This window comes from Mycobacterium colombiense, assembly GCF_001665835.1.
Taxonomy (GTDB): Bacteria; Actinomycetota; Actinomycetes; order Mycobacteriales; family Mycobacteriaceae; genus Mycobacterium; species Mycobacterium colombiense_A.
In genome coordinates this window covers 1-57043 of record NZ_LZSX01000088.1, presented here as the reverse complement: position 1 = coordinate 57043, position 57043 = coordinate 1, and the positions used below count along the sequence as shown (strand labels likewise).

The window sequence follows — 57043 nt, the reverse complement described above, 5'->3', positions numbered from 1 at the left end:
GGGTTGTCGCGTCGGGCATTCTTCGCGGCCGCGACCGGCGTGGCCGGCGGTGGGCTGACGGCCGCCTGCGCGCCGAACCCACCGACGCGCGCGGGCGGGCACCCGTCCGATCTACCCCCACCGCCGGACACCACGTCGATCCTGGTCATCGGCGCCGGTATGGCGGGTCTATCGGCCGCCCGCAGCATTGCCGACGCCGGACGGCCGGTGCGCGTCATCGAAGCCCGCGGCCGCATCGGCGGCAGGGTATGTACCGACCGCGACTGGGGCACGCCCCTGGAGCTGGGTGCCTCGTGGATTCACGGCACGACGGACAACCCGCTGACCGAGCTGGCCCGGCGGGCACGGGCGCAGCTGGTCAGCACCGACTACTACGGGTGGGCCAAGCTCGCGGTGGATCCCGCCGTGGCGCCGCTGGATTACCACAGCGCAACCTGGCGATCGTTTGTCGAACGGGCGCGCGGTCAGGCCGGTGCGGGGAGCCTGGGCGCCGCGGTGCAGGCCGCCGCCGACAGCGCACGGCTGTCCGCGGGCGACCGCACGCAGCTGGCGTTCTACCTCACCACCGAGATCGAGGACGAATACGCCGCCGACGCGAACCAGCTCTCGGCCGGCAGCTTTGACAAGGGTGACTACGCCGGCGGCGACCAGGACGTCATCACAAACGGCTATGACGCCCTACCGAAATCGCTCGCCGACGGACTCACCATCGAGCTGAACTCGCCGGTCACCGCGATCGTGCAGCGCGACGGCGCCGTCATCGTGCGGACCAAGTACAGATCGTTCCACGGGGCCGCTGCAATCGTGACGGTTCCCCTCGGCGTGCTGAAATCCGGTGCTATCGCCTTCGATCCGCCGCTGCCCGATGGCCATGCCCGGGCCGTGCAGGCGCTGGGCTTCGGGGCGTTGTCCAAGAGCTTCTTTCGCTTCGATCAACGAACATGGAAGGCAGACAACGCTTTCTATCAATATATCGGGCGCGAAGGCGGGCTGTGGTCGCAATGGTTCACCTTGCCGAGCATCGCCGGTCCCATCGCCGTGGCCTTCCACGGCGGCGGGCGCGGACGATTCGTGGAATCCTGTGCGCCAAAGGATCTGCTGGCCGGCGCGCTACCGGTGGCCCGCCGGCTGTTCGGCGGCAACGTGGCTCTGACGGATGTACGAACGTCGAACTGGACCCGCGACCCGTACGCGCTCGGTGCGTATTCGTTTCACCCGCCCGGGTCCGGTCTGGACGACCGGCGCCGACTCCAGCAACCGATCGGCGACCGGCTTTATCTAGCGGGCGAGGCTGTGGGCGTTGACAATCCATCCACCGTGACGGGTGCGCTGGTCAGCGGCCGCGACGCGGCGAGCCAACTGCTGCACAAACTGAATGGGTGACCCGACTTGGATCAGGATGGCGACGCCTGCTGCCTCAGCGTGGTGTGCGGGCTCTGGCCGTAGGTCTGCCGGTAGAGCACCGCGAACCGGCCGGTATGCGCGAACCCCCACCGCTGGGCGATCTCGGTGACGGTGGATGCGGCGGCGGTTGCCGCCACCAGCTCTTGATGGGCATGGCCGAGCCGGACACGACGCATGTACTCCGTCGGCGTCGTGTCGAGCCGCCGGCGGAACAGGTACTGGACTGCCCGAGGGGTCAGATGCACCGCGTCGGCCACATCGTTGATGCCGATGTCCTCGGAGATGTGGCGGTGGATGAAAGACACTGCCTCCCTGAGGGAGTCGGGCACCACGAGATCGCTGGCCGGATCCTGTTCGGTGAGGTTGGACGGGTAACACTCGAGCAGCGCACCGGCCAGCAGGTTCGCCATTCCCGCGGCGATCAGCGGCTGGTGGGCGGTGTCGGCGGAGGCCAATGCGCCAACCACATAATCGAGCGCTCGGTGCCACGCCCGCACGGCCGCACGGGAACGTGGCCGCCAGTTCACAAACTGGATCTGTTGAGCCAACGACGTGTGCCAGTCAGCGGCGACCCTGTGCAACACGTCCGCCTCCACGGTAACCACGTCGAAACGCGCACCGTTGCAGTGCAATACGCAAGACATTCCGTGTGCAACGAGAATCGGGAAGTCCGCCGTCGCCACGGGACCGCCCGCGACACTCAACGACCCGGCGCGTGGCTGGATCACCACAATGGCGTCGGCCGCCGGAATCTCGAGCGTCACACGTCCCTGGATCATCACCTCGTCGACGGTCATCGCGCCCGCGTCACTGCGCCGGTGTGACACCACGGCGTGATTGCCGAGCCCGGCGAGACGCCAGCCCGGCTGATACGCGCCGGCGAAGAATCGACGTGCCGCATGCGCATCGGCGGTACGAAACTGCGTGTATTGCACGGCGACCGGGTGAAATCCATGCTCGGCATCCGCTGCGAGCACAGGACGGGACGGGCCGAAGTCGGACCGAGTCCCCTGGGGTGTTTCTCCGTCGGGATCGATGACCAGCCCGGGGACCTTGCCGTCGATCCCGCTCGTCGCGGTGGTCATGGCCGGCCCTCGGAGAAGACTACGAGCGCCCGCATCACCGCGCCGTACCTATCGGTGCCCGGTCCGGCGACCCGATGCTGCCGTAGATATTCAGCGCATCGAGCGCTATTCGCTCCCAAGCGAAGCGTGACACGGCGCGACTGCGGCCCGCCGCGCCCATGCTCTCGCATTGAAAGCTCTGGGAGAGAAGCCTTCTCAACGCCGCGGCCAAGTCGACCGGATTCTCCGGCGACAGCATGAGCCCGGTGATGTCGTCGAGCACGACGTCGGCCAGCACGCCGACGGTGGCCACGACCACGGCCACCCCGGTGGCCATGGCTTGTAACACGGTGGTGGCGCGGGGTGGCTCGCGGGGAGTGCACACCACGACGTCGGCGGACCGGATCAGTTTCGGCAGTTCGTCATCGGTGACCGTACCGGCAAAGCTGAGGCGGTCGGCCACACCCAGGTCGTCCGCGAGACGACGCAACCGGGCCCGCGCGTCATGGTGATCAGCGTTCGTTGCCTCATTCTCGGCAATCACCAGCTCCGCACCACGCACCTTGGGCAGAGCGCGGATTGTGATATCGATACCGTTGCGCCACAGAGGATTTGGTGCGACACACAGGACGCGATGCAGGCCGTTGCGCGGGAATGCCGGACCGGCCGGCGTGTAGCGCTCGGCGTCCACTCCGCACGTCAAGGCGGACACCGCCGTCCGGCTGCGACGCAGCCGGGCCAGCTCGTCGACATCGACGCTGCTCTCGCCCGTCACCCAATTCGCGCTGCGCGCCAACAGCGGTTCGATGCGCTCGCGTTCGCTGTTGCATTCAGCGTCGGCTTGGCCACGGGACGTGGCGGCCAGACCCAGAAACGTCTGCACGACCGGGATACGCCGACGGCGGGCGGCCAACTGAGCTGCCAGGCCGCCCAGCCAGCCATAGGCGTGCACGACGTCGGGTTGCTCTCTTGACCAGGCCCGCTCGAGTTTGGCGGCCCAGTCCCCTATATAAGGCAGCGCATCGACCGGCGATGTCGCCTTGCGCGGCCCGGCGGCAACGACGGCGCGGCGGTAGTTGCTTTCGGCGGCGGCCTGTCCGGGACGTCGAGCGGCCCGTCGCAGGTACACCGTGGCGTCATGGCCCTGAGCCGCGAGCGCGGCACACAGCTGTTCGGGGTCCTCCCCGATGACGTCATCGCCACCGACAATTGCAACCCTCAACCGCAATCTCCTCCGCGCGCATACTTTGCCAATATAACGAGAAATACCACCGGCAAGCATCGGCGAAACGAACCAGATCGCCGTTTCGCTTCGCGGCTCAAAGTGCGCCTGCTGGACCATGCCAGCCTGCGAAACCCGGACACCCGGCACCCGCCGAGGCAGGGATGTGGTGCCGGCCTCGGCAGCTAGTCCAGAACGTCTATCAGCAGCAGGGCCCCGCCGACCGTTCCCTCGTTCGAGCGAAACGGCGTGCACGTGACCCGCACCCGCGCCGCGCGGCCGCGCCGGTTGACCGCATCCACCACCGCTTCACCGGAACTGTCCGGGTCGACGAATGCATTGCCGATCAATGGCCGCACGCCGTCGAGCGGCAGGCCGATGTCGAGTGCCGTCAGCCTGGATCCGATCGTCTCCTCGGCGCGTAGCCCCCAGAGATCCTCGCAAGCGCGGTTCCACAAAATGACGTTCATTTCGCGGTCCACCACCACCATGCCGCTCCCGACCGAGTCGACCAGGGAACCCAGGAAGTTCTTTGCGTAGTCCAGTTCCAGACTGCGTTCACTCAGCATGTCATTGATGGTCTGCAGTTCGTCGTTGGTGCACTGCAGTTCCTCGTTCATCGTCTCGAGTTCTTCGTTGGTGGACTGCAGTTCCTCGTTGGTGGTCTCGAGTTCCTCAACGGTGGACTGCAGTTCCTCGTTAGTGGTTTCGAGTTCTTCGTTGGTGGACTGCAGCTCTTCGTAGGCCGCCTCGAGCTGGTGGTTGGTTTGCACGACTTTGTCCAGCAGGGCGCGCGTCGCTGTGACGTCGAAGAACACGATCGACACGCCGAGCAGGCCATTCTCGGCGTCGACGAGCGGATTGATGTGGATCTCGAACCACACCGTCTCGGTACCCGGCCGCTGCCATTTCACATCCTGAATCCGCGCCGAACGCCGCTCCACCTTGGCTTGTTCCAGGTAGGCACGCAACTCAACCGGACGGTAGGAAACCTCGAGATCGCGCAGCAGCCGGCCGATGTCGCGCGCCGAGAGCCCGAAGATGGTCTCCGCCTGCTGGTTGATCATCGCGATGGTGTCCTCGCCGGTCACCACGATCTGAGCCACCGGGCTGGCACGAAACGCCATATCGCGGACCGTCGTCAGGCCCGGCAGATCTTCGTGGCGTTCGTAGAACCCCCCACCCGGTTCGTAGCGATCCGCGCCGCCGTGGGCCCCCACCGCCTTGCGGAAGATTCGGTGTTTGAGGTTCAGCGGCGTGAACCGGTCGCCATGACTAAGGAGCATTTCGGCGTGTCCGAGGAACAGCGTGCCTTGGGGCGCAAGCGCAAAATGTAGACGCCCCAAGACTTTTCGCTGCGTTTCAGCATTGAGGTACATCAGCGTGTTGCGACACACCAGCAAATCGACACGCGATATCGGCGCATCCCTGACCAGGTCGTTGGGGCCGAAGATCACCGCGCGGCGCAGGTCTTTGTGAAAGACGTAGCGAGTGTTGATCAGCTGGAAGTAGCGCCCCAACAGATCTGGCGGTACGGATTCGACCGCCCTGGCGTCGTAGGACGCGCTGCGCGCCTCGGCGAGCGCATCTTCGTCGACGTCCGTGGCGTAAATCTTGACCCGATGCCGGAATTCCTCGAGTCCCAGCGCCTCGGCCAACAACATGGCCAGGGTGTAGGCCTCCTGGCCGGACGCGCAGCCGGCGCTCCACACCCGAATCGGGTCGTTGGGCCCACGTTCGGCCAGCAATCGCGGGATGACCTCGGCGGCGACGTAGTCCCAGGCCTCCGGGTCGCGGAAGAAAGACGTGACGTTGATCAGGATGGTGTTGAACAGCGCCGTGAGTTCATCCGAGCTGGCCTGTAGCAGGTCAAGGTACTCGTCGAAGGTGGCGTAACCCGCCTGGTCCATCCGATGACGGACGCGACGCATCAGCGAGGTGCGCTTGTAGCCGGTGAAGTCGAAGCCGCGCGAATCCCGCATGTAGCGCAACAAAGCCTCGAAAGCCTCGTCAGTAGTGGATTCCAATGCCGAGTCCCGTCCGATAAGGGTTCATCGAAGGACTTGTACATTACTCGCGGCGCTAGAGCTGGTTTTCCCGACCGACCAATGCCCACACGGTTTTGCCCGACGACGTCGGGGTGGCACCCCACACCCGGCACAGTGCGGAGACGATAGCCAGTCCCGAGACGATATCGGCGCCTCGATCGGCATCTTCGTGTCGGGCCGGTAGATGCGAACTGTTGTCCTCGACCGCAACGGTGACGGTGCCTTGATAGCTCTCGACGATCAATACCGGCGCACTTTCGGTGTGGTCGAGAACGTTTTCAACGAAAACGGTCGCCACCGTGGCCGCGGCCGCGATCATGTCACGGATCTCCCAGCTGGTGAGCCAATCGGTGACCAGGCCACGAGCAAGATCGATGCTGCCGCCGGATCGCGAAAGTTCGGTGCGCGCCCGCCGCCGGATCTTCAGCGACCGGCTGTGCACCGCGTCCAGCGCGAGCTTTCGCGCGGAATGTACCGGCACATATCGGGTCACCCCGGCCCGGGCGATCGACCGCCGCACTTGGGGTTGCGCACACACCAGCAGGACCGGGACGTCCGGCCACACGCTGACGTGCCAACGAGCACTGGTGAACACCGTCCAGGCCGAGGGAGACGGTGCATGAAGCCGGTTGATGTCGACGATCACCGCGCGGGCGTCGTCGATCGCGGCCTTGATCACGGCGTCGCGGACGGTTCGATAGGTAGAGCTGTCCAGCACGCCCTCCAGCGTCAGGATCGGCACATCCTGACTGGGCTCCAACTCGACCCGGATGGGCCCGCGGTCATTCACCCGGCTTCACCGCTTGCTGGGCAGTGCCGGATAGCCGGTCGCTGAGCACGTGCAGCGCCCGCTCGGTTTCCTCGGCGATTGCCGTGTAGCGCCGGAAGAGTGGACCGGCTCCGGCCTTGCCGGCCATGTCGCGGGCCAGCCTGGTTTTTTCCTGCAGGCTGCGCACCGCGATCCACAGGGCCCCCTCGAGCTCGTTGTCTCGCGCGCTGAGCAGGGCCTCGGATGTCCAGGCGTGGCCGACCTGGCAGCGGAAATTGCCCTCGCTGATAAAAACCAGCGAACCGTTGCAATCGGGGCAGGTGTAGCCCGACGGGTCACCCAGTCTTTCGGTGTCAAAGTTGGTCGCGAACCGCGACATCATCGCGATGCGGTTCTCCAGCTCCATCGCGGTATCTCGCTCCATGTCGAAGTCCTCTATCTCTCGGTACGACAGCTCCTTGAGGACCGCTCCCATGTCGGTTGCCGTGGCCTGCCGATCCACCACACCCGCTTGCAGGGCGTTGATCGGCATCGCCGGAAACAATGCGTCTTCGGGTAACTGGGCGATGGTGGTGCCGCCCCGCGAGCGGATGGCGGCCATTCCCAGCACGCCGTCATCGAGCACGCCGGAGAGCAACACGCCGACCGCGCGGGGACCGAATGCAACAGCCGCCGAACGGAATAACGCGTTGATCGCAGGCCGGTGCCCGTTCTCGGTGGGCCCCTGTGACAGCAACACGTGATGGTCCGCGACCAGCAGATGACGATCCGGAATACCGACATAGATGTGCCCGGGCTGAAGGGGCGCGCCGTCCTCGGCGGCGACCGCGGGCAGCGGACCGCTGCGGTCGATGATGCGCGCCAGGACGCTGGGCGCGCCGGCGGGCACGTGCAGCACCATCAAGCAGGCGAACGGCATATCCGGCGATAAACCGGCGGCAACATTCGACAGCGCCTCGACGCCACCTGCCGAGGCACCGATCGCTACCACGCCCCGGAGGCCGCCGTCTTCGTCAGCCGTCTGAACCACCACTTTCGACTACCCCTATAGATGGTAGGCAATCCGGAGGCCACTGAATAGTTGGGCGCTAGTGCCGTTTGCACCGATTGGCCGGTGGTACTCCCCTTTCGTTGAAAGGAGGCGAGCCATGGCCAACGAGCAGAATCCCAAACAACGCGATCTGGAGCCGGCCCGGTTCCGTCGCGACACCGGATACCTGACCACCCAGCAGGGCGTCCGTGTCGAGGCCACCGACGATTCGCTGACCGTCGGCGAGCGGGGCCCGACGCTCCTGGAAGACTTTCACGCACGGGAGAAGATCACCCACTTCGACCACGAACGCATCCCGGAGCGCGTGGTGCACGCGCGCGGAGCCGGTGCCTACGGATATTTCGAGCCGTATGACGATTGGCTGGCGAGCTACACCGCGGCGAAATTCCTGACCAGCCCGGGCGTCCAGACCCCGGTGTTCGTCCGGTTCTCCACCGTGGCCGGATCGCGCGGATCGGCCGACACGGTCCGCGATGTGCGCGGCTTTGCCACCAAGTTCTACACCGAACAAGGCAATTACGACTTGGTGGGCAACAACTTCCCGGTGTTCTTCATCCAGGACGGCATCAAGTTCCCCGACTTCGTGCACGCGGTAAAACCGGAGCCGCACAACGAGATTCCGCAGGCGCAGTCGGCTCACGACACGCTGTGGGACTTCGTGTCGCTGCAGCCCGAGACCCTGCACACCATCATGTGGCTGATGTCCGACCGGGCGTTGCCACGCAGCTACCGCATGATGCAGGGCTTCGGCGTGCACACCTTTCGATTGGTAAACAGAGACGGCGATGGAACTTTCGTAAAGTTCCACTGGAAGCCACGGCTCGGTGTTCATTCGCTGATCTGGGACGAGTGCCAGAAGATCGCGGGCAAAGACCCCGACTACAACCGCCGCGATCTGTGGGAGGCCATCGAGTCGGGCCAATATCCGGAGTGGGAACTCGGCGTGCAGCTTGTCGCCGAGGCGGACGAGTTCAAGTTCGATTTCGATCTGCTCGACGCGACGAAGATCATTCCCGAGGAACAGGTTCCGGTCCGTCCCGTCGGCAAGATGGTGTTAAACCGCAACCCGGACAACTTCTTCGCCGAAACCGAACAGGTGGCGTTCCACACGGCGAACGTGGTTCCCGGCATCGATTTCACAAACGATCCGCTGCTGCAGTTCCGCAACTTCTCCTATCTGGACACCCAACTGATCCGCTTGGGAGGTCCCAACTTTGCTCAATTGCCGATCAACCGACCGGTGGCCGAGGTTCGGACCAATCAGCACGACGGCTTCGGACAGCACACGATACCGCAGGGCCGCTCAAGCTATTTCAAGAACAGCATCGGCGGCGGCTGTCCGGCACTGGCCGACGAGAATGTGTTCCGCCACTACACGGAGCAGCTGGATGGGCAGGCAATGCGCAAGCGTGCCAAGTCATTTGAGAATCACTACAGTCAGGCGCGAATGTTCTGGCAGAGCATGTCGCCGGTCGAAGCCGAACACATCGTCGCTGCGTTCGCCTTCGAGCTCGGCAAGGTCGAAGTGCCCGAGATCCGTTCGGCCGTAGTGGAACAACTCGCGCGGGTGGACGGCGGGCTGGCCGCCCAGGTGGCGGCCAAGCTGGGGCTGCCCGAACCACCCGAGCAGCCGGTGGACGACGGGGTCGCCGCGTCGCCCGCGCTGTCCCAGATCGGTGTCAGTGACACCATCGTCTCGCGCAAGATCGCGGTCCTGGCCGCCGACGGTGTCGACGTGGTGGGAACGCAGCGCTTCATCGAGCAGATGGGTGAGCGCGGTGCGATGGTCGAGGTGTTGGCACCGGTCGCGGGCGGCACGTTGGCGGGCGGGTCGGGTGGCGAGCTACCCGTGGACCGATCGTTCACGACGATGGCCTCGGTGCTGTACGACGCGGTCGTGGTCGCGTGCGGACCCCGGTCCGTGTCGACCCTGTCCAAGGACGGCTACGCCGTGCACTTCGTTACCGAGGCCTACAAGCACCTGAAGCCGATCGGTGCCTACGGGGCGGGCGTTGACCTGCTGCGCACGGCCGGCATCACCAACCGCCTGGCCGAGGACACCGACGTGCTCAACGATCAGTCCGTCATCACCACTACGGCCGCGGCCGACGAGTTGCCGGAGCGCTTCGTCGAGGAATTCGCCGCCGCTCTCGCCCGCCACCGTTGCTGGGAGCGGCGCACAGACCCGGTTCCCGCCTAGGTCGTGGGTTTTCTATGCGCCCGAGGCGGGCATTCGGAAATTTAGCGCCATTGAGACAGGAGGAATGAACATGCCGCGTTCGTCGATCAAGAACGAAAAGCTGTATCAGGATCTACGCAAGAAGGGCGACTCCAAGGAAAAGGCCGCGCGGATTTCGAACGCATCCGCCGGCCAGGGTAAGTCGAAGGTCTCCCGCAGGGGCGGCAAATCCGGGTCTTACCAGGACTGGACGGTGCCGGAACTCAAGAAGCGCGCCAAAGAGCTTGGCATGTCGGGCTATTCGAGCCTGACCAAAGACAAGCTGGTGGCCAAACTACGTAACCACTAGCCGCTGAGGCCGAGTCGGTCAGCCAGCACCAGGAACGCGACTGCGTAATCGTTGTCGGCGGTCAGCGCCCTGAGGGTCTCCCAGTCGAGTTGTTCGCGCACCGCGCGCACCGCGGGCAGCAACTTGGCGAAGTCGCAGTGGTGCTCGTTCAACGCCCGCAACTGTTGCATGAGCACCATGGTCGGCGGCAGCACCGGCATGCCGATGGCCAGCACGTCCTGCTGCTCCGCGCGGTCCAGCGTGCCCGCATCGACCGGTACCCCGTTGAGCCGGTGCAGTACGTCGACGAGCGTGTCGGCGGTGCGGGCCTTGAAGAGCCAATCCTCCGGCGGGCGCTCGATGACGAACCCGGCGTTCCCCAGCGTCGCGACGGCCGCCTCCACATCGGACTCCGCCACCACCAGGTCCACGTCGTGGCTGGGTTCCGGTGCCCCGTAAGCCCATAACGCGTAACTGCCGGCTAAGGCGAAGCGCGGCCCGTTTTCCTTGAGCGCCGACGCCGCCCCACGCAGCGCGTCCCGCAACCGCGTGTCGCACCCGGGTGCGTCGGGGTGGGCGTCGGTGGTTGCCATGGTGCATAGGACATACCCGGCCTGCGGTGGAAGCAACCTGCAACGGTGGCAAAGCTGTTTAACTTGTGGGTAGTTGGGAAATCTTGGGGTTATGTCAACCGCCGTGCCATGCGCCTATGACGCTGCCGCCGTAGTGATCCCCGCCCACAACGAGCGGGCAAAGCTGCCGGCCTGCCTGAGCGCGGTGCTGACCGCCGCGCTGTGTGCGCCGATTGCGGTCACGATCGTGGTGGTGCTGGACGGCTGCGACGACGGCAGTGAGGAGCTGGCCGGCGAGTATGGACCCGACGTTCACTTCATCAGCGTGGACGTGCACAACGTCGGGACCGCCCGCGCAGTCGGCTTCGGTTACGCCCGATCGCTATTGCGGGACGGCGCCAGAAGCTGGTTTGCCACCACCGACGCCGACAGCCGGGTGGATCCGGGCTGGCTGCTTGAACAGCTGCGGTCCAGCGCGGACATGGTCGTCGGCGTCACGCGGTGCTACGAAGCGGGCGCCCGCGCCCGGCAAAGCCGGCAAGAGGTAATCGACGGCGAGATGGGATTCAGCGCGAGCGCATATTGGCACGTTGGCGGCTTTCGCACCTTGGCAACTGGCGAAAAGGCCGACCTGGTCGAGCGGTTCCAAGCCGCCGGCTACCACATACATCCAGACACCGACTTGTCGGTGATCACATCGAAGCGAATCCAGGCCCGGGCCCCTTACGGATTCGCCGACTACCTCACGCAATTGGGGAGAACGGCGGCGGGTGATTGCGCGTGACAGCAGGTTTGGTTGAGCACTGGCTGGATTCCGGACGACTCGAGTTGCCCTTCCCGGCATCGGGGCGCACGATGGAACGCTGGCAGCGTTTGGCGCGGCTGGCCGAGGAGAACATCGTGGCGGCCCGGATCGCCGAAGCCCATGTCGATGCGGTCGCGATACTCAACGAACTGGGTGGTAAGCCGCCAGAACCGGGTGAGCTGTGGGGTGTATGGGCGGCCGAAGCACCCGACGCCACGTTGACGGCGACCGATAACGATGGCGCGTTCACGCTGAACGGCACCAAAGTGTGGTGTGCGGGTGCGGGGTTCTGCACCCACGCGCTGGTAACGGCGCGGCTTGACGACGGAACACGCGGCCTGTTCGCGGTCTCCGCGACCGATCCAACCGTCAAGGCATTGCCCAGTACATGGTGGAACGCCGGGATGGCGGGCAGTGATACCAGGCCGGTCCAGTTCACCAATGCTCAAGCCGTGGCGGTGGGCGACCCCGACGCCTATCTGAATCGGCCCGGGTTCTGGCACGGCGCAATCGGTGTGGCCGCCTGTTGGTTGGGTGGCGCGCGGAGGGTCGCCGACCCGTTATACCGGTGCGCCGCAAGCCGGTCGGCCGACGCATACTCCCTGGCGCATCTTGGCGCAGTGGACGCCGCGCTCGCCGCCAGTGACGCGATCCTGGCCGCGGCCGCGAGTCAGATCGATGATGATCCGTTCGACCGGGCGGGCACCGCGCAGCTTCTTGCCCGTCGAGTCCGCACCGTGGTGGAACACGCCGTCGACGAAGCCATCACCCGCACCGGGCGCGCGTTGGGCCCCGGGCCGCTGTGCCAGGATGGCCGGCACGCGCAGCGGGTCGCCGACCTGAGCATCTACATCCGGCAGAGCCACGCCGAGCGGGATCTGGCCGAACTCGGACGGCTGGCGGGTCAGCAGGGGATGCGCGCACCATGAAAACGGTGCCGGCGGGCAACTGCACGCGGTTTGCGGCCAAGCCGCTAACCCACGGCGGCACGCCAGCGCCGCTGTGGCTGGCCAGTTTCGAGGAGCGCCCGCTGCCTGCACTGGATCTGAAGGCGTGCGAGCAGTTGATCGTGCTGGCCGCACACCCCGATGACGAAACCCTCGGCGTGGGTGCGATGATCACCCAGTTGGCGGCCGCCGGAGTTCCCGTTCGAGTGGTCTGCGTCAGCGATGGTGGAGCCGCCAGGCCCGGTACGTCGGCATCCGAGCGGCTTCGCATGGAGACCATACGTCGTTACGAATTGCGCAGAGCAACAAACCTTTTGAACATCCCTCCGCCAGTGCCGCTGGGCTTGCCCGACGGCGAGCTGACCAGGCATGAGGACAGGCTCACCGAGATGCTGACCGCGATTCTCGACGACACCGGCCCAACAACCTGGTGTGCCGCGACGTGGCGGGGCGACGGTCATCCCGATCACGAAGCCGTGGGGCGCGCGGCCTCGGCCGCCTGCGCCCTTACCGGGTCGACGTTGTTGGAATATCCGGTGTGGATGTGGCACTGGGCATTTCCGGGCGATGACGCCGTCCCGTGGGAACGGGCCTACGCGGTGCCCACTTCCCGATGGGCAATGGAGCGCAAACGCCGTGCCGCGCAATGCTATCGAAGCCAGTTCGAGCGCGGTGGCGCCGGAACCGCACCCAATTTGCCGGGCTTCGTGCTACCACGGCTGCTTGCGGTGGGCGAAGTCGTATTTCGGTGATTGCACCGAGACCGGCCGAGCCCGCTGGGAGGCCTACCCGCTCGGCTTGCGTAGCCCACTGAGCCTGTGGCGGGAACACCCCGGTGACTGCACGAGGGGGAAAGTGGGTAGGCGACAACCTATGCGTGTCGCGACGTTCAACATCTTGCATGGGCGCACCGTCGGTGACGGTGTCGTCGTGCAGCGGCTGCGTGACTGCGTGCAACGCCTTGACCCGGACGTGCTCAGCTTGCAAGAGGTCGACTGTGATCAGCCCCGCTCCGAGCGCGCGGACCTGACCGCCGCGGCGGCCGAAGCCATGGGCGCGGTGGAACACCGGTTCGTGGCGGCCATTTCGGGCACGCCCGGGGCAACGTGGATGGCCGCGACCGGCCGCGAGCAACCCGGCACCGCCGCGTATGGAATCGCGCTGCTGTCCCGATATCCGGTGGACAGTTGGCAGGTGGTGCGGTTACCCCGCATCCCGATGCGCTTTCCGATGTACCTGCCTGGACCCAACCGGGTCATGGTCGTCGACGAGGAGCCGCGGGCGGCGGTCATCGCGCAATTGCGTACGCCGTTGGGCGCGCTCACGGTGGCCAATACGCATTTGTCGTTCGTCCCGGGCTGGAACCGGCGCCAGCTGCGTCGCCTGATTCACGACCTGCGCGGCTTCCCGGGACCGCGGCTGTTGACCGGGGACCTGAACATGACCCCGAAGACCGTGCGCCACTGGTCGGGGATGCGGGCGCTGGCGGCCGCGCAGACGTTTCCCGCGGACCTGCCCAACCGCCAGCTCGACCACATCCTGACCGACGATCACCGGCTGCGCGGCGGCCCCGTGGAATCCGATCTCATGACCATTTCCGACCACCGTCCGCTGCTGGTGGAGCTGCAGCGGGTCTGAGGGTTCAGCCGTCGTGGCGGGCCGCTTGCACCGCGACCAGAACACGTTCGATGTCGTCGGCGGAAGGCATCTCGTCGGTGATGCCGATGATCTCCACGCCGACGTCGGCGTTGTCGATGGCGTGCCGGCGCGGCGCGAGGAGCCGTTTGGCGATGGCGATGATTTCGTCCTCGGAAACTCGCCGCGGCAACAGCGCCAGCAGCGGTGCATAGCCCACCTCGGGTGCATGGCTGGGGTAGCCGGCTCGCAGAAAAGCGACCACGCTGAATACCCGATCTCGCAGGCCCATCTTCCACCTCGCTCATCCGCCGCGCGCCCCATGCCGAAAGGCGACCCAAGCCGTGGATTACCCGGTAGAGCGGCTTGAAACCATCGATCGGCGATCAACGCCGTCGGAAAACCCTACGCGCGAAAGGGGCCCGGCCCATACAACCGGACCGGGCCCCTTTGCGGGTGGCCTACTGGTTCTTCTTCTGGCGCTCTTCGGCCGCGTCAGCACCTGCCCGCGCCGACTCGGCTTCGGCTTCCTTCTTGCCCGCATCGCGTTGGGCGTCGGCTTTGTCCTGCTGGGCCTGGCCCTCTCGGCTCAGGTCGTCGCGGCCGAGCACGGCCCCGCCGACCTCTTTGGCCTTTCCCTTCACGCCTTCGACGGCGCCCTTGACCGCTTCTTCCGGCCCGCTCTTGTCATCCCCCATGGGTTCGACCTCCCTCTCGGTGGTTACTGAGCTTGCGCTCGATGGCACCTAGGGCGTTCCCACCGGGCGGCCCGTCAAACGCCCCGGGTCCGCGTTACGCCTGGACACCGGGGGTGGACGTGCGCGCGATCACGTCCGCGGCGGTTGCCGTCCGAGCTCACGTATCAACCAGGCGATCAATCAGTTTGAACGAGGCTTTACTGGGTAAAACTAGGCGGCGGCATGGAAGGGGGGAGAGCAATTGACCACCATCGCCGTCATTGGGGCGACCGGAACGGCCGGATCTCGCGTCGTGGCCAGGCTGAAATCGCGCGACGTCACGGTGGTAGAGATCTCGCGTGAGCACGGCGTCGACCTGTTCAACGGGCGGGACCTTTGGCAAGCGCTCAAGGGCGTCGACGTCGTCATCGATGTATCCAATCCGGTGCCGCCCGATGGGCGGTCCGACATCACCCAGACGCTCGCCACCGCTTCGCGCAACATCATGGGCGCGTGCGCCCGGCAAGAAGTGCAGCGCCTGGTGGTGTTGACGATGGCGGGCATCGAAGACCCGGTATTCGACGGCTTCCCCTATTACGAGGCCAAGCGGGAGGCCAAGGAAATCCTGCTCGACGGTCCGGTACCGGCGACGATCGTCAAGTCGACGCAGTGGTACGAATTCGCGACCAACCACGATGCGGTGACCTGCAATGTCAACGAGGTGATCGTCGAGGACTGGCTGATTCAGCCCATTGCCGCCGACACCGTCGCCGACGTGTTGGTCGAGTCAGCCCTGGGACAGACGCACTCGCCACGCACCATTACCGGCCCGGATGCCATCCGGCTACCGGACCTGACATCCAAACTGCTTGCCCAGCAAGGTGATAGCCGAGAAGTGCGAACCGTAGAACCCGCGGTCGCCGCGCTGGGCGCGGGAGCACTGCTGGCTTCGGGTCAGGCGATAGTCGTCGGCCCCGATGTCGACACGTGGTTGCAGACCCTGGCCCCGCCCAGCACCGACGGCCATCACGCCGCGGACGGGCAGGCTGGACCCGGCGAAGGCTAGGTGATGGGTTCTCACAGCAGTAACGCGCAGCTGACGACGATCATGCCGAGGGCGGCGAGCGCGGCGTAATCGTTGATGTTCCCGGTGTGGACTTGTCACAGCAACACCAACCGCCTCGCCACGGTATCTCCTCGCAATGTCAGTGCGAGCACCGCCAAGCCTGCGATGATCTCAATCGCGATGATTATCAGCGTCTCCGGAGCCAAGTAATCAAAGTTCGCATTAGCCGCCGGCAGCGTGACCGGCGCCCCGAGCGCGGCCGCCGCGTAACCCGCGGGGTGCAATAGTCCTGCGGATGCGGGTCCGCCCACATGCCGGACGAACGGGACAGCGAGGGCACCGAAGGCCACGCAGCCCACACTCAACAGACTCAGGCTCGCCTTCATGCCCAGCCGGATCGGCTCGAGGTGCTCGTATGAACGCTTCCGCCCCCGATAGAAGCCAAGGTATGCGGCACGACCCAGCGCCGCGACGGTAAGGACCTGCGCGAGCAGCGCACAGCCGAGCACGATGGGGTGGTTCGATAAACCCTTGGGTATCAATCCAAGTGACGCGTACCCGTTCAATGGCGGCATACCGGCGATGGATAGCACCCCCACAGTGAAGGCCACGGTCAGTAGGGGGCGCCGACGTGCCAGCCCGCCCATGTCGGACAGCATCGTCACGCCAGTGGAGTGCACAACCGCGCCGGCGCACAGGAATAGCAGTGCCTTGAACAGGCCATGATTGACGAGGTGATACACCGCGCCCGCGACACCGGCTGCGGTTCCACTGGCGAATCCGGTTGCCATCACCCCGGTTTGGGCGACAGTGTCCCAGGCCAGCAATCTCTTCAGGTCATCTTGCAGCAGCGCCATCGTCGCACCGAGCAACGCCGACGCCACACCAAGCCCGGTCAGCAGAGTTGGCAGCGACGGCAGAAAAGGGAAGAGCTGCAATCGGATCCGGGCCAGCGCCACCACCCCGAGGTCGACCATCAGCGCCGAGAACAGGGCCGAAACCGCACCCGGAACGGGCGTATGGGTGTCGGGCGGCCACGTGTGAAACGACACCAAACCGGCCTTGGTAGCAAAGCCTGCGACCAGAAAGGCGACCGCGAGCAGCGCGGCTCGGCCGGCACCGGCGCTGAGCGCACCGTGCAGCTGGCCGAAGTTCAGTGCACCTTGCAGGTGATCTCGGCCGCTGAGCTGGTGGAGGTTGCCACCGGCATAACGATCGCGATGTTCGCGCTGCTGGGGATGGGACTCCGTCGGGACGATCACCATGCCCGAACGCAGCGGCCGTGACGGCGACAAAATGCGCCGGGTCAGCGACAGGTTGGCCACCACGATGTGCGCCGCGCAACTGCCACCCAACATCGCCAGGGCGAAAGGCGACGCGGCCGTAACGCCGCCCAGGGCCCGACGACCTCGCCGAGCGGTGCCAAAGCGAACCCGCAGCCGACGGCGACCACAGCGCCGACGAGTACGTTCTCGATCGTCGCGGTCCAGCTCAGCACAATCCATACCGCGAATGCCCAGGCTGCCAGCGCCACCGTCGGCCTCGCACGCACCGCAATGCCCACCTTTTCGCATTCGCGTCGCGGGATCGCCGCGACCCAATCGCCACGCAATGCCGGGCTACCCACCGGCCCGACGATCAACCGAGGCGTACTCGTCCGGGCGATCTGAGCCCGCGATCGAGCGCTTAACCGCCCCAATTCGGATAACGATTGCGTCACGATCATTATTACGATTCCCTAAGAGAGGACCCCAATTCTTAAAGATTCAGGGCTCGTTTGCTCGTTCACTTAGCGAAAGACCACCGGAGCGACCCTGGCAGCCCCCGGCGTCCGTCGTCAGCGAACACCGCCACTGTTGGCTTCCGCTACTTTGGATTTCGAGGATCGGGAGCCTCTGGCGAGAGAAATCATTTTCGTTTCGAAGGACAACAAACATCATGAAAATCAGCAGTATTGTCGCGCGCCGAAAAGTTGCCGGGATCAGCGCCGGCTGCTTGCTCGGGGGAATGGCCATGGGCATGGTCGGAGCGCCATCGGCGGCCGCAGCACCTGACTGCAGCCCCGGCGGTGTGAACAACACCGTCTCCTCCGTGGAGGGCTCCGCCCAGCAATATCTGGCGGCGCACCCGGGCGCCAACCAGGTGGTGACGGCCGCCTACGGGCAGCCGCGGCCGCAGGCCGAATCGAGCCTGCGCGGCTACTTCACCGGCCACCCGCAGGAGTACAACGACCTGCGCGGCATCCTGGCACCGATCGGCGACACCGAACGGCAGTGCAATGTTTCCGCGCTGCCGCCCTACCTGGAGTCGGCTTACCAGGAGTTCATGGCCGGCTGATTCCGGTCCGAGACGACCCGCCACGACGCTGTGGCGGGTCGTTTCCGTGTGAACAACTTCTCCGGCGGGTAATTGTGCTGTCAGCTACCAGAACTGGAGGGCGAGATGCGGCTGCGCCGTAGCGTGCTGAGCAAGCCGGGTATCGCGCGCAAGCGACGCGGTAAAGGCTTCTCTTATTACCGGCCGGACGGCAAGCCGCTCTCCGATCCGGAAACCCTGCAGCGCATCAAGGATCTGGTTATTCCGCCGGCCTGGAAGAAGGTGTGGATTTCGCCGTATAGCAACGGCCACATTCAGGCCGTGGGCATCGACGCCGCCGGCCGCCGGCAGTATCTGTACCACTCCGCCTGGCAGCAGGAGCGGGCCGAGGAGAAATTCGACCGCGTGCTGGAACTGTCCACGCGGCTGCCGGCATGGCGCGCCGAGATCGCCAAGGACCTGACGCGGAAGGGCTTGACCCGCAAGCGGGTATTGGCGCTCGCACTGCGGCTGCTCGATCGCGGCTACTTTCGCGCCGGCGGTGAACAATACGCCGAGGAAAACGAGTCCTACGGCCTGTCCACCCTGTTATGTGAGCACGTGGTGGTCCGGCGTGATGCAGTCGAGTTCGATTTTCCGGCCAAGAGCGGGGTCCGGCGCACCATGGAGATCGAGGACCCCGAAGTGGTCCGGGCGGTACGTGCGCTGATGCGCCGGCCCAACCGCACCGAGCGACTGCTGGTGTGCCGCACCGCATCCGGGTGGCTCGATGTGCGCGCCGCAGATCTCAACGACCGATTCAAGGAGCTGGTCGGCGACGAATACACCGTCAAGGACCTGCGAACGTGGCACGGGACGGTGCTGGCGGCCGCGGCGTTCGCCGACGCCGACCCGCCGGTCTCGCGCCGCGTCGCCAAGCGCGTCGAATCCGCGGTGATGAAAGAGGTGGCCCAGGAGCTGGGCAACACCCCGGCCGTCGCGCGCGGTTCCTATGTCGACCCGCGCGTCGTCACCGGCTACGAGCAGGGACTGACCATCGCCGCTGCGGCGCGCCGCGCCGAACGCGCCCGTAAACCCGATGTGGCCCAAGAGATCCTGGACGGGGCGACCCGGATGCTGATCCGGCGAGTGGCCAAGGGCGACAGCACCGGCGGATCTGCGCTGCCCAAGTCGGCCTGAACAGTCGCCAGCTGAAAACTGGCTGAGAGTCCCCGACCCGCCGCGTTTCAGCGCATAACAACGGCGAATGCGGGTAATCGGCCTCGTGTGGGAAGTGCCCAAGCCGCCCTCGCGGCGGCAGCCTGCATGGGTCACGTCTGTCAGCGGCGGCCGGTACCGGTTAGTCCGCGCTTCGACGGCGCCGCCTTGCGGGTGGTTCAAACAATAGCCACACATGCCCACCCGCCAGCACTGAGAGCCGTCTGCCGAGGAGGGAAAATATGTCGAAAAAAGAGGTTTCCGACTATCTGCTAGAGCGCTTGCGGGCGTGGGGCGTTGAACATGTATTCGGGTACCCCGGCGACGGCATCAACGGGCTGCTCGCGGCGTGGGGTCGCGCGGACAACAAGCCCAAGTTCATCCAGTCGCGTCACGAGGAGATGAGCGCCTTCGAAGCGGTCGGCTACGCGAAATTCACCGGCCGGGTCGGCGTCTGCGCCGCCACGTCCGGCCCCGGCGCGATCCACTTACTCAACGGCCTCTACGACGCCAAACTCGACCACGTTCCGGTGGTGGCCATCGTGGGCCAGACCAACCGCAGCGCCATGGGCGGGAACTATCAGCAGGAGGTCGACCTGCTGAACCTGTTCAAGGACGTCGCCAGCGACTACGTCCAAATGGTCACCGTCCCCGAACAATTGCCCAACGTGCTGGACCGTGCGATCCGGATAGCGATGACGCAGCGGGCCCCGACCGCACTCATCATCCCCAGCGACGTCCAGGAACTGCCGTACTCGCCGCCCGAACACGCGTTCAAGATGGTGCCCTCCAGCCTCGGCATCGAGTACCCGGACATCGCCCCCGACGACACCGCCATCGCCCGGGCGGCCGACGTGCTCAACGCCGGCAAGAAGGTTGCCATCCTGGTGGGCACCGGCGCCCGCGGCGCCCACCAAGAGCTGACGGAAATCGCTGACCTGCTCGGCGCGGGCGCGGCGAAGGCGCTGTTGGGCAAGGACGTGCTGTCGGACGAATTGCCTTGGGTCACCGGCTCGATCGGGCTGCTGGGCACGCGGCCGAGCTACGAGATGATGCGCGACTGCGACACGCTGCTGACCGTTGGCTCCAGCTTCCCGTACACGCAGTTCCTGCCGGAATTCGGTCAGGCCCGCGCAGTGCAAATCGACGTCGACGGCCGGATGATCGGCATGCGCTACCCGTACGAGGTCAACCTGGTCGCCGACGCGAAGACCGCGCTGCGGGCGCTGATCCCGCACCTGCGCCGCAAGGAGGACCGCTCGTGGCGCGAGGGCATCGAGAAGACCGTGGCTCGCTGGTGGGAGACCATGGAGAAGGAAGCGATGGTCAGTGCCCACCCGGTCAATCCGCTGCGGCTGTTCTCCGAGCTGTCGCCGCAGCTGCCCGACAATGCCATCGTCTCAGCCGATTCCGGCTCGTCGGCCAACTGGTATGCGCGCAACCTGCGCTTCCGCGGCAACATGCGGGGCTCGCTGTCGGGCACGCTGGCCACGATGGGTCCCGGAGTTCCGTACGGCATCGGCGCCAAGTTCGGCCATCCGGACCGGCCCGTCATCGTGTTCAGCGGTGACGGCGCCATGCAGATGAACGGCATGGCCGAACTGATCACGATCAAGCGGTACTGGAACGAATGGGAAGACCCCCGCCTGATCATCGCGATCCTGCACAACAACGACCTCAACCAGGTGACCTGGGAAATGCGCGCCATGGCCGGTGCGCCGAAATTCGCGGAGTCCCAGACCCTTCCGGATATCGACTTCGCCGCGTTCGCGGCCAGCCTGGGCCTGAGCGCCGTGGCCATCAAGGATCCGGAGGAATTGTCGGACGCCTGGCGCCAGGCGCTGGCGGCGGATCGTCCCACGGTGCTCGACGTCTACACCGACCCGGACATGCCGCCCATCCCACCGCACGCGACCTGGGAGCAGTTCAAGTCGGCGACCACGGCGGTGCTCTCCGGTGACGAGGATCGCGCGGGCTTCGTCAAGGTCGGCCTGAAGACCAAGGCCCAGGAGTTCTTGCCGCACAAGAAGAGTTGACCCAAAGCGGGTCAACTCACCCGTGCCTGCCCAGCCCTGCACCCGCGCTGCGCAGGTCGTCGACGAACGCCTTGTAGACCTCGTCATGCCGGTCGCTGCGGTCGCGCAACACCGACGAGGGGTGAACCGTCGCCACGATGGTCGGCTCGGGTTTCAGGTGTACGTCGACGGTTGAGGGCAGCCGCAGTCGTTGGCCACGCTGGGTGGACACCCGAAATGTGGCTCCCAGCAACGACTGTGCGGCGGTAGCGCCGAGGCACACGATGACCTGCGGCCGCACCGCCTCGATCTCGGCGATCAGCCAGGGTCGGCAGGCGACCACTTCGGTGCGGCCGGGCTTTTGATGGATGCGTCGCTTGCCGCCCTTGCGGGTGAACTTGAAGTGCTTGACGGCGTTTGTCTCATAGACCATCGCCGGGTCGATGCCGGCGTCCTCGAGGGCGCGGGCGAGCAGTCGTCCGGCCGGGCCGACGAACGGCTCGCCGGCGCGGTCCTCCTGGTCGCCGGGCTGCTCGCCCACCAGCATGATCGGGGCCCCGGGATGCCCGTCGCCGAACACCGTTTGGGTGGCGTCCTCGAAAAGCGAACAGCCGTGGCAGGTTTCGGCCGCATCGCGCAGCGCGTCGAGGCCGCGCTCCTCTGGGAGGTAGCGGGCGGCCCCGGGTGCGTTCGATGTTGCGGCCATGATGAGACGAAGCGGCGTGGGTACCCCCGCTCCCCCACCGAGCGGGGGGACCACGCCTTCGGGTTTGTCAGCCCTTGCCGATGATGGCGTCGCGGGCCCGGTCGAGCATCGCGGCGAACGGCCCGGCGGCCAGGTTGGCCACCTGGGATTCCACCCCGGCGTGCGGGCGGGTGGGGGCAATCGCTTCGGCGAGCTTGGCGGCGCGGCCCATGCGTTCGAGCTCTTCGCCGCTCAATTCCTCACCCAGCTTGACGAATTCGTCGTGCTCCTCGTGCTCGGCGTGTTTGATGACGGCGTCGCGCAACTCCGTCAATTCGCGTGTGAACTCCTCGCTGTCGACGTCGAGCTTTTCCAGCTTCTGCAGAACGTTCTTGGCTTCGTGCTCTTCGTCCAGCCGCTTGTCCACCACGGCGGCGCCGTTGGAGATCTTGCGCTTGGCGCGGGGGTGAACGATCTCTTCCTCCGCGGTCTCGTGCACGGCGAGCATCCGCCGAAGCTCGACGAAGGCCTTCTCGCGCGCCTTTCCGGACGCCGCCAGGGTTTCGGCGAACATCGCCTTGATCTGCTCGTGCTGATTGACGAGGAAGTCGACCACGTCGGTGGGCGACTTGATGGCGGTCGGTGCCACAGTGTCCCTCCCATCTACTTTGGTTCGGCGCGCAGGGCTGTGCGTGCTCGCTGAAACGGCTACCCGACGATTCCGACCGTCAAACGGGGTGTGGCCGTGCCGGTAGGGGGTATGTCCTGGACAAACAGCGAAAGGAGCACGCGGTCGATGGGCGCCGGAACGGGTCTCCGCGCGGGCCAGCGCACGCGGGCGCTGCTGCGCTACGGAGTCGCCGGAGCGGTCGCGGCCGCCGCGCTGACCACGGGATGTTCGCACCCCGGAGCGTCGTTGGAATCCGCACCCGACGTCGAACTCTGGCGGGCCGGTGCCGCGTTGCACGAGCCGGTGTGGTCCTACCGCATGCACGCCCTGGTCGCGCTCACCGACGATCACCGGCTGGCCGAGGTCACCGCCGGCGACCGCGGCGGCGATGCCAAGACGAGGTTCTCCGCCCCCGTGGCATCCGGGCGCAATCTGCAGATCAGCCGGAAAGACGAGGGTGACGTCTTCGTGCCGCAGCCCGACCGCGGCAGGGTGGCCGTGGTCAACCTGGAAAGTCTGCGCCAGGTCAACGATTTCGACGCCGGACCCGCCCCGGCCTACCTATCCGAGGACGCGGGATTGCGGATGCTCCTGGCGCTGTCGTCGGATGGGACGGCGGTGACGCCGGTGGATCAGTATGGCTACCGCAAGCTACCCACCGCGGTCACCGGCATGAGCGCCGACACCATCGACGGCGCGAACCGCGGCCGCGAGCTCGACTACCACCTGTTCGGATCGTCGGGCATCCGCCACTTCCAGGGGACGTCGTCGCCCGCGGTGCAACGCGGCGCACTGGACTTCGACGTTGCGGTCTCGGCCGGTGACGGCACCGCGGTGACGCGCAGCTATGTCGCCGGCCGCGACGACAACACGCTACATGCGATCGACTCCCGTCGCGGCGGAGAAGGATTGGAGGAGCTGGCCAGCACGCGGTTAGCATCGCCGATCCGCGAACTCGGCACCGACGACACCAGGATCTATGCCGCCACCGACCACGAGCTGGTGACGCTCGAAACGGCTAGCTTCACCGGCTTTCCGGACGGGCGAATCCCGGTGCTCCGCAGCATCGAGTATCGGTCGGGGCTGCCGCCTGCCGCCCAGGCCGGCGAACTGTCGGGCATGGCCGTCGGGCCGCACCGGGTCTACCTGACCTTCGCGCACGCGCCATACGTGGTCAGCATCGCCAAGCCGCGGCTGTGACGGTCCCGGTTTAGGGGAGGGCCCTCGTCGGCTACATTTCGGGCAGGTTCGGCCGGTAAGGAGGCACTGGGGTGGCCAACCCGCAGGATCCGTATTGGCAAAACCCGCTGAGCTACGACCCGCTCGGCCGCGTCCCGCTGCCCGAGGCGGAACCGCCCGCCACGCAACAGCCCGCCGCGCAGCCGCCGCCGTTCACGCCGCCGCCGGCACCCGCGCCCTACCGCCCGCCGGTCAACACCATGGCGACGCTGTCGCTGGTTTTCGCGTTCCTGTTCGCGCCCGTGGGAGCGATTCTGGGACATCTCGGGCTGGCGCAGATCCGCCGCACTGGCGAACTCGGCCGGGACCGTGCCCTGGTGGGCGTGACGCTGTCGTACATCTTCATCATGTTGGCGGTCGTCGCGCTGGCCGGCTGGGCCACGCTGGCCGGTTCGACCTCGGCGCACCGGGCCTCCCCCGGCTCCAGTTCCACCGCCGGGCCGCCGCCGCCCACCGTCCCGCCGGAGACCATCGCCACCCTGCTGCCCGGGCTCGACGCGCTGCGCAACATCACCGCCGACGCGAACCTCGACGTCGGCCCGACCTGGAACAGCCCCGGCCGCTCCCCGGATGACGGCAGCATCGACCGCCCGGAGTGCTGGGAAAGCATCGCCGCCGGCAGCCCGGACGCGTACACCCCCGGGGCGCTGGCCGGATATCACGCCGGTGAATTCACCGACACGCGCAGCATGATGAAGTCCATGCAGGTCATCCAGGGCGTGGCGGCGTTCCGCGATCCGGGCGCGGCCCAGGCGCAGCTCGGCACCCTGCTGTCGGGATGGCACAAGTGCGGCGGCTCAACCGTCACCGTGAGCGCTCCCGGCGGACAGCCGATCCCGATGTCGGTGAGCGCGCCAGCCGACGCCGGCAACGGCATCACCACACTGGACCTGACGCCCAAGGGCATCCAGGTGCGCTCGGCACGGGCGATCGCGGCCAAGGCGAACGTCGTCATCGACCTGAACGTGTCCGCCAGCGGCACCACGGACAGCGCGCCGCCCCGCGCGGCGGCGGTCAGCATCGCCAACTACATCCTGGGCAAGATCCCCGGCTGAGCGGCTCCGCCGCCCTTGCGATCGCCACGTGCCTCCTGCGTGACGACCCGCTGCGACCGGCTCCGCCGCCCTTGCGATCACCACTAGGCTGAGCCCATGAAATTCGTCGACGTCGACGGGGTCGGCCGGGTCAGCCGAATCGGCCTGGGCACCTGGCAGTTCGGTTCACGCGAGTGGGGTTACGGGGACAGCTACGCCGCCGGCGCCGCGGGCGACATCGTGCGCCGCGCCCGCGCCCTGGGGGTGACGCTGTTCGACACCGCCGAGGTCTACGGCCTGGGCAAGAGCGAGCGGATCCTGGGCGAGGCTCTCGGCGATGAGCGCGCCGACGTCGCGGTGGCCAGCAAGATCATGCCGGTCGCCCCCTTCCCCGCAGTGGTCAAGCAGCGCGCCCGCGCCAGCGCGCAGCGGCTGGGCCTGGACCGCATCCCGCTGTACCAGATTCACCAGCCCAACCCGGTGTTTCCCGATTCGGTGATCATGCCGGGCATGCGCGACCTGCTCGACAGCGGCAAGATCGGCGCGGCCGGCGTCTCGAACTATTCGCTTCAGCGGTGGCAGAAGGCCGACGCCGCACTCGGCCGGCCGGTGATCAGCAACCAGGTGCACTTCTCGCTCGCCTACCCGAAGGCGCTGAAGAACCTGGTGCCGTTCGCCGAGCGGGAGAACCGCATCGTGATCGCCTACAGCCCGCTGGAACAGGGGCTGCTGGGCGGCAAGTACGGCGTTGACAACCGTCCGGGCGGCGTCCGCGCGGTGAACTCGCTGTTCGGCACGGAGAACCTGCGCCGCGTCGAGCCGCTGCTGCAACTGTTGCGCGACGTCGCGAAGGACGTCGACGCCAAGCCGGCACAGGTGGCGCTGGCCTGGCTGATCAGCTACCCGAGCGTGGTCGCCATTCCCGGCGCGTCCAGCGTCGAGCAGCTCGAGTTCAACGTCGCCGCCGCCGACATCGAACTGCCCACCGCATCGCGTGACGCGCTCACCGAGGCGGCCCTGGCCTTCCGGCCCACTTCGGCGGCGCGCTTCCTCACCGATCTGGTCAAGGAGAAGCTCGGCCGCCCTTAAGACTGGTTGGCCTCGGCGAACGCGGCGGGGCTGGCCGGCGCACCGCGCGCCACCACCAGCGGCATCGACGTCGAGGCGTTGGTGCGCAGGATGGTGTGCACGACGTCGATGAGGTCTTCGACGGGCATCAGCTTGCCGGGCATGCAGCCGCGCGACGACCACAGCGGGACCGCCTTCATCGCGAGGTCCATGTCCCAGCCCTCGTTCATGCCTGTCTGGCCGTCGCCTTCACCTCCCGCGCACTCCCCGACGATCAGGTTGGTGAAGCCGATGTCGGAGTGTTCGGCCCGCCACGCTTCCACGAGTCGTTCCAGGGCGGCCTTGCTGACGCCGTACGCGCCCAGCCCCGGCCACGGCGGCCCGAAGGTGCCGGCGTCGGAGGACAGGTACACCGCCTTGCCGGCCGACGCGGTCAGGTGCGGCACCGCCGCCGCCGTCACCAGCGACGCGCCGATGACGTTGGTGTCGAAGATGCGCCGCCACGTGTCGGCGTCGGTGTCCACCATGCGGACCAGCGGCCCGACGGCGGGCGTGTAGACGATGTTGTCGATGCCGCCCAGCCCCTCGGCGGCACGGTCGATTGCCGAGCGGCAGGAAGCCTGGTCGGTGACGTCGCATTCGATCGCGATGGCGTTCGCGCCGGCATCCTTGGCCGCGGCCTCGATGCGCTCCCGGCGCCGGGCCAACAACGCGACCTGATCACCGCGCTTCGCAAGACCGACACCTATGCAACGCCCCAACCCGCTCGAGGCACCGACCACCACTGTCCTTGACATTTTCGCCCTCTCTTGTAACGCAAGACGCTGTCGCGAGAAACCTACCGGATGGACGCGTCGCGTGGTGAGATCAGTCGGCCGCTTAATTCGGAACGACGGTATTCCGCTCGCCCGACTTGGCTCGGTACATGGCCTCGTCCGCTCGCGCCGTGACGGTGTCGACGGACTCGGCGGAGCGCGCAAGCGTGGCGCCGATGCTCAAGGTCGCGCGAATCATGTTGCCGGACAAGTGAATCGGCTCGGCGACGCGAGAGCGGATCTTTTCGGCGATCTGGGCGAGCTCGGCGCTGCTGCGGACCCCGGGTAACAGCACCAGCATTTCGTCGCCGCCCGTCCGCCCCACCGTGTCCCCGCGGCGAACGCTCGCCCGGATACGTGCGGCAAGCGTCGCGAGCACGAAGTCCCCCATGCCGTGCCCCCACGTGTCGTTGATCGCCTTGAAGTGGTCGACGTCGCAGAACAGGACACCGACGTGTGTCCCGGCGGGTTGCGGTTCGCCCAGCGCGCACTCGAGCCGGCTGAGCGCCTCGGCCCGGTTCACCAGCCCGGTCAGGGTGTCGAATCGCGCCAACCGTTCCAGCCGCTGTTCCGCTTCGACCTGATCGTCGACCACGCGTAGCGCCGCGATCAGCCCATCGGTGTTGCCCGCGGCGTCGGTGTAGGGCTTGCCGTGACCGTCGACCCAGTGGTAATCGCCGTCGACCGAACACACCCTGAACCGTTGGAGAACCTGTTCGCCGCCAACGATCCTGCGGACGGCGGCGACGAGTTTGTCGCGATCCTCGGGATGGATGCGACGGGCGAGACCCGAGCGGGTCCATTGCTCAAGCGACCCGCCCAACGCAGCTTCCGCAGATGGCGAAACCCACACAACCTCGCCCTCGCGGAGGTGAACGATGATGTCGACGGCGTTATCGGCGAGAATGCGATACCGCATCTCGGCCTCGGCGCGCTGGGCGCTGGCCAGTTCCTTCGCGATCAGCAGCTGCTGCTCTCGCTGGCTGAAATAGAACGTGACCACGCCCACGACCGCGGTCCCAAACAGTATCGAGAACGTCCACTCGGCATGCTCACCGAGGCCGAGCTGCAGGAAAATTGATCTCGCCAGGGCTACGAGCAGCGGAAAGCCGGCGAGGATACCGACCAATCGCACCAGTGACCGCCGGTCGGGTCGGGCTAACAGCCACGCGAGCGGAAACCGATCGGGGCGCGCCAGCGACGCCGCCGCAATCAGCAACAGCAGAGCCGACGCCGTCGAGAGTGCCTGGCCGGTGGAGGGCGAGACGCCCACGAGCGCCAACGCGTCGAACAGGTAAGCCCCGAGCGTGACGAACGGCATGGCCCCACTGCCCGCCAGGCACGCGGGCCAGACCACCCGGGTCCCGCGGTCCACCCGGACGAGCGCTACCACGGCGGCCAGCAACAGGACCGGCGCCGCCGTCTGCGGGCTGGGGCGACCCGGCCATGATGTCTGTTTTCCGCGCACCGCTTCCCCGAACAACACCTGGTCGACGCCGAGCGACCCGACGGGCGTGTATTCGAGCAGGATGATGACGGCCATCACGCCCACCAGGACCGCCAGGGCACGCCCGACCCAAACGCGGGTGGGCGTCGGGTGGCCCGACTGCGCCAAAATCCCGGCGCCCAACGCGGCCAGCCACAGGGCCGTCCATGGCGTCATCGGTGGCCAACTCGGGAAGATCCGCGTCAGCCCGTCGACCCCGGTCGCCCAGCCCACCCAGGTCACGGCGGCGACGACGAGCACCACCACCGCGGCGGTCCGCCCCGAGCGCTCCATCGCCGATTCCAGGCTCGCGCCGGGGCCGGGCCTGTCCATCGGTTGTCCCTTTCCTTCCCGGCGGTCGGGGCGCGGCCGCGGCGCCGGCGGCATCAACGCGGCAACAATACTGTGCGCAAAAAGTTAACCGATGTCGCCTATTCGGCGCGAGGAATCCGCTCGATCCGCAGAAACGGGGCGATGCGGCCACGGGACGCGGCTATGGGGTGTCGCGAAAGGCTAGTCCGAGGGGAGGGCCCGCAGCACCACGGCGGTGTGCGCTTCCACGTTGAGCCCGCCCCCGCCGGGCACCTCGTCGGCGGGTGTCGTCTCTTCGGGCCCGGTGTACACCATAACCTGCCAGGCGGCACCGAATTCCTTTGGCGGCAGGGTGAATTCGATCGGCTCGTAGTGGGCGTTGAAGCACAACAGGAATGAGTCGTCCAGCACCCGCTGGCCGCGTGCGTCGCGGCCGGGGATGCCGTGGCCATTGAGGAACACGGCGACGGACTTGGCAAAGCTGGCGCCCCAGTCCTCGTCGGTCATCTCGGTGCCCTCCGGGGTGAACCAGGAAATGTCCGGCAGGCCGTCCTGCCCGCGGCGGCCCACCGGCTTTCCGGAGAAGAACCGCCGCCTGCGGAACACCGGATGCTCGGCGCGCAGCGCCGAGACCGTCCGGGTGAATTCCAGCAATCCGGCGTCGGCGGTGGACCAGTCGATCCAGGTGAGCTCGTTGTCCTGGCAGTAGCCGTTGTTGTTGCCGTTCTGGGTGCGCCCGAGTTCGTCGCCGTGACAGAGCATCGGCACGCCCTGGGACAACAGCAGCGTGGTCAGGAAGTTGCGCTGCTGTCGGGCGCGCAGCGCGTTGACTTCCTCGTCGTCGGTGGGCCCCTCCACGCCGCAGTTCCAGGACCGGTTGTGGCTTTCGCCGTCGTTGTTGTCCTCGCCGTTGGCCTCGTTGTGCTTTTCGTTGTAGGACACCAAATCGCGCAAGGTGAACCCGTCGTGGGCGATGACAAAGTTGATCGACGCCACCGGCCGCCGCGCGGTGTGCTCGTAGAGATCGGCCGATCCGGAGAGCCGATAGGCGAACTCGTCGAGGGTGGCGGGCTCGCCACGCCAGAAGTCGCGGACGGTATCGCGGTATTTCCCATTCCACTCGGTCCACTGCGGCGGGAAGTTGCCCACCTGATACCCGCCCGGCCCGACGTCCCACGGTTCGGCGATGAGCTTGACCTGGCTGACCGTCGGATCCTGTTGCACGAGTTCAAAAAACGTCGCCAACCGGTCGACGTCGTAGAACTCACGGGCCAGCGTCGAGGCCAGGTCGAAACGGAAGCCGTCGACGTGCATCTCGGTCACCCAGTAGCGCAGCGAGTCCATGATCAGCTGCAGCGCGTGCGGGTGTCCGACGTTCAGGCTGTTGCCGGTGCCGGTGTAGTCCATGTAGTACTGCTTGTCGTCTTCGACCAGCCGGTAGTAGGCGGCGTTGTCGATGCCGCGCATCGACAGGGTCGGGCCCAGGTGGTTGCCCTCCGCCGTGTGGTTGTAGACCACGTCGAGGATGACCTCGATGTCCGCTTCGTGCAGCGAGCGCACCATGGCCTTGAACTCCTGCACCTGCCCGCCCGGGGTGGTGGCGCTGGAGTACTTGAAGTCGGGCGCGAAGAAGCCAATCGTGTTGTAGCCCCAGTAGTTCGACAGCCCCTTGTCGACAAGGGTGGAATCGTTGGCGAAGTGATGCACCGGCATCAGTTCGATGGCCGTGACGCCGAGGCTCTTGAGGTGCTCGATGATCACCGGGTGCGCCACCGCGGCGTAGGTGCCACGCAGCTGCTCGGGGATATCCGGATGGGTCTGGGTCAGGCCCTTGACGTGTGCCTCGTAGACCACGGTGTCGGCGTAATGACGGTCCGGCGGCCGGTCGTTGCCCCAGTCGAAGTAGGGACTGATCACCACCGATTTGGGCATGCTGGCGGCCGAGTCCTCGTCGTTGCGGCTGTCGGGGTCCCCGAAGTTGTAGCTGAACAACGACTGGTTCCACTCGAACGAGCCGTCGATGGCTTTCGAATACGGGTCGACCAGCAGCTTGTTGGGGTTGCAGCGCTGCCCCGCGCCCGGGTCGTAGGGACCGTGCACGCGGTAGCCGTAGCGCTGGCCCGGTTCGATGTTGGGGATGTACGCGTGCCAGATGAAGCCGTCGATCTCCGGCAGCGTCACGCGGCTCTCGGCACCCTCGGCGTCGAACAGGCACAATTCCACCCGCTCGGCCACCTCGCTGAACACGGCGAAATTGGTGCCCGCGCCGTCGTAGGTCGAACCCAGCGGGTAGGCCCTGCCCGGCCACACCTCTCCGGTGGGCGTGGGAGCCAGAGCGTCTGCGGTGGTCATGGCGCTTTCAATACCCTGCCTACACAGCCGTCAAACTGTGCGCCGCGCCCCGTGTTGCCGGGGCTAACCGGAAAGCTTTGGGGCATAGCCGATCACGGCTTGAGTATGACCTTGACCGCACCGTCCTGCTTCTTCTGGAAAATGTCGTAGGCGTGCGGGGCCTCATCCAGTGGCAGCACGTGGGTGGCGAAGCTGTCGACGCCGAGCGGGTCCTCATCGGTCAGCAGCGGCATGATGTCGCCCACCCAGCGCTTCACGTTGGCCTGTCCCATCCGCAGGGTCACCTGCTTGTCGAACAGGGTGAGCATCGGCAGCGGGTCGGCCATGCCGCCGTACACGCCGATCAGTGAGATCGTTCCGCCGCGCCGCACGATGTCGATGGCGGAGTACAGGGCGGACAGTCGGTCCACGCCGGCGGTTTGCATGACCCGTTTGCCGAGCGCGTCGGGCAGCAGCCCGGCAGCCTGTTGCGCCAGTTTGGCCGCCGGCGACCCGTGCGCCTCCATGCCTACCGCCTCGATGACCGAGTCGGTTCCCCGGCCGTCGGTCAGGTCGCGGATCGCATCACCGAGGGAGGAGTCCAGCCGGCCCAAATCGATGGTGTGGATACCGCGTTTCGCCGCGCGGCCCAGCCGCTCGGGCACCAGGTCGACGGCGATGACGCGGTAGCCCAGGTGATCGGCGATCCGCGCTGCCATGTCCCCGATGGGACCCAACCCGAGCACGGTGACCGAGCCACCTTCCAAGATATTCGCGTAATCGACCGCCTGCCACGCCGTGGGCAGCACATCCGACAGATAGACGAACCGCGAATCCGGAGGCCCCACAGGGACTTTGATGTGAGTGAACTGCGCCTGCGGGACGCGAAGCAGCTCGGCTTGTCCGCCGGGGACTGAGCCGTAGAGCTCCGAATAACCGAACAACGACGCTCCCATGCCCTGCTCGCGCACCTGGGTGGTCTCGCATTGGGTGTAGAGCTTCTCGCTGCACATGTGGCAACTGCCGCAGGAGATTTGGAACGGGATGACAACCCGGTCCCCCACCCTCAGGTCACCCGTCTCGCTGCCGACCTCCCGCACGATGCCCATGGGTTCGTGGCCGAGGATGTCCCCGGTCTTCATGAATGCTCCGAGAATTTCGTACAGGTGCAGGTCGGATCCGCAGATGTTGGTCGAGGTGACCTCGATGATGGCATCGGTTGGCTGCTCGATCTTGGGATCGGGCACCGATTCCACCCGTACATCGCGCTTGCCGTGCCACGTGACAGCCTTCATGTGAAGGGCGATACCCGTCACGCATCCGTCGAAACGGCGTCGCTGCGGCCCGGGTTCGGGCCACCCAGCCCGGGTATCACCCCGGGACGAGCCAATCGGGGGTCGTCATCATGGGCAGCACCGGCGGGACGCGAGTCGACCGGCTGGATCTCGCCGAGCGCGCCGAGTGGGCGAGCGCCTCATCGCCGAAGGGTGGCCCGCGCCGGTTCCGATGAACTGACTACCGCGAAAACCGCCTGCCGACGGCCCTATTCAGCGCCGGCGAGGTTTGAGCGGATGTTCACTGTCGATGAGGGCGGCCGCGACGTCCACCAGCCTGGTGTTGGACTTTTGCGAGAGGCGCCTGAGCAGCTCGAACGCCTCGACGGCATCGAGATTGAAGCGCTCCATGACCACGCCCTTGGCCTGGCCGATGACGTCGCGCGAGGCCAGGGCACTGCGGAATTGGTCCTGGCGACGCATCATCGACCAGGCCAGCGCGATATGGGTGGCGTACACCGTGCCCAGCTCCACGGATTCCGCGCTGAATGCGTGCGCGGTGTCGGCGTAAAAGTTGAGCGCGGCCATGCTGCCGCCGTCGACGAACAACTCGAACGACAGGATGGAGCGAATCGGGGTCTGCTCGAGCGCATACCGCCGGTAGCGCAGCCAGCGCTGTTCGGCGTTCAGGTCGGCGATGTGCATGACGTGGTGCTCCCAGGCCGCGGCGAGGCACGGCCCTTCGGCAAACCTGTTCTGAATCGCGTCCAGAACCATCGGGTAGCGATGGGTGGCGACCACGCTGCTGACCGACTTGCTCTTCTCGGCCAGTGTGATCCCCGCGTACTGGGCGCCGATGACGTGGTGCACCCCGTTTTCGATGAGCTCGTGCAGGCCGGCCGCGGTGTCGCTCTCGTCGCGCTCCAGATTCGTCACCAGCTCCACAAGCTGAGTGGCGATGTGGGTGGCTGTGCCGTCTCGCATAAACACCACCTCCGGAGGCCGTTGCGGCCACGTCACGGTGACATTGACAATTTGGCGATTGCCAACGCTCAACAAGAAGTCTATGAGCCATTCAGCGAAGCGCAAGGCCGGATAACGAACGCGTCCAGGCATGCGGCTGGACCCTGGCGCCGAAAAGGGAGGGTCCGAGTGGTTGTAGCGTCCCAGCTTCCTGAAACAGGTTACTGACCAATGCCTTTCGTGACAATGACGCCGCCGATCCGGGATCCGGGTCACGGGCCACCCTCGAAGGCCGCCTACACTCGGGGCAGTGACCTCCATTGTGATCGTGGGAAGCGGCTTCACCGGATTCACCTGCGCCCGTCGGCTGGCCCGAATTCTGCGCCGACGGCGTGCACCCGTGGACATCACGATGATCTCGCCGGTCGACTACATGCTGTACACGCCGCTGTTGCCGGACGTCGCAGGCGGCGTCGTCGATGCCCGCTTTGTCGCTGTCCCCCTTGCTAATTCGCTCAAGGGCGTCCGCGCGGTGCGCGGCCGGGTGGACGGCGTGGACTTCGACCAACGCACGCTGACCTATTGCGATCCCGAAGAGCGCAGTCATTCCATGTCCTGGGATCGGCTGGTGCTGACGCCGGGCTCGGTGACCCGGTTGTTCGATGTCCCGGGGCTGGCCAGACACGCGCGCGGATTGAAGACCACTGCCGAGGCCCTGTACCTGCGAGACCATTTCGTCGAACAGCTAGAGCTGGCCAACATCGAGGACGATCCCCGGGTGGCCGCGGCCCGGCGCACCGTCGTGGTGATCGGAGCGTCGTATTCGGGCACCGAGCTCGTGGCCCAGCTGCGGGCGCTGGCCGACGCGGCCGCCAAACAGATGGGCTTCAATCCCGCGGAGGTGCGGTTCCTGCTGCTGGACCTGGCCGACCAGGTGATGCCCGAGGTGGGGAAGAAGCTGGGCGACGCCGCGCTCAAGGTGTTACGCAAGCGCGGCATCGACGTCCGGCTCGGCATCACCCTCAAGGAGGCGCACGCCGATCACGTTGTGCTCAGCGATGATTCGCGCATCGAGACGCGCACCATCGCGTGGGTGACGGGCGTGACGGGCGCCCCGTTGATCCAGAACCTGGGACTACCGACCGAAAAGGGCCGGCTCACAGTGCAGGCTGACCTGCAGGTGCCCGACCACCCCGGGGTGTTCGCCGCCGGTGACGCGGCCGCCGTTCCCGATCTGACCCAGCCGGGAAAGGTCACACCGCCGACCGCCCAACACGCGACCCGGCAGGGCAAGGCGCTGGCCCGGAACGTCGCGGCCAGCCTCGGTTACGGCAGCAGCAAGGAATACAAGCACCGCAACCTGGGCCTGGTGGTCGACCTCGGACCGCGCTACGCGGTGGCAAACCCACTCAACATCCATTTGTCCGGCTTGCCCGCCAAAGCGGTCACCCGGTCATACCACTTGTACGCGATTCCACGGGGCGTCAACCGGTGGGCGGTGTCGCTGGCCTACCTGACCGACGCGCTGTTCACCCGCTCGGTCGTCTCAATCGGCTTGTCCTCCGAGGACGACGCGCAATTCACCGCCAGCGAAGGCATTCCGATGCCGAAGACGAGCTGACGCAGGCCAATTCGGTGGTCTCAGCCTTCGGCCGACTGCTGCGCCATGGCGTAGGCGAGCTGCAGGAAGTCCGCGCCGGCCAGCGCGCTGAACACGCCCGCGATCAGCCGGGTGAACCGGGGCGCGAACACCAGGCCGATGGCAAATCCGGTGGCGACCCACATGTCCAGGCAGAACGGGCAGGTCAGCAGCTCACCCAGGCTGTGCCGGAGCTGGCTCTGCTCGCGGACCTCTTCCTGGACTTCCGCGGGTCCGCCCGTGCCCTTGTAGTGCGTGAAGGGTGCCCGCAGCGGGCTGGTCACCGCGTCCTTGGTCAGGGTGCGCGACAGTTTGTGGGTGCCCAGCGTGAGCAGTAGCAGGTCTTGGACCCGCCACCGGGCCGGCAGTCTGCGCCCGCTGACCAGCGCGGCCAGCGCCGCGACGACCACGATCACGCCATAGACCGCCATGACCGCCAGGTAGCCGCCCAGCGGGCGGGCGTTGTCACCGCGGTAGGCGTCCGCTTCCTGGCGTGCGCTGCCAGCGACCTGAGTACCGGCTTCCGTCAACTCACCCATCGCTTCTCCTCAAAGGCATAGCGGGACGGGTACCCGGCGTCGGGCGGTGCAATCGGCGATGGGTTCTACAGCGCGCCCGGGTCGACGGGCTTGGCCGTTTTCGCGGCTTCTCGCAGGGTGCGATTGGTGGACCGCAGGTCGGTGTTCGCCGCCGACAGCGTGGCGTTGTGGTCCTCCAGATCGAGGATGCGCGCGACACCGGCCAGGTTGACCCCGGAATCCACCAGCTCACTGATGCGCCTGAGCCGCATCAGGTCGTCGGCGCTATACCGGCGAGTTCCGCCCCGACTGCGGGCCGGCGTGATCAGGCCGTAGCGCTCGTAGAGCCGCAGCGACTGCACCGCAATCCCGGACAATTCGGCGGCCACCGAGATGCCGTACACACCATGGTCGGACGGCGGGGCACCCGCGTCGCCGCGGTGGTCGGCCATCACGCATCTCCTTTAGCTACCTGCTCGAAAAATCTGTTTAGCACACTTGCGTCATTCTGTCGACGATGCTATACCAAATCTATGTCATTAGACATAGGAAATTGCCGGACCACCGCCTAGATTGGAGTGAGAGGTGACCACCATGCTGATGCGTTCAGATCCGTTCCGTGAGCTCGACCGCTTCGCCCACCAGGTCCTCGGTACCGCCGCCCGCCCGGCAGTAATGCCGATGGACGCCTGGCGGGAAGGCGAGAAGTTCGTCGTCGAGTTCGACCTGCCCGGCATCGACGCCGACTCGCTGGACATCGACATCGAGCGCAACGTGGTGACCGTGCGCGCCGAACGACCGGCCGTCGATCCCAACCGCGAGATGCTGGCCACCGAGCGGCCGCGCGGCGTGTTCAGCCGCCAGCTGGTGCTCGGCGAGAACCTCGATACCGACAAGATCGAGGCCTCATATGCCGAAGGCGTTCTGCGCCTGCACGTTCCGGTGGCAGAGAAGGCCAAGCCGCGCAAGATCGCGGTCGGCCGCGGTGACACACCCCGGGCCGTCCGGGACAGCGGCGCCCAGCGCGAGGTCATCAACGCCTGACCGACCGGCGGGCCGGGCGGCGGTCCAACCAGGCACGCGCCGCGTGCCGACTCCCCCAACCGCCGCCCGCCGCCGGCCCCAGGCCACCGGTGCGAACGTCTCGCCCCGGGTGCCACGGAGACCGGATACACCATGAAATGGGAACTCGACGGCCAAACGGCCAACGTCGAACAGGCGTTGGCCGGCGGTGCCGCGCAACCGGCGGGCTGGTTTCGGTTCTACTTCACCGACCAGCGCTGGGAATGGTCGGATCAGGTGCAACGCATGCACGGGTATGAGCCCGGCAGCGTCACCCCGACCACCGAACTGGTGCTGTCACACAAACATCCCGAGGACCGCGGAAACGTCGCGGCCACCATCGAGCAGATTGTGGACACGCGCCAAGCTTTCAGCACGCGCCATCGGATCGTCGATACCCGGGGGGATGTGCACCACGTCGTCGTCGTGGGCGACCGGATCTTCGACGACGACGGCGACGTGATCGGAACGCACGGGTACTACATCGACGTCTCCGGTCCCCGCGAACGCATGCGCGAGGACGAGCTGAGCGCGAAACTCGCTGAGATCAGCGAGAACCGGGCCGGCATCGAACAAGTCAAGGGCATGCTGATGCTGATCTACGGCATCGGTGAGCGCGCGGCCTTCGAGTTGCTCAGGTGGCTGTCCCAGGAAGCGAATGTCAAGCTGCGGCCGCTGGCCGAGCAGATCGCCGAAGACTTCCGCCGCGCCGGCCTGCCGCTGAACACCCAGTCCGAATTCGACCACCTGATGCTGACCGCTCACGAGCGCGTGCGCCTCACCGATCACGAGTAAACCGTCTGCAGGCCAGGGCCTTTCGCCCTCAGTGGTCGATCAGCGGGGCGACCCAGTGCACCCGGGTGCCGCCCTCGGGCGGGCTGGTGATCTCACAGGTGCCGCCGAGTTGTTCGGCGCGCCGCTTCATGTTGGCCAGGCCACTGTGCCGCGTGTTGCCGGCCGGGATGCCGCATCCGTCGTCAATCACGTTGAGGATGAACATGTCCGCCACGCTGATCTCGACGGTCAGCCGCGATGCTCCCGAATGACGAAGGGCATTGCTCACGGCCTCGGTGGTGACCGCTTCGGCGTGGTCGGCGAGCTCTGCGCCGACGGCGGTCATCGGCCCGTCCAGGCGCACGGTCGTGACGAGATCACGGTTTTCGGTCAGGTCGGCGACCACCCGCTGGATGCGCTGCCGGAAACCACCGCTGGCGGCCAGCGGGGATCTCAGCGCGAAGATCGTCGTGCGGATTTCCTCGATGATGGTCTGCAGGTCGTCGAGCGTGCGATTGAGCCGGTCGGCCACCTCCGGCGAGCGCGCCCTGGCCAGCGTGCCCTGCAGGTTCATGCCCGCCGCGAACAGCCGCTGGATGACGTGGTCGTGCAGGTCATGCGCGATGCGTTCACGCTCCGCCAGAATGGTCAGTTGCCGCGCGTCCTCCCGCGCCGAGGTCAACGCCAGCGCTATCGCGGCGTGCGTGGCGAAATCGTTGACCAGGTCCAGGTAGCTCTCGTCGAACGGCGGCTGGTCAACGCCGCGGGCGATGGCGATCACGCCGACGACCTCGTCGCGGGCGCGCAGCGGCATCAGGATCGCCGGACGCTGCCCGACATCGGTGAAGGCCTGGATCGGGTACCGCAACTCCTCGGTGATCAGCGGTTGGCCGGACGTGAACACCGCGCCGGTGGTGGAGCCGTCCACCGGAACTCGCTGACCGAGCACATCGGAGGCGTATACGCCCACGGCGGCGGAGACCACGAGCGTGTCGACCTCGTCGTCGGCTGCGTCGGAGTCGGCCGGCACCAGCACGATGGCCTGTTCGGCGCCGGTCAATACGCGCGCGCGTTCGGCGATCAGTTGCAGGGGACGCCGGTGCGGTTCGGCGCGCGACAGCAGCGCGGTGGTGATTTCCCGGCTCGCTTCGATCCACTTCACCGATGTCCGTTCGCGTTCGAAGACCTGCGCGTTGTCGATGGCGACGGCGGCCGCGAACGCCAATGCGCGCGCGGCAACCTCGTCGGACTCGGAGAACACCCCCGTCGGATCGACGTGGGTGAGGTACAGATTGCCAAACACGTTGCCGCGGATGGTGATCGGGACCGCGAGGAAAGCGCGCATCGGCGGATGGTGTTCGGGAAAACCGACCGCTGCGTGGTGCGTGGTCAGATCGTCCATCCGCAGCGCGGGCGTATCCAGCAGCGACAAACTCAACAGCCCCTTGCCGACCGGCAGATGCCCGATGCGCCGAACCGTCTCGGCGTCCATGCCCTCGTGGACGAACGACATCAGGTTGCCATCGCGATCGCGGATGGCCAGCGCGCCGTACGGGGCGGACGTCAATTCCCTTGCAGCACTGATGATCCGGTGCAGCGTGGCGTCGAGGTCGAGGCCCGCGCCGATCTCCACGATCACCCGCAGCAATTGCTCCATCTGATCGCGCGCGGCCAGCAGCTCGTCGAGCTGGGCATGCATCTTGCCGACCAGCCCACGCTGTCCGAGTCCGGCGAACGCCGAGCCCTTTTCGCCGCCGGTCACCCAGACCAGTCCGGCGGCGTCGACGGTAGGCCGGACCGCTGATTGAGTTTCGACGCGAACACCGCCGCCTGCGTGCGGCGCTCCATGCCGAGTTTGGCCAACAAGCGCGACACGTAGTTCTTCACCGTCTTCTCCGCGAGGAACATCCGCGCGGCGATCTGCCGGTTGGTCAATCCTTCGCTGAGCAGTCCGAGCAGTGTGCGTTCCTGCTCGGTCAGTCCGGACAGCGGGTCCTCGCGCGTGGTCGTGCCGCGCAGCTTCGCCATCAGCGCGGCGGCCGCCCGGTTGTCCAGCAGCGATTTACCCGCGCCCACCTCTTTGATCGCGCGCGCCAGCTCCATGCCCTTGATGTCCTTGACGACGAACCCGCTGGCACCGGCCAGGATCGCCTCGAGCATCGCCTCGTCGGAGGTGAACGACGTCAGCATGAGGCAGCGCAGGTCGGGATGATCCGACACCAGGTCGCGGCACAGTTCGATGCCGTTGCCATCGGGCAGGCGAACGTCGAGCACGGCGACGTCGGGCTGCAACGCCGGTATCCGCGCTTTCGCCTCCGCCACCGTGCCCGCCTCGCCGACGATCTGAAGATCGGGATCGGACGCGAGCAGATCGGAAAGACCGCGGCGGACGACTTCGTGGTCGTCGACCAGGAACACCTTGACCATGGCGGGCCCTTTCCTGCCGGTCTCGCAACTGGAAAGATTCGCGGCAGACCAACCCAATATCCCATATTCTCGACGGCAGCCGTCGAGAAGCAACGGCTTCAACGACTTTGGTCCCCACGGGTGAGGACCTTCGGCCGATGCTCCGGCGGGCGGCGCGTCAATAGCCTTGCGGCAGTGGCCCATTGCGGACACCGGTCGCATTCGCGGGAAGGGAATCTTGATGACCGATGACGGAGTCACCATCCTGCCGGTGCACGAGTGCTGGGAGCTCCTCGGCAGCCTGGCACTGGGCCGGCTGGTCACCTACGCCGACGGTCAGCCCGACATCTTCCCGGTCAACTACGTCGTCCAGCGCCGGACCGTGCTGTTCCGCACCGCGGCGGGAACCAAGCTGGTCAGCTCCGCGATCAACAATCGGGTGCTCTTCGAGGTCGACGACCACAACGTCGTCGAGGCGTGGAGCGTGATCGTCCGCGGCACCGCGCGGTCGCTGCGCACGCCCGAGGAACTCGAGGAGGCCGAGCGCGCGCAGGTGTTGCCCTGGACCAGGCCGGAAAAGACGCACTATGTGCGCATCGTTCCGCATAGCGTCACCGGCCGGCGGTTCCAGTTAGGGTCACCGCCGGGTGACGTTTAGCGCCCGCGATCAGTTCGCCCATTCGACGAAGTCGCCGAGGTCGCGTCGCGGCGTCGCCGGCAGCGGGTCGGCGTTGATCGGCGCCCAGCCCACCCGAAGCAGCATCTGCGGGTAGTTGTTGTCGCCAAAGATGTCGGAGCGGACCGCTTCGCGGGTCGCGGCCATCTCCAGGGGTTCGGTGACCGGGCAACTGGCCAGTCCCGTCGACGTCGCGGTGAGCAGCGCGACGCTGGTGGCTTCCCCGGCACGCAGCTGCGCCAGCCGGTCGTCGTGGCGGGTGCCGAGCGCGAGTACCACGGCGTTGTCGTCGGCCGAGGACGAATCCGGTGCCATCGGCAGGACCGCACCGGCGAACAGGCGACTCGGGATCTTGGCATCCGGATCGGATATCGGCGCATTGCGGGCCGGAACGCCCGCGACCGAGAAGTAGCGCCCGCTCCACGCCGTGAGCTCGGCGAGATAGTCCTGGGTCAGGTGATCGCGGACGGATTCGGCGACGATGCCGTGCAGCCTGTCGACGTCTTCCACCTGGCACAGAGTGACGCCGGTGCGGGCGGCGCGGGCCGCCATCAGCGCGATGTCACCCACGGGCACCGGCCAGGAGCTGTAGTGGCGCCGATCGGTGCGCCGCCGCGGGATGGCGGCCGCGAGTGCGACGTCGACGTAATCGGCGACCTGAGGGGAAAGCTCGATCGTGGCGAGGTGGGTGGGGTCGTCGGCGTTCGGCAGCCGGCTCACCCGGGAACACCATCCCACCGACGCGAACGCCGCAACGCAGTGATGCAGCGCCGTGCCGCAACTCAGGATCAGGTCGCGGCCATCGGGGTCGGTGTTGGGCAGTTGCCGGCCGGGATCGGCGTATAGCTGCAGGCTCGTCGCATCGACGCGCCACCGCCACGGCTGGGTGTTGTGCACCGACGGGGCGCGCGATGCCAAAGTCAGGGCCGTCCGGATCGTTCCGGCGTCCGGAAAGCGGGTGTCCATACCCGTCCCCTCTCGCCTAGCGCCTTGCCGGTATCCACGATCACGCGTTCTCGGCGGTCCCGCGAGGGCACGACGGCTCTAGCTCAAGGGACTTTTGGCCAATATCTCTGGCCGGTCCGCCGCGAGGCCATCCGCCGAGAGCGAGGCTGCGCATCGTCACCACCAAGGGTGAGGGATGCGCGGCGAGTGTGTGATGCGATGCCCACGCGCACAACGAGGGCAAAGCCATGGCCCCTATCGGGATCCGAGCACGTCGCGGGTGATCGGCCCATACTGGAAGGGTGTCGACGGTTCATCGGCCGTGAGTTGCCCGCACTCGCCGAGAAGTACCGACGGGTCTTGCCGAGGCGGAAGTGGAGGAAATAATGATCATCCTTTACGCACTAGCCGCAGCGTTCGGCCTTGGTGTGCTCTGGCTGGGCACCAACGTTCGGGTCGTCAAGCAATTCGAACGAGGCGTCGTCTTTCGTTTCGGACGTGTGCAAACCGGTATCCGTGGACCGGGGCTCACGCTGCTGATCCCAATCGCCGATCGCCTCGCGAAGGTGAACATGCAGATCATCACGATGCCGGTGCCCGCCCAGGATGGCATCACCCGTGACAACGTGACCGTTCGTGTGGATGCTGTCATCTATTTCAATGTTGCGGATCCGGTGCGTGTGGTCGTCGACGTACAGGACTATGTGTCCGCTATTGGCCAGGTCGCGCAGACATCGCTGCGTTCGATCATCGGCAAAAGCGACCTGGACGACCTGCTCTGCAACCGCGAGGGTCTCAATCAGGGCCTGGAGTTGATGATCGACAGCCCCGCGGTGGGCTGGGGTATTCACATCGACCGCGTGGAAATTAAGGATGTAGTACTGCCGGATTCGATGAAGCGGTCGATCGCGCGCCAAGCCGAGGCGGAGCGTGAGCGGCGGGCTCGGGTGATCACCGCCGACGGCGAATTGCAGGCGTCTGAAAAACTGGCTCAAGCGGCCGAGAAGATGACCGCGCACCCGGCTGCGCTTCAGTTGCGGCTCTTGGAAACCGTGGTCGAGGTCGCTGCGGAGAAGAACTCCACCTTGGTGCTTCCATTCCCCGTCGAATTGCTCCGGTTCTTGGAACGGGCAACACCGGAAGCATCCGAGAGCCCTGGCGACGAAGCCGCTATGCCCTCCACCTCGGCCGCGGCTTCGAAAAGCGAGGTGCCGAAGCTGGACCCGCCACAGACCCCCGACGACGCCAGCGGTCTGAAAGTCCACACACGCATCGCAGGTCGGTATTCCGGCTGAACGGGTAGCGTTCAAACGGCCGCGTGACCCTTTTCACGACGTGCGCCCCCGAGGCACCGTCGTGCGCGAAGCGCTGCCCAATACGGGCGAGCTGGCGATGTTGGCCCGCACACGCTGACTCGCGTCGAATTACTCGCTGGCCCAATAAATCTCACGGGACCGTTGTGTGTCTATGTCGCGGCGTGGCCGGCCCGCGCAGCAGCGCGTCGTGAGGCTTCTGTGTGCTCGGCAGCGGTGACGACCACCGCGTCAGACCCGGGGTACACCGTCGCCTCGTGCCCGGTCACCAGCCAACGCACTACGTATGGCGGAGAGCCGTCTTGAGAGCGCACCCCGATGATCTCAGCATGTTGATCATGCCGTTCGGTGGTTGTGCCCTTCACCACGAGGTAGTCGCCGACATTCGCCTTCATCGCTCGCTCCATTCTCGTCCTTGTGAGACCCCAACCCTCCATCCTGCGCGCGTTCGTCACTTAACGGAAGCGTGAGTAAGCACTGCAGCTTTCTGACGTTGCAGACCGACTAGAAGCCTGCGAGTGACTTTTGAGACCCTCCAAACTCGTCTATTACGAGACAAGATCGGCATGCCTCCCGACCGAGCGCCGTCACGGCATCGCCGACGGGGGAGGGCCGGCGGTCGGCTTAGTTGCCAGTCAGCGGCAGGCGAGGTCGCCAGGACCGAGCCGCGGCCGATGTCAGCAGGCCGGTGTCGCCGGTTCGACTGCACGGCAAGGTGTTTGCAGTCTTTGAGCAGAACGCGAGTACAGTAGCTCCGATGGCTTTCACCCCGTCCAATGAGCGGATGATCGCCGGGATCGCCGCCGCGTCCGTCTCGCTCGGGGTGGCCCAGCTGGTGGGAATCCCGTTCGGCGCGCGGGCCGATGCGCGTACTGCGATCGGCTCAGCGGTCGTCGACCTGACACCGGGGCCCATCAAAGAGTGGGCGATCCAGACCCTGGGCTCTCTGGACAAACTGTTCGTGGCCGTCGTCGTGCTCGTGGCGATCGCTACGATCGCTGCAGTCGCGGGGACGCTCGAGACTCGGCGCCGCCCGCTCGGCAGCGCCGCGATCGCCGCGGCAGGCGTCCTGGGATGCATCGCAGTGCTGTCGCGGCAGGGCGCGACAGCACTCGACACGATTCCCACCGTCGCCGCCGCGGCCGGCGGCGTGGCGACCCTACGCTTGCTCACCCGTCGGTTCTGGGCCGGCCTGGAAAGCCCCGAAGACAGCCCGATCCACGTCGAGCCGGATACCGGCAGGCGCAGGTTGGTCGTGTTCGGATTGCTCGGATTCGGAGTAGTGACTGGCCTGGCGGGTGCGGTCACCACGCGGCTGGTGCATTCGGTGGCCGCCGACCGCAACAGCTTCACACTTCCCCGACCGCGCACATCGGCGCCACCAATACCTGCTGATGCGCAACCGAACGGCGTTGCGCTGCCGAGCTTTATCACGCCCAGCGCCGACTTTTATCGGGTGGACACCGCACTCATTGTTCCCCAACTCAGCCACGCCGACTGGCGGCTGCGCATCCACGGCATGGTGGACCGCGAAGCCACCTACACCTTCGATGACCTCGCCCACTTCGACGTCGTCGAAATGGTGACGACGCTAACGTGCGTGTCGAATCCTATTGGAGGCAACTTGATTTCGACGGGCGTCTGGGCCGGCTACCGGGTGGCGGATCTGCTGGCCGCGGCCGGTGTGCACCCGGATGCCGATATGGTGCTTTCGACGTCGATCGATGGGTTCACCGCCGGCACGCCAGTGGAGGCGCTTACCGATGGCCGCGACGCGATCCTGGCGGTCGGCCTCAACGGTCAGCCGCTACCCATCGAGCATGGCTACCCGGCCCGGCTGGTAGTACCCGGGCTCTATGGGTACGTGTCGGCCACCAAGTGGGTCGTCGAGATGGAGCTGACCCGCTATGACAGAGCAGAGGCGTACTGGACGCGGCAGGGCTGGGCACCGCGTGCGCCCATCAAGACGGAGTCGCGGATCGACGTGCCGAAAGGTGGTCAGAAGGTGCCGATGGGGCCCGTGGTGTTCGGTGGTGTCGCGTGGGCACAGAATCGTGGCGTGCGGGCCGTGGAGGTCCTCATCGACGATGGCGTGTGGCAGCCCGCTGAACAGGGTGCGAGCTATTCCAACGAGACATGGCGATTGTGGCGCTTCCCCTGGCAGACAACAAGCCCCGGGAAACACACCATCACCGTGCGCGCCACCGACAACACCGGAGCCGTCCAAACGGCAGATCGGGTCGGTACCGTCCCCGACGGCGCCACCGGCTGGCACACCGTGAACTTCACCGTGGCTTAGACGTGAAGCACTATTTCGACGAGAGTTTCCGCCAACTGAATACCGCAATCACGAGGCCGATCAGCATCGTGATCGGACCAATGATGGACCAGGTCGTGGTGTTGCTCATCGGGCTACCACCAAGCACTCCGAATCCCTGGAGCGCCCAGATCAGACCGAACAGCGCGACGATCAACCCGACCGCGAACGTAACGACGAAAGCCCTTCTCATACAGGGATGCTAGCGCGGGGAGCGTTGCGCCTCGACCCAGCAGACTGGCCAGGGCGGCTGATCCCAAAGGCCGTGACTTCTGAGACCCGCCAAACTCGTCCGCAGTTCGCCCAGCCCGTACCACGCCGCGGGCGCGATCACGGCCATGCTCAGCGCGGCGGCCCGCCAACGTCCCCAGCGCGTACTCCCCCGACCCGGATTCCGGTTGCGCCGGCGCCAGTAGCGATTTCTTCGGCATCGCCTAAGCATGACCGCAACGGCCAACGGCCGGCGGGCCCAATCGTCTTATCGAACGGGCTTGGCGGCCTTGGCGCGCTCCCCCGGCTCGGCGGCGCCCTGGCCGCGCGCGGCGATCGCGCCCGCGATCGATGTGCAGGCGATGGTCAGCAGGGAGCCGAACATCAACGCCGACGCTTCGCCCGGGGCCAGCAGGTGCTGCTGGGTGCCGATGGTGGCGGCGGCCACCGCCACACCGAGCTGCGTGGAGGACATCACCGCATACGTGAGCGGCTGGCCGAGCAGCCTCGCCACGCAATGCGCCAGCACACCGCCCAGCCCCAGGCCGATACCGAGCAGAATGTATTTCGGCTGCGATCCCAGCTCGCGCACCTGCAGCGAGGCGCCGAGCCAGACGAAGAACACCGGGCTGAAGAAACCCTCGGTGATGCCGAACAACTGGCGCGCCAGCCGCCGGGGTTCGCCGACCATGGCGATCACCAGACCCAGCGCGAAGCCCGCCAGCATTATCGACACGTCGGTGCTGACGGCCAGCATCGCCAGCCCGAACAGCACCAGCAGGTCGATCCGCAGTTCCAGCGCCAGCCGATTCCGGTGTGAGTAGTCGTGCATGCGCTGCCGCCAGCCCCGGCGGTCGACCCGGCGCAGCACCACGAAAAGCAGCACCGCGCAGCCCGTGATCGCCAACCCGCCCAGCGCCGCCGTCGCTGCGTGACGGAAGTCAATCACCAAGGGCAGCAACACGATACACGCCGCGTTAGCGATGGCGATCTGCGCGGTTACGGACAGCACCTCCGGGCCTCGCAAACTCAGCGAGTCGATCATCGGCAACGTCATGGCCGCCGAGGACGAGGCCATCAGCACGGCGTAGAGCGCCGCGTGTCCAGTGCCGAATTGCGTGGCCAGCCCGAACCCCAGGGCGGCCGCCGCGGCGCCGGCCAGGACCGCCCGTGCCAACGCCTTCGGCACAGCCGAACGCATCGCGGGGTCGCGGACCGGGACATGGCTGCCCACCACGAACATCACCAGCGCGAAGCCGATGTTGGCGAACAATTGGAAGGTCGGATCGGTGGCATCGACGACGCCGAAACCCGTTTTGCCGATGATCAGACCCGCGATGAGTTCGCCGACGATCACCGGTATCCGCAGGCGCGGCACGGACGCCAACGCCGGACCGGCGAGCCCGACAGCGGTCAGCAGCGCCAAGGTGTGAAAGCCGAATCCCTGCACGTGGCCATTTTGCACGGTGCGGGGTCAAACGTGGCGCATCTGAGCGCTCAGGCGTCGATCACCACTCGTCCGGATTTCGCGCGGGAAACGCAGACCAGCATTTCGTCGTCACCCTCCGCGGTACGCCCGCGGCGATCGACCTGCCCGCCAAGCACTTTCACCTTGCAGGTGCCGCAGAACCCCTGCTGGCAGGAGTACGCGGTGGTCGAATCGCGGTCGAGCATGACGTCGAGCGCCGACCTGTTCTCCGGCACTTTGAGCACCCGCTGCGAGCGGGCCAGCTCCAGCTCGAAGGGAGCCCCGTCGACCACCGGCGGAGGGCCGAAACGTTCGTAATGCAGCGGCGCATCGGCGTGTTCGTTACGCGCGGTGCGCACCGATTCCAGCATGGCGGTGGGGCCACACACGTAGACGGCCGTCGTCGGCCCGGCGTCGGCAAGCAAGTCGGACGCGGTGGGCCATCGGCCGCGCTCGTCGTCGGCCCACACGGTGAGCCGATCCGGGTCCACCGCCAGCACCTCGTCGAGCAGCGGCATGTACTCCCGGCTGCGACCGGCATACACGGCGCGCCAATTGATTCCGCGCTGCTGGGCCGTCTGGATCATGGGCAGGATCGGTGTCACCCCGATGCCGCCGATCACGAACAACACCTCGCGCTCGTCGGTGACGAGATAGAACGCGTTGCGCGGCCCTTCGAACTCGAATTTATCGCCCACCTTGAAGGTCTCGTGCATTTCGATCGAGCCACCACCGCCCTCGGCGATGCGGCGCACCGCGATGCGGTAGTCGGTGCGCCGGCCGGGCGAACCGCACAGCGAGTACTGCCGGCGGCGCCCCGATGGCAGCCGAACGTCGATATGCGCGCCGGGTGTCCAGGACGGCAACAATCCCCCGGCCGGGTCGGCCAGCGTCAACGCGACCACATCGGGCGCCACCAGTTCGCGGTCGGTGACGACCGCGGTGGTGGTGCGCTGCACGGACTGCACCCGTGAGGACGTCCACCGCGACGCCGACGCCAAGCCGCCGAACAACGCACCGACCCCGTACAACGCGGTGTACATCCGGTCACGTCTGCGGCGGCCGTACAAGTCGGCCGGAATGCCGTTCCAAATAGTCTGTGCCACAATCATCCTCACATCCGGCCGAGGCCGCGACGGTCGGTGGACTGGGCGATCAGGTCGACCCACTCGCCGGTGAGCCGGGCGATGACGTCGGGGTACGCGGTGACCACCCAGTGGCCGCCCTCGATCGAGACGACCCTGCTGCCCTGCGGAATGGACCCGGTAAACCGTTGCAGGGCAGGCGATACGAAATAGTCCTGGCGTGCTACCAGTACCTGCACCGGAACGGTGGTCTGCGGCAATTGCGCGGGGGGTGACAGGATCGGTGCCGGCATGTTCGCGCGGTACAGGTTCAGCCCGTTGAGGTAGTCATCGGCGGAGCGGTACGCCGCACCGCGCCCGCCGCGAGTGCCCGATCCACCGATGCGCTCAACTGCCTCAAAGACTTTCACCGTCGCCCGAGACCGGATCGCCAGCTCCGGTACACCCGGGCAGAGGAAGAACCAGATGTAGGACGAGGCCAGGATCTGCTTGGCCACGTCGAAAAGCGCCTGCGGCGTGCGCGCTGACCGCAGGAACTTGCCCGCGTAATTCAGGTGGGGCCCGGAGACCGATGTGAACGAGGCGATCTTGCCCATTACCGCGTCGTCGGTGACCGCTGCCCAGGCCTGGATCGACCCCCAGTCGTGGGCCAGCAGGTGCACGTTGTTCACGCCCAGGCGCTCGATCACCGCGCCGACGTCGGCGACCAGCTGTGGGAGCCGATACCCCGAACGGTCTGCCGGCGTTGAGGATTGGCCGGCGCCACGCACGTCGTACGCCACGACGTTGAATCGGCGACCCAATGTCGTTGCCACCCCGTCCCACACGTGGTGGTTGTCCGGGTAGCCGTGGATGGCCAGGATGGTGGGACGCCCGGGATCGATGTCGGTGTAGGTGTGCACCGCCAGTCGCACGCCGTCGCAGGCGGCGACCGTGGTTGAAGCCACTTCGGTCGTCATCGTCAGTGCGACGCGCGGGCCGCGGGTGAGCGGGCCAGGTAGTCGACCGCGCGGCCCACCCCGCCCAGCTGGGAGGGATGGAAACTCGGGGTGTAGTAGGCGCCGATGACCCGCAGGAACTGGAATGGCCCGGGCACCAAACCCCGGCGTGCAGCGCGGAAGTAGTCCCGCCAGCGCGGCTTGGTGCCGGGCGGCAGGTAGGGGTCGACGGAGTACATGAACCGCACGCCGCGGACGAACAACCACAGCAGCGCCGGTGTGATCAGCAGCTGGGTGCGCACCTGCCGCCAGTACCCCGCGCGCAGATGCTTCATGGTGTCGAAGGCGACCGCTTTGTGCTCGACTTCCTCGGCGCCGTGCCAGCGCAACAGATCCAGCATCACCGGGTCGGTGCCCATGGCGTCGTGCTGCGGGGTGTCGAGAATCCATTCGCCCAGGATGGCGGTGTAGTGCTCGAGTGCGGCCACCATCGATACCCGCTCGAGCAACCAGCTTTGGCGCCGGCGCGGACTCCACCGCGGCCGGTCGCCGATGAGTTGGGTGAACAGCCAACGCATTTGGTCGGTGAACGGGGTCACGTCGATGTCTTTGACCGCGAAATGTCCGAGCACCCCCGCGTGCGCCTGGGAATGCATGGCCTCCTGGCTGATGAATCCCTGCACATCGCGCCGCAGTTGATCGTCTTTGATCAGCGGCAAGGTGTCCTTGAAGGCCTCGACGATGAACTCCTCACCCGCCGGCAGCAACAGGTGCAGCACGTTGCAGAAGTGGGTGGTGAAGGGCTCGTTGGGGACGTAGTAGAACGGCAGCGTCGACCAGTCGAAGTCGACGTCACGCGCCTGCAGGACAATCCGCTCGTGGTCGAGCGAAGCGTCGTGCGGGCCCGTTGCCTTGTCATCGACGGTGAACATCGTCGCCACCCCTTTCCGTCGCCAGATCCTAAGGCTAGGCGCTGCGCTGCGCCTCGTCCTCCACCTCAGTGATCAAACGCTCGCTGCGCAGGAACCGGACCAGATGATCGACCGTTTCGGTCAGGGCCGGCTCGCGCAGCCCGACATTCGTCAGCTCCCGCCGGTGGCGGTACTGCGTGTTGTCGTAGCGCTTGTCCCGCATCGCCGCGATCTTGTCCGCCGACCGGGTGAGGAAGTCGACCAGCGGGTACATCTGGTCGTTCGGCGTGCAGCGGCGGTTCAGCTGCTCGGTGAACGACGGGATGTCGTGGTACTCGAAGCGATACCCGTACCGCTCGGACAGGATCCTGGTGACGTCGGTGAGGTTGTAGTAGTCGTCCGCGGTCATGTTGAAGACGCTGCCCGACTCGTCCGGCAGGCCCATCAGCGTGACGATGTGATCCGCGATCAAGTCCGCCGGCAGCAGACTGATCTGGTTGAGCGCGTTGACGGCGACGCCGTGCTCGATCATGAACGCCGTCAGCCGCACCAGGATGTCGTCCTGGCTGCCGAAGCCCGCGCGGGTCGGCGAGATCAGCGAGGGCCGGTAGATGCGGACGTCGAGTCCCTTGCGCTGCGCGGCCAGTGCCAGCTGCTCGCCGACCCACTTGGTCTGCGAGTAGCCGAAGTCCAGGCCGGCCATCTTTTCGTTGGCGTCCCACTCCCCGACCACCGGCTCGGTACTCCAGCCGTAGATGAATGTGCTGGAGACGAGGTGGAAAGCCTTGCGGTGGTTGGTCATTGCCAGCCGCAACAGCTCGCGGGTGCCCTCCACGTTGGCGGGGCGCAGGGCATCGTAGGTGCGGACGTAGTTGACCAGCGCGCCGTTGTGCACGACGGCGTCGACGTGCTGCGCCAGCTGTTGGAAGGCCGCCTCACCGATGCCCAGCGCGGGCTCGGCGAGATCGCCGCAGATGATGCGGACCCGTGCGCGGACGTCGGCTTCCAGCGCCGGCGTCCACAGCTGGGCGCGGCGCAGCGATGCGACGATGCGGTCCAGGCCGTGCGCGGCGTCCGTGGCGCGCACCAGGGCGTGCACCGTGTAGGAGGTCCGCATCAGCAGGCTGCTCACCAGGAACGGCCCCAGGAAGCCGGTCGCCCCAGTGAGCAGGAGGTCGGTGGGCTCACCCGGCCGCGCGGGTGCCAGTTCCGGCAGCGGCAGTGCCGCGTCGGCGCGCATCTGGGCGGCCTCGTGGGCCTCGTACTCGGCGGAGATCTGATCCAGCGCCCGGCGCAGGGCTTCGAGCGGCTGCCCGGATCCCTCGCCGAATTGGCTTATCAGCCCGAAGAATTCGGACACCGTCAGCCGCTGCAACAGGCGGGTGTTCACCTCTTCGGCCAGCTCCCCCGCGCCGTTCTCCTCCAGCAGCGCCTGCAGGTCGGTGCGGAGTTCGGCCAGCGCCAGCGAGTCGATGCCCAGATCGGCGAAGGAGCAGTCCTCGTCGCCGCTGAGGTCGTAGCTCTCGATGAGATTGCGGAAGCGCTCCAGCGGACCCGCGCCGGCAGCCAGGCCATCGTGAGTCCGGTTGGCCGACTGGTTGATCCAGCTGGTGAAGGTGGGTAGCTTGTCGTCCAGCCACAGCTGGCGTGTCGACGAGCGCCGGATCTTGCCCGACGTGGTCTTGGGAATGCTGCGCGGCGGTGCGAACACGATCGCGTGCGGGTCGATGTGGCAGTGCCGCCGGATCGCGCGGGCCACGGCCTTGGCGTCCGGAAGGTTGTGCTCGTCACGCACCTCGGCGACGACGATCAGCGCTTCGGACTCATCGTGCTCGACAGAGAAGGCGGCGATGCAGCCCTTACGGACCTGCGCGGCGGTGCGCTCGACGACGGCTTCGATGTCGGAGGGGTAGCAGTTGACGCCGCGGACGATGATCAGGTCCTTGCTACGGCCGCAGACGAACAGCTCGCCTTCGTAAAGGAAGCCCAGATCGCCGGTCCGCAGGTAGGTGTGCTCGTCATCGCCGGCGACGCGTGCGCCGAAAATCTCCGCGGTGAGCTCCGGTCGGTTCCAATACCCGGCCCCCTTGGAAAGTCCGGCCAGCCAGACCTCACCGACCCGGCCGTCGGGCAACGCCTGCCGCGAATCCGGATCGACGATGCGAACCAGGGCTCCCTCGATGGGCTTGCCGCAGCTGACCAACGTGACCTGGTTGCTGTTTTCGGGCAGCGCCTTTTCGACACGAGCGATGTTCTTCTCCAGCCCACGCTTGTTCACCGCAATGGTCTGGCGCCCGCGGATCGACACGGTCAGGGTGAATTCGGCCATGCCGTAAGCGCCGGTCAGCGCCTCGGGCCGCAGACCGTACTCGGCGAACCGCTGCCGGAAGCGAGCGAAGGTGTTGGCGCGCAGCGGCTCTGCGCCCACCACGATGCATTCGAGACTGATCAGGTCGACGCCGGCCAATTCGGAGGCGGGCAGCTTGTCCTCGCGCAGGCAGTACTCGAGCGCGAAGTTGGGTCCCGGCGTGTGCGTGGCGTGCACGTCGCTGATCAGCCGAAGCCAGGACGACGGCCGGGCGAGGAAGTCCAGGGGCGACATCGCATGTGTGGTCCCGCCCAGCAGCACGACGAACATGTAGGCCGAGATCAACCCCATGTCGTGGTGTTGCGGCAGCCAGGAGGCCACGACCACTTCGCCGCCGCTGAAGGCGAAACCGTTGGCGATGATGTTGGCGTGGGTGACGATCACACCCTTGGGGTCGCTGGTAGAGCCCGATGTGTACTGCAGGAAGAGCACCTCGCCGGGAGTGTCCGCGACCGGGGCGCCGCCGAAGTCCTGCGCGCCGTCGGTCGCGTACCACGGCAGCTCCGGCAGGCCTGCGTCGGAGCCGCCCGTCCAGACCTGCTCGCCAGGGCGCTGGCCCAGCAGCTGGCGGAAGTCGTACTCGAACTGCTTCGTCGACAGCACGGCCACGGCCCGGCAGTCGCGGGCGACGAAGCTGAGCTTGGCGAGTCCGGAATCGAAGGACATCGGCAAGGGAGGGCTGACCGGAACGGCGATCACCCCGATGCGCGCGCACGCATACAGCGCCGCGATCATCTCCAGACCGGGCGGGTAGACCAGCAGCGCACGATCGCCCGACTTGAGGCCGGCCTCTTGGGACAGGTAGGCGGCCAGCTCGCGGGTGCGTTCGGCGAAGGCCTGGTAGGTGTAGTGCTCGAGTTCGCGGCCGTCGGCGTCGACAAACCGGAAAAGGGTCTGGTCCGGCTTCTGCGCTTCCCACATCTGCAGGTAATCGATCAGCGTCTCCATCGTAGGAGTGATCCCCCTTCCAGGTTGGCTTAGCCCGAGAGCGACTTCCGTCGTGAATATAAAACCAATGTAGCGCCCTGCGCCCGCCCCGAGCAAAACGTCGACCAGCATTAATGGCCATCGCACACTACATTCACAGGATAAACTTAGAAGCCGAAATTAATTGCACGGATGCTGATCTACGCGCATACGTACTTCAGTATCTCAGTGATGAGTGACCAGGCATTACGTCCGATCTTCGACATGAAATACTGAACTACGTATCTACGAATTCACACATTTACTATTCGCCATCCAACGCGCACCCGACTCAAAATAAGACTTTTACCTTCGTCACCCCTATTGACGATATTGCAAAGCGAAAAGCGCAATTTCTGACGCGGTTCGGCGACCCGGCAAGCAGTCGGAGCCGGCCGCGCCGCCGCACCAGCAGCTTGCCGGGCCGATCCGCGCGACGGGCGCCGGCCGAAGCCGGCTACGTGGGCCGGGCGATGCGGATCCGCGGGCCCGCGCGGGCCACAAGTTTCACGATGCCGAGGAAACGCTCGCCGTCGATGATGGGCGACAGCGGCTCGTCCTCGGCTTCGATGATCATCTCGTGGCCGATGACATCGCGTAGCCCTTCGCCGCGCAGCATGCCGTTGGTCAGGGCCGTCGGGAGCTGCGCCACGATCCTGGATGGCCGCAGGTTTCCGGCCTGAAAATGCAGCGCACCGGGCTCGGAAGCCTTGGGGAACAACCGAAATGGGCCACCGATACGCAGGTCGATCGCGCCGGCGTGCAGCAGGCTGTGCGTGCGCGACGGGACCTCGTCGCCGTCGATGACCACGCGCGCTCGCGTCGGAGTGAACAGGATGGAGGCGTAATTCGGCGTCTTGACGCGGCCGGGGGCGACCTTGGAGGTGATGTAGTCGCCGAAGCTGCGGCCGATCACCCGGGCGACGGCCAGCCGGCCGTGATCGGGTGAGTCGTAATACCGGTCGTAGAACCGGTTTCCGACGCCGCCGGCCGCCAGCCCGAAGCAGAGCCGGTGAAACGCCGCGCCGTCGGCGGTTTCGCCGTCGAGCACCAACGTGTCCAGGCTCACGTCGGGCGGTGGTCGATCCGCCTCGGCGGCGGCGGTCAGCGCACGGATGATCCCTTCGGGCCGCCCGCGCACCCGGGCCTTGCGTGCGACGGCGTTGACGCTGCCGCCATTGGTCGGGACGAACGCGGGCCAGCGTTGCGGATCGCTGATGCAGCGCTCGATCTCGTTGATCAACCAGTGCAGTGCGCCGTCACCGCCGTCGCCCACCAGGTGGCTGACCCGTGGCGCGAGCTGGCGGATGGCGTCGCGAAGCTCTTCGATCGAGTTGGTCTCGTGGACCTCGCCGCGGGAGCCGACGATGCGACGCAGTTCGGCGATGCGGTCGGCGGAAGCGGCGCGATTCTTCCGCGCTTTCGGATTGACGATGACGCCTAGATACATCCGGCGATCCCCGATGCGTGCCCGACAAAATTCCGCCCTTCGGGCAATCGCTCAGGTGGGATCTCGCTGGTCATCCCAGGCACGATACCCGGGCGTACCGGTGCACCAGTAACGCTCCCGCACACGGCCGCACGACGCCGCGGCCCGGAGACCCCCGTCGCAATTGCGAAGTTAGGGTGTTTGCCATGCCCGATTGGACCGCAGCGGAGCTGCCCTCGTTCGCCGGACGAACCGTCATCATCACCGGGGCCAACGCCGGGCTGGGCGAGATCACCGCCCGCGAGTTGGTTCGGGTCGGCGGCCACGTCATCCTGGCCGTCCGCAACACCGACAAGGGCCGGGCCGCCGCCGCACGCATGACCGGTTCGGCAACCGGGAGGACGGCCGGGACAGCCGAGGTGCGCCAGCTCGACCTGCAAGACCTGTCCGCTGTGCGGCGCTTTGCCGAGGACATCGAATCGGTCGACGTCTTGATCAACAACGCCGGCATCATGGCCACCAAGCACGCGGTCACCGTCGACGGCTTCGAGGGCCAGATCGGCACCAACCACCTCGGCCACTTCGCGTTGACCAACCTGCTGTTGCCCAAGCTGACCGACCGCGTGGTGACGGTGTCCTCGCTGATGCACCATTTCGGTTACATCAGCCTCAAAGACCTCAACTTTCAGTCCCGGCCGTATTCGGCCTGGCTGGCCTACAGCCAGTCGAAGCTGGCCAACCTGCTGTTCACCAAGGAGCTGCAGCGGCGCTTGGACGGCGTCCCCACGTCGCTGCGCGCGCTGGCCGCCCACCCCGGCTGGTCGCACACCAACCTGCAGGGAAACTCCGGCCGCAAGCTGGGCGACGCGGCGGTCCTGGCGGTCGACCGGATCGTGTCCACCGACGCCGACTTCGGCGCCCGCCAGACGTTGTACGCGGTCTCGCAGGATTTGCCGGGCGACACCTTCGTCGGCCCGCGATTCGGACTGTACGGCCGCACCCAGCCGACGTGGCGCAACTGGCCGGCAAAGCGCGCCGGCACCGCCACCGCCCTTTGGGAACTTTCCGAGCGGCTCACCGGGACGAAATTCCCGCTCTGAGGCGTCCCGGCCACCCCGCCCTGCCGCCCGGGCAACCCTGCGGCACGCCCCCCGCGCGGGGCGCGGCTAGATTGGATCAGTAGCGCAACCGCACCCAGCGAGGAGGTAATGCCATGTCGGACGCGAATCTGGCGGCCGTTCTCGCGCTGTGCGCCGCGCTGGCGTCCGCGATCGGCAACGTGGTCCGGCAACGTTCCGCTCAGGAGGTCACCGACAAACGGGTGGGCCACCTGACGCTGTTCGGCATGCTGCTGCGCGACAAGCGTTGGTGGCTGGGCGGTTTGGGCGACATCGGCAGCTACGTACTGCTGGCCGCCGCGCTGGACAAGGGCTCGGTATTGCTGGTGATGTCGTTGCAGGTGACGGCACTCTTGTTCGCCCTGCCGATCTACACGCGGATGACCGGTAACCCCATCACCCGGCGGGAGTGGACCTGGGCGCTGGTGCTGGCGGTGGCGCTGGCCGCGCTCATCGCGGTCGGAGACCCGACCGGCGGCCAGCAGCGGGCGCCGCTGCACACGTGGGTCGTGGTGGCCGTGGTGATCGGCCCACTGTTGCTGCTGGGTTTGCTGGGGGCGCGTATCTGGTCGGATCGCCCGGTCGCGGCGCTGCTGCTGGCGGCGGTGGCGGGCACCTTGTTAGCAGTGTTCGCGGTCCTGATGAAGGGCGTCGTCGACATCCTGGAACACCACCCCGGGCAGGTGTGGCAAAGCTTCGAGCTGTACGCCCTGGTGTCCTGCGGGGTCGCCGGAATGATCTATCACCAATCGGCCTATCGAGCCGGCGCGCTCACCGCCTCGCTGCCGACGATCATCGTGGCGAAGCCCGTGGTGGGTGGGATCCTCGGCATCATCGTGCTCGCGGAGACGTTGCAAGCCGGCGGCTGGGAGTGGTTTGTCCTCGCGGTGACGCTCGTCGTGGTGATCGTTGCGACGGTCGGCTTGGCTCGCGGCGAGGCCGCCTCCATGTCGGCCGGAGCGGGGCGTGACGTGAAGGCCAGCGCTCGGGCGGAGGCGGCCTCCCAGGCTTGAGTCGGGTCGAATTGGGCTGCCTGGTAAGCATTCTCACAACCGGCGTCGACCAGCGCACTCCCTACGGGTTGATCGTGTTGTCGCCGACCTGGCGGCCCCAGACGTATTCGATCGCATACGGCGATCCGGTGTCCAGGTGGTTGTAGGGCGCGATGCTGTTGCCGGTGTCCATGATCAGCTCGGGCGCGGGCCACAGATCGCGGGTGATCTTCTGCCAGCATCCCGGGGCGCCGCCCGGCCCGCCACGCGCGTTCACCCGCGGCAGGTTCTCGGGATAGATATAGGGGTTGGGCGCGCCGCCGACCACTCCGGCGATGCCGCCCACCAGCGACGCGATGACGGGCACCGCGGACACCGGGTTCGCGATCAGTCCCAGCCCGGAGAGCACCTCGGTGTCCATGTTCAACGAGTAGCCGTTGAATCCGCCCTCGGAGGCACCGGTGGCGGGCAGCGCATCGTGTTCGCTGCGCATCAGGCAATAGATTTCCGGGCTGTAGGTGTCCAGCAGCTGCGCCGTCGGGATCAGGTCGGCGGCGCCGCGCGCCAGGTACGGGCCACCCTTGTTGAACAGATCCGCACCGGTATTGCCGAACCCGGCCGCCGCCAACAGCGCCTGATCCAGATCCTTCTGCTGGGCATTGATCGTGCGCGAGGTGATCACCGCGTTGTTCAAAAAGTCGAACAGATCCGGCGACGCGTTCGCATACGTATCCCC

At 66.6% G+C, this 57043-nt stretch carries 52 protein-coding genes (1 of these 52 cut by a window edge); 22 read left to right on the top strand and 30 right to left on the bottom strand.

The window, feature by feature from the left end; all coding sequences use genetic code 11:
- Window positions 1-1383: the 3' portion of a flavin monoamine oxidase family protein gene (locus A5760_RS21150; protein WP_064884391.1), read on the top strand. The gene continues 6 nt to the left of window position 1, outside the view; the window shows 1383 of its 1389 coding nt (coding positions 7-1389); its start codon lies beyond the left edge, outside the window; the stop codon is at window positions 1381-1383.
- Between the two features lie 11 nt (window positions 1384-1394).
- Here the strand turns inward: A5760_RS21150 and A5760_RS21145 are convergent, their stop codons facing one another.
- From A5760_RS21145 to A5760_RS21125, 5 genes are all read right to left on the bottom strand, one after another.
- Window positions 1395-2489 carry a helix-turn-helix transcriptional regulator gene (locus tag A5760_RS21145; RefSeq protein ID WP_064884389.1) on the bottom strand — a complete coding sequence of 365 codons (1095 nt, stop codon included), beginning with the start codon at window positions 2487-2489 and terminating at the stop codon, window positions 1395-1397.
- Window positions 2490-2523: 34 nt separating this feature from the next.
- Window positions 2524-3690 carry a glycosyltransferase gene (locus A5760_RS21140; RefSeq protein WP_064884387.1) on the bottom strand — a complete coding sequence of 389 codons (1167 nt, stop codon included), beginning with the start codon at window positions 3688-3690 and terminating at the stop codon, window positions 2524-2526.
- 185 nt (window positions 3691-3875) lie between these two features.
- Entirely contained in the window at window positions 3876-5717 is a 1842-nt protein-coding gene (locus A5760_RS21135; RefSeq protein ID WP_064884385.1) for a CheR family methyltransferase, read from the bottom strand.
- 55 nt (window positions 5718-5772) lie between these two features.
- Window positions 5773-6528: an STAS domain-containing protein gene (locus tag A5760_RS21130; RefSeq protein ID WP_064884383.1), complete on the bottom strand. Its 756-nt coding sequence runs from the start codon at window positions 6526-6528 to the stop codon at window positions 5773-5775.
- Window positions 6521-7540: a chemotaxis protein CheB gene (locus tag A5760_RS21125; RefSeq protein ID WP_064884381.1), complete on the bottom strand. Its 1020-nt coding sequence runs from the start codon at window positions 7538-7540 to the stop codon at window positions 6521-6523. Before A5760_RS21125 ends, A5760_RS21130 begins: the two co-directional genes overlap by 8 nt.
- Before the next feature lie 115 nt (window positions 7541-7655).
- On the opposite strand from A5760_RS21125, the gene A5760_RS21120 reads away from it, so the two are divergent.
- Both A5760_RS21120 and A5760_RS21115 read left to right on the top strand, forming a co-directional pair.
- Window positions 7656-9758 (top strand): catalase, encoded by a 2103-nt coding sequence (locus A5760_RS21120; protein WP_064884379.1) that lies wholly within the window; start codon window positions 7656-7658, stop codon window positions 9756-9758.
- Window positions 9759-9828: 70 nt separating this feature from the next.
- A complete protein-coding gene (locus A5760_RS21115; RefSeq protein WP_064884658.1) occupies window positions 9829-10086 on the top strand; it encodes a DUF7218 family protein in 258 nt (85 codons plus the stop codon).
- Here A5760_RS21115 and A5760_RS21110 read toward each other — a convergent pair.
- Entirely contained in the window at window positions 10083-10658 is a 576-nt protein-coding gene (locus A5760_RS21110; protein WP_064884377.1) for a hypothetical protein, read from the bottom strand. The two genes, A5760_RS21115 and A5760_RS21110, sit on opposite strands and share 4 nt — an antisense overlap.
- Window positions 10659-10749: 91 nt before the next feature.
- On the opposite strand from A5760_RS21110, the gene A5760_RS21105 reads away from it, so the two are divergent.
- From A5760_RS21105 to A5760_RS21090, 4 genes are all read left to right on the top strand, one after another.
- Window positions 10750-11421, top strand: a complete 672-nt coding sequence (locus A5760_RS21105; RefSeq protein WP_064884375.1) for a glycosyltransferase — start codon at window positions 10750-10752, stop codon at window positions 11419-11421.
- Window positions 11418-12371 carry an acyl-CoA dehydrogenase family protein gene (locus tag A5760_RS21100; RefSeq protein WP_064884373.1) on the top strand — a complete coding sequence of 318 codons (954 nt, stop codon included), beginning with the start codon at window positions 11418-11420 and terminating at the stop codon, window positions 12369-12371. The genes A5760_RS21105 and A5760_RS21100 overlap by 4 nt, the downstream gene beginning before the upstream one ends.
- The gene (locus A5760_RS21095; protein WP_064884371.1) at window positions 12368-13141 is read left to right on the top strand and encodes a PIG-L deacetylase family protein; all 774 of its coding nucleotides are present in this window, start codon (window positions 12368-12370) and stop codon (window positions 13139-13141) included. The genes A5760_RS21100 and A5760_RS21095 overlap by 4 nt, the downstream gene beginning before the upstream one ends.
- A gap of 121 nt (window positions 13142-13262) precedes the next feature.
- Window positions 13263-14027, top strand: a complete 765-nt coding sequence (locus A5760_RS21090; protein ID WP_064884369.1) for an endonuclease/exonuclease/phosphatase family protein — start codon at window positions 13263-13265, stop codon at window positions 14025-14027.
- A gap of 4 nt (window positions 14028-14031) precedes the next feature.
- Here the strand turns inward: A5760_RS21090 and A5760_RS21085 are convergent, their stop codons facing one another.
- Both A5760_RS21085 and A5760_RS21080 read right to left on the bottom strand, forming a co-directional pair.
- Window positions 14032-14316 (bottom strand): DUF3349 domain-containing protein, encoded by a 285-nt coding sequence (locus A5760_RS21085; RefSeq protein WP_064884367.1) that lies wholly within the window; start codon window positions 14314-14316, stop codon window positions 14032-14034.
- Between the two features lie 169 nt (window positions 14317-14485).
- On the bottom strand, window positions 14486-14722 hold the full coding sequence (locus A5760_RS21080; protein ID WP_007772944.1) for a CsbD family protein: 237 nt from the start codon (window positions 14720-14722) through the stop codon (window positions 14486-14488).
- A gap of 241 nt (window positions 14723-14963) precedes the next feature.
- Between A5760_RS21080 and A5760_RS21075 the strand changes: the two genes are divergently transcribed.
- A complete protein-coding gene (locus A5760_RS21075) occupies window positions 14964-15767 on the top strand; it encodes an SDR family oxidoreductase (protein ID WP_064884365.1) in 804 nt (267 codons plus the stop codon).
- A gap of 95 nt (window positions 15768-15862) precedes the next feature.
- Here the strand turns inward: A5760_RS21075 and A5760_RS21070 are convergent, their stop codons facing one another.
- Window positions 15863-17092 carry a complex I subunit 5 family protein gene (locus tag A5760_RS21070; RefSeq protein WP_231122691.1) on the bottom strand — a complete coding sequence of 410 codons (1230 nt, stop codon included), beginning with the start codon at window positions 17090-17092 and terminating at the stop codon, window positions 15863-15865.
- A 613-nt stretch (window positions 17093-17705) separates the two neighbouring features.
- Here A5760_RS21070 and A5760_RS21065 point away from each other — a divergent pair.
- The 3 genes from A5760_RS21065 (at window position 17706) to A5760_RS21055 (ending at window position 21316) form a co-directional block, all read left to right on the top strand.
- Window positions 17706-18104, top strand: a complete 399-nt coding sequence (locus tag A5760_RS21065) for a heme-binding protein (RefSeq protein ID WP_064884363.1) — start codon at window positions 17706-17708, stop codon at window positions 18102-18104.
- Between the two features lie 105 nt (window positions 18105-18209).
- A complete protein-coding gene (locus tag A5760_RS21060; protein ID WP_064884361.1) occupies window positions 18210-19262 on the top strand; it encodes a DNA topoisomerase IB in 1053 nt (350 codons plus the stop codon).
- Between the two features lie 260 nt (window positions 19263-19522).
- The gene (locus A5760_RS21055) at window positions 19523-21316 is read left to right on the top strand and encodes a thiamine pyrophosphate-requiring protein (protein ID WP_064884359.1); all 1794 of its coding nucleotides are present in this window, start codon (window positions 19523-19525) and stop codon (window positions 21314-21316) included.
- Between the two features lie 16 nt (window positions 21317-21332).
- Here the strand turns inward: A5760_RS21055 and A5760_RS21050 are convergent, their stop codons facing one another.
- Both A5760_RS21050 and A5760_RS21045 read right to left on the bottom strand, forming a co-directional pair.
- A complete protein-coding gene (locus A5760_RS21050) occupies window positions 21333-22001 on the bottom strand; it encodes a UdgX family uracil-DNA binding protein (RefSeq protein WP_064884357.1) in 669 nt (222 codons plus the stop codon).
- A gap of 67 nt (window positions 22002-22068) precedes the next feature.
- On the bottom strand, window positions 22069-22629 hold the full coding sequence (locus tag A5760_RS21045) for a hemerythrin domain-containing protein (RefSeq protein ID WP_064884355.1): 561 nt from the start codon (window positions 22627-22629) through the stop codon (window positions 22069-22071).
- Window positions 22630-22776: 147 nt separating this feature from the next.
- Between A5760_RS21045 and A5760_RS21040 the strand changes: the two genes are divergently transcribed.
- From A5760_RS21040 to A5760_RS21030, 3 genes are all read left to right on the top strand, one after another.
- Window positions 22777-23850, top strand: coding sequence for a hypothetical protein (locus tag A5760_RS21040; RefSeq protein ID WP_064884354.1), 1074 nt, complete (start codon window positions 22777-22779; stop codon window positions 23848-23850).
- A gap of 71 nt (window positions 23851-23921) precedes the next feature.
- Window positions 23922-24944 (top strand): sensor domain-containing protein, encoded by a 1023-nt coding sequence (locus tag A5760_RS21035; RefSeq protein WP_064884351.1) that lies wholly within the window; start codon window positions 23922-23924, stop codon window positions 24942-24944.
- A 96-nt stretch (window positions 24945-25040) separates the two neighbouring features.
- Entirely contained in the window at window positions 25041-26012 is a 972-nt protein-coding gene (locus tag A5760_RS21030; RefSeq protein ID WP_064884349.1) for an aldo/keto reductase, read from the top strand.
- Here A5760_RS21030 and A5760_RS21025 read toward each other — a convergent pair.
- From A5760_RS21025 to A5760_RS21005, 5 genes are all read right to left on the bottom strand, one after another.
- On the bottom strand, window positions 26009-26776 hold the full coding sequence (locus A5760_RS21025) for an SDR family oxidoreductase (protein WP_081396020.1): 768 nt from the start codon (window positions 26774-26776) through the stop codon (window positions 26009-26011). The two genes, A5760_RS21030 and A5760_RS21025, sit on opposite strands and share 4 nt — an antisense overlap.
- Before the next feature lie 94 nt (window positions 26777-26870).
- The gene (locus A5760_RS21020; RefSeq protein WP_064884657.1) at window positions 26871-28625 is read right to left on the bottom strand and encodes a GGDEF domain-containing protein; all 1755 of its coding nucleotides are present in this window, start codon (window positions 28623-28625) and stop codon (window positions 26871-26873) included.
- Between the two features lie 180 nt (window positions 28626-28805).
- A complete protein-coding gene (glgX, locus tag A5760_RS21015; RefSeq protein WP_064884345.1) occupies window positions 28806-30956 on the bottom strand; it encodes a glycogen debranching protein GlgX in 2151 nt (716 codons plus the stop codon).
- A 92-nt stretch (window positions 30957-31048) separates the two neighbouring features.
- Window positions 31049-32230: a zinc-dependent alcohol dehydrogenase gene (locus tag A5760_RS21010; RefSeq protein ID WP_064884343.1), complete on the bottom strand. Its 1182-nt coding sequence runs from the start codon at window positions 32228-32230 to the stop codon at window positions 31049-31051.
- Between the two features lie 252 nt (window positions 32231-32482).
- Window positions 32483-33193 carry a GAF and ANTAR domain-containing protein gene (locus A5760_RS21005; protein ID WP_064884655.1) on the bottom strand — a complete coding sequence of 237 codons (711 nt, stop codon included), beginning with the start codon at window positions 33191-33193 and terminating at the stop codon, window positions 32483-32485.
- 289 nt (window positions 33194-33482) lie between these two features.
- On the opposite strand from A5760_RS21005, the gene A5760_RS21000 reads away from it, so the two are divergent.
- Window positions 33483-34793, top strand: a complete 1311-nt coding sequence (locus tag A5760_RS21000) for an NAD(P)/FAD-dependent oxidoreductase (RefSeq protein WP_064884341.1) — start codon at window positions 33483-33485, stop codon at window positions 34791-34793.
- A 20-nt stretch (window positions 34794-34813) separates the two neighbouring features.
- Here A5760_RS21000 and A5760_RS20995 read toward each other — a convergent pair whose 3' ends face one another.
- On the bottom strand, window positions 34814-35350 hold the full coding sequence (locus A5760_RS20995) for a DUF1360 domain-containing protein (protein ID WP_064884339.1): 537 nt from the start codon (window positions 35348-35350) through the stop codon (window positions 34814-34816).
- Between the two features lie 65 nt (window positions 35351-35415).
- On the bottom strand, window positions 35416-35781 hold the full coding sequence (locus tag A5760_RS20990) for a MerR family transcriptional regulator (RefSeq protein ID WP_064884337.1): 366 nt from the start codon (window positions 35779-35781) through the stop codon (window positions 35416-35418).
- A 142-nt stretch (window positions 35782-35923) separates the two neighbouring features.
- On the opposite strand from A5760_RS20990, the gene A5760_RS20985 reads away from it, so the two are divergent.
- Both A5760_RS20985 and A5760_RS20980 read left to right on the top strand, forming a co-directional pair.
- Entirely contained in the window at window positions 35924-36373 is a 450-nt protein-coding gene (locus tag A5760_RS20985; RefSeq protein WP_064884653.1) for an Hsp20/alpha crystallin family protein, read from the top strand.
- A gap of 132 nt (window positions 36374-36505) precedes the next feature.
- A complete protein-coding gene (locus tag A5760_RS20980; RefSeq protein WP_064884335.1) occupies window positions 36506-37186 on the top strand; it encodes a PAS and ANTAR domain-containing protein in 681 nt (226 codons plus the stop codon).
- Window positions 37187-37214: 28 nt separating this feature from the next.
- Here A5760_RS20980 and A5760_RS20975 read toward each other — a convergent pair whose 3' ends face one another.
- Window positions 37215-38864, bottom strand: a complete 1650-nt coding sequence (locus A5760_RS20975; RefSeq protein WP_064884649.1) for a GAF domain-containing sensor histidine kinase — start codon at window positions 38862-38864, stop codon at window positions 37215-37217.
- A gap of 59 nt (window positions 38865-38923) precedes the next feature.
- Window positions 38924-39592: a response regulator gene (locus tag A5760_RS20970; RefSeq protein ID WP_064884333.1), complete on the bottom strand. Its 669-nt coding sequence runs from the start codon at window positions 39590-39592 to the stop codon at window positions 38924-38926.
- Between the two features lie 220 nt (window positions 39593-39812).
- Between A5760_RS20970 and A5760_RS20965 the strand changes: the two genes are divergently transcribed.
- Window positions 39813-40229 carry a pyridoxamine 5'-phosphate oxidase family protein gene (locus A5760_RS20965; RefSeq protein ID WP_064884647.1) on the top strand — a complete coding sequence of 139 codons (417 nt, stop codon included), beginning with the start codon at window positions 39813-39815 and terminating at the stop codon, window positions 40227-40229.
- 9 nt (window positions 40230-40238) lie between these two features.
- Here the strand turns inward: A5760_RS20965 and A5760_RS20960 are convergent, their stop codons facing one another.
- Window positions 40239-41213, bottom strand: a complete 975-nt coding sequence (locus A5760_RS20960; protein WP_064884331.1) for an Acg family FMN-binding oxidoreductase — start codon at window positions 41211-41213, stop codon at window positions 40239-40241.
- A gap of 365 nt (window positions 41214-41578) precedes the next feature.
- Here A5760_RS20960 and A5760_RS20955 point away from each other — a divergent pair, with 365 nt between their 5' ends.
- Complete coding sequence (locus A5760_RS20955) at window positions 41579-42487, top strand: SPFH domain-containing protein (protein WP_064884329.1); 909 nt, start codon at window positions 41579-41581, stop codon at window positions 42485-42487.
- Between the two features lie 170 nt (window positions 42488-42657).
- Here the strand turns inward: A5760_RS20955 and A5760_RS20950 are convergent, their stop codons facing one another.
- Window positions 42658-42900, bottom strand: a complete 243-nt coding sequence (locus A5760_RS20950) for a DUF1918 domain-containing protein (RefSeq protein ID WP_064884327.1) — start codon at window positions 42898-42900, stop codon at window positions 42658-42660.
- Between the two features lie 362 nt (window positions 42901-43262).
- Between A5760_RS20950 and A5760_RS20945 the strand changes: the two genes are divergently transcribed.
- Entirely contained in the window at window positions 43263-44804 is a 1542-nt protein-coding gene (locus A5760_RS20945; RefSeq protein ID WP_064884324.1) for a molybdopterin-dependent oxidoreductase, read from the top strand.
- A 10-nt stretch (window positions 44805-44814) separates the two neighbouring features.
- Here the strand turns inward: A5760_RS20945 and A5760_RS20940 are convergent, their stop codons facing one another.
- From A5760_RS20940 to A5760_RS20910, 7 genes are all read right to left on the bottom strand, one after another.
- Window positions 44815-45015: a hypothetical protein gene (locus A5760_RS20940; protein WP_064884322.1), complete on the bottom strand. Its 201-nt coding sequence runs from the start codon at window positions 45013-45015 to the stop codon at window positions 44815-44817.
- A gap of 285 nt (window positions 45016-45300) precedes the next feature.
- Window positions 45301-46497: a cation:proton antiporter gene (locus A5760_RS20935; RefSeq protein ID WP_064884320.1), complete on the bottom strand. Its 1197-nt coding sequence runs from the start codon at window positions 46495-46497 to the stop codon at window positions 45301-45303.
- Window positions 46498-46529: 32 nt separating this feature from the next.
- Window positions 46530-47612, bottom strand: a complete 1083-nt coding sequence (locus A5760_RS20930; RefSeq protein ID WP_064884318.1) for a PDR/VanB family oxidoreductase — start codon at window positions 47610-47612, stop codon at window positions 46530-46532.
- 2 nt (window positions 47613-47614) lie between these two features.
- The gene (locus A5760_RS20925) at window positions 47615-48544 is read right to left on the bottom strand and encodes an alpha/beta fold hydrolase (RefSeq protein WP_064884316.1); all 930 of its coding nucleotides are present in this window, start codon (window positions 48542-48544) and stop codon (window positions 47615-47617) included.
- A gap of 2 nt (window positions 48545-48546) precedes the next feature.
- Window positions 48547-49455: a metal-dependent hydrolase gene (locus A5760_RS20920; RefSeq protein ID WP_064884645.1), complete on the bottom strand. Its 909-nt coding sequence runs from the start codon at window positions 49453-49455 to the stop codon at window positions 48547-48549.
- Between the two features lie 34 nt (window positions 49456-49489).
- Window positions 49490-52750, bottom strand: coding sequence for a thioester reductase domain-containing protein (locus A5760_RS20915; protein ID WP_064884314.1), 3261 nt, complete (start codon window positions 52748-52750; stop codon window positions 49490-49492).
- Window positions 52751-53225: 475 nt separating this feature from the next.
- Window positions 53226-54218, bottom strand: coding sequence for a diacylglycerol/lipid kinase family protein (locus A5760_RS20910; RefSeq protein WP_064884312.1), 993 nt, complete (start codon window positions 54216-54218; stop codon window positions 53226-53228).
- Window positions 54219-54403: 185 nt separating this feature from the next.
- Here A5760_RS20910 and A5760_RS20905 point away from each other — a divergent pair, with 185 nt between their 5' ends.
- Together A5760_RS20905 and A5760_RS20900 are read left to right on the top strand one after the other, a co-directional pair.
- Complete coding sequence (locus tag A5760_RS20905; RefSeq protein ID WP_064884310.1) at window positions 54404-55297, top strand: oxidoreductase; 894 nt, start codon at window positions 54404-54406, stop codon at window positions 55295-55297.
- 113 nt (window positions 55298-55410) lie between these two features.
- Entirely contained in the window at window positions 55411-56328 is a 918-nt protein-coding gene (locus tag A5760_RS20900) for a DMT family transporter (RefSeq protein WP_064884308.1), read from the top strand.
- 61 nt (window positions 56329-56389) lie between these two features.
- Here the strand turns inward: A5760_RS20900 and A5760_RS20895 are convergent.
- Window positions 56390-57043: MCE family protein (locus tag A5760_RS20895; protein WP_196772157.1), on the bottom strand; the 654-nt coding region annotated here is incomplete at its 5' end.

What these genes read in the sequence shown, in the direction of transcription:
- A5760_RS20930 (WP_064884318.1), bottom strand. Translation starts at nt 47,612, where the DNA reads ATGATTGTGGCACAGACTATTTGGAACGGCATTCCGGCCGACTTGTAC.
- A5760_RS20940 (WP_064884322.1), bottom strand. Translation starts at nt 45,015, where the DNA reads ATGAGAAGGGCTTTCGTCGTTACGTTCGCGGTCGGGTTGATCGTCGCG.
- A5760_RS20985 (WP_064884653.1), top strand. Translation starts at nt 35,924, where the DNA reads ATGCTGATGCGTTCAGATCCGTTCCGTGAGCTCGACCGCTTCGCCCAC.
- A5760_RS21120 (WP_064884379.1), top strand. Translation starts at nt 7,656, where the DNA reads ATGGCCAACGAGCAGAATCCCAAACAACGCGATCTGGAGCCGGCCCGG.
- A5760_RS20915 (WP_064884314.1), bottom strand. Translation starts at nt 52,750, where the DNA reads ATGGAGACGCTGATCGATTACCTGCAGATGTGGGAAGCGCAGAAGCCG.
- A5760_RS20955 (WP_064884329.1), top strand. Translation starts at nt 41,579, where the DNA reads ATGATCATCCTTTACGCACTAGCCGCAGCGTTCGGCCTTGGTGTGCTC.
- A5760_RS21085 (WP_064884367.1), bottom strand. Translation starts at nt 14,316, where the DNA reads ATGGGCCTGCGAGATCGGGTATTCAGCGTGGTCGCTTTTCTGCGAGCC.
- A5760_RS21030 (WP_064884349.1), top strand. Translation starts at nt 25,041, where the DNA reads ATGAAATTCGTCGACGTCGACGGGGTCGGCCGGGTCAGCCGAATCGGC.
- A5760_RS21010 (WP_064884343.1), bottom strand. Translation starts at nt 32,230, where the DNA reads ATGAAGGCTGTCACGTGGCACGGCAAGCGCGATGTACGGGTGGAATCG.
- glgX (WP_064884345.1), bottom strand. Translation starts at nt 30,956, where the DNA reads ATGACCACCGCAGACGCTCTGGCTCCCACGCCCACCGGAGAGGTGTGG.
- A5760_RS21105 (WP_064884375.1), top strand. Translation starts at nt 10,750, where the DNA reads ATGTCAACCGCCGTGCCATGCGCCTATGACGCTGCCGCCGTAGTGATC.
- A5760_RS20900 (WP_064884308.1), top strand. Translation starts at nt 55,411, where the DNA reads ATGTCGGACGCGAATCTGGCGGCCGTTCTCGCGCTGTGCGCCGCGCTG.
- A5760_RS20990 (WP_064884337.1), bottom strand. Translation starts at nt 35,781, where the DNA reads ATGGCCGACCACCGCGGCGACGCGGGTGCCCCGCCGTCCGACCATGGT.
- A5760_RS20905 (WP_064884310.1), top strand. Translation starts at nt 54,404, where the DNA reads ATGCCCGATTGGACCGCAGCGGAGCTGCCCTCGTTCGCCGGACGAACC.
- A5760_RS21040 (WP_064884354.1), top strand. Translation starts at nt 22,777, where the DNA reads ATGGGCGCCGGAACGGGTCTCCGCGCGGGCCAGCGCACGCGGGCGCTG.
- A5760_RS21095 (WP_064884371.1), top strand. Translation starts at nt 12,368, where the DNA reads ATGAAAACGGTGCCGGCGGGCAACTGCACGCGGTTTGCGGCCAAGCCG.
- A5760_RS20980 (WP_064884335.1), top strand. Translation starts at nt 36,506, where the DNA reads ATGAAATGGGAACTCGACGGCCAAACGGCCAACGTCGAACAGGCGTTG.
- A5760_RS20960 (WP_064884331.1), bottom strand. Translation starts at nt 41,213, where the DNA reads ATGGACACCCGCTTTCCGGACGCCGGAACGATCCGGACGGCCCTGACT.
- A5760_RS20965 (WP_064884647.1), top strand. Translation starts at nt 39,813, where the DNA reads ATGACCGATGACGGAGTCACCATCCTGCCGGTGCACGAGTGCTGGGAG.
- A5760_RS21080 (WP_007772944.1), bottom strand. Translation starts at nt 14,722, where the DNA reads ATGGGGGATGACAAGAGCGGGCCGGAAGAAGCGGTCAAGGGCGCCGTC.
- A5760_RS21050 (WP_064884357.1), bottom strand. Translation starts at nt 22,001, where the DNA reads ATGGCCGCAACATCGAACGCACCCGGGGCCGCCCGCTACCTCCCAGAG.
- A5760_RS20995 (WP_064884339.1), bottom strand. Translation starts at nt 35,350, where the DNA reads ATGGGTGAGTTGACGGAAGCCGGTACTCAGGTCGCTGGCAGCGCACGC.
- A5760_RS21115 (WP_064884658.1), top strand. Translation starts at nt 9,829, where the DNA reads ATGCCGCGTTCGTCGATCAAGAACGAAAAGCTGTATCAGGATCTACGC.
- A5760_RS21110 (WP_064884377.1), bottom strand. Translation starts at nt 10,658, where the DNA reads ATGGCAACCACCGACGCCCACCCCGACGCACCCGGGTGCGACACGCGG.
- A5760_RS21145 (WP_064884389.1), bottom strand. Translation starts at nt 2,489, where the DNA reads ATGACCACCGCGACGAGCGGGATCGACGGCAAGGTCCCCGGGCTGGTC.
- A5760_RS20970 (WP_064884333.1), bottom strand. Translation starts at nt 39,592, where the DNA reads ATGGTCAAGGTGTTCCTGGTCGACGACCACGAAGTCGTCCGCCGCGGT.
- A5760_RS21060 (WP_064884361.1), top strand. Translation starts at nt 18,210, where the DNA reads ATGCGGCTGCGCCGTAGCGTGCTGAGCAAGCCGGGTATCGCGCGCAAG.
- A5760_RS20950 (WP_064884327.1), bottom strand. Translation starts at nt 42,900, where the DNA reads ATGAAGGCGAATGTCGGCGACTACCTCGTGGTGAAGGGCACAACCACC.
- A5760_RS21020 (WP_064884657.1), bottom strand. Translation starts at nt 28,625, where the DNA reads ATGGACAGGCCCGGCCCCGGCGCGAGCCTGGAATCGGCGATGGAGCGC.
- A5760_RS20920 (WP_064884645.1), bottom strand. Translation starts at nt 49,455, where the DNA reads ATGTTCACCGTCGATGACAAGGCAACGGGCCCGCACGACGCTTCGCTC.
- A5760_RS20945 (WP_064884324.1), top strand. Translation starts at nt 43,263, where the DNA reads ATGGCTTTCACCCCGTCCAATGAGCGGATGATCGCCGGGATCGCCGCC.
- A5760_RS20975 (WP_064884649.1), bottom strand. Translation starts at nt 38,864, where the DNA reads ATGCATGCCCAGCTCGACGAGCTGCTGGCCGCGCGCGATCAGATGGAG.
- A5760_RS20925 (WP_064884316.1), bottom strand. Translation starts at nt 48,544, where the DNA reads ATGACGACCGAAGTGGCTTCAACCACGGTCGCCGCCTGCGACGGCGTG.
- A5760_RS21065 (WP_064884363.1), top strand. Translation starts at nt 17,706, where the DNA reads ATGAAAATCAGCAGTATTGTCGCGCGCCGAAAAGTTGCCGGGATCAGC.
- A5760_RS21005 (WP_064884655.1), bottom strand. Translation starts at nt 33,193, where the DNA reads ATGCGAGACGGCACAGCCACCCACATCGCCACTCAGCTTGTGGAGCTG.
- A5760_RS21055 (WP_064884359.1), top strand. Translation starts at nt 19,523, where the DNA reads ATGTCGAAAAAAGAGGTTTCCGACTATCTGCTAGAGCGCTTGCGGGCG.
- A5760_RS21090 (WP_064884369.1), top strand. Translation starts at nt 13,263, where the DNA reads ATGCGTGTCGCGACGTTCAACATCTTGCATGGGCGCACCGTCGGTGAC.
- A5760_RS20910 (WP_064884312.1), bottom strand. Translation starts at nt 54,218, where the DNA reads ATGTATCTAGGCGTCATCGTCAATCCGAAAGCGCGGAAGAATCGCGCC.